The organism is Sphingomonas sp. AP4-R1 (genome assembly GCF_013113735.1).
Lineage (GTDB): Bacteria > Pseudomonadota > Alphaproteobacteria > Sphingomonadales > Sphingomonadaceae > Sphingomonas_I.
Window position 1 is genome coordinate 2,159,700 of record NZ_CP053346.1, and the last position, 57,543, is coordinate 2,217,242.

Sequence of the window (57,543 nt, forward strand, 5' to 3'; positions counted from 1 at the left end):
GAAAGCTCGATCGTGGCCGATCCGGATCGTGCGGCCGATATGCTGGATGCGCTGAAGGCGCTGGCGTGCCGCGTGGCGATGGACGATTTCGGCACGGGCTATTCCAGCCTCGCTTATCTCCAGCGCCTGCCGATCGACGTGCTGAAGATCGATCGCCAGTTCGTCTCGGCCATGTTCGACGATCGGGACAGCACGGCGATCATCCGCGCCATCCTGAGCCTTGCCAACGCGCTCGGCATGACGACGATCGCGGAGGGCATCGAAACCGCGACCGCCGCGCACCTGCTGGCGGCGCTGGGCGCCTCGACCGGGCAGGGTTATTATTTCGCACGGCCCATGCCCGCCGCCGATGCCTTCGATCACCTGATCGGCAAGCGGGCGGCCTGACCTCCCCGTGCTCCTGCGAAGGCAGGAGCCCGGGGTTGCAAGCGCTACGGTGAAGCTCTGGACTCCTGCTTTGCAGGAGAGCGTCAGGGCGTCCCTCAGCCGAGCAGGCGCGCCACTTCTTCATCCGCCAGCGCCTGCGCGCGCTCCCGATCGGGGAAGCCTTCCTCGATCCAGCGCCGCTCCACCGCCGCCAGCGCCGCCGCCACCTGCGGCCCGGCCAACAGCCCCATCGCCACCAGCGCGCCGCCGCCGATCGGCAGGCGCGGGGCGTCCCAGCCCTCGATCTCCGCGAGGCCGGCCGCATCTCCGGCCAGCAGCAGCCGATCGCGCGCGCTGACCGCCCCGATTCGGTAGAGCAGGGCGCGCGCATCGCCCGCCGCCGGCCCGGTCGCCGCGATCAGGCGCTTGCGCTGCGCATTGGAGAGCTTCAGCCGCGCGCCCACCTTGTCCGCCACGGCGGCGTCCATCGGCAGCAGCGCCGCCAGCCGCCGGATCGGATCGCCCGCGCCCGCTTCCCGTGAGACGAGAGCCGCAAGCCGCGCGACTCCCTGATCCCCGATCTCGGGCAGGATGGGGGTGAAGATGCCGCGCGCGCGCATGATCGCCACCGTCGGCGCGGGATCGGCCAGAGCGAGCAGCTTGATCAATTCCTGTGCGATCCGCTCGCGCGAGAGCGCCATCAGATCGTTCGCCCGCGCGGCGCAGGCGTCGAGATCGGGCGCGGACGGGGCGCCCTGCCCGAATCGGGCGTGGAAGCGGAAGAAGCGGAGAATCCGCAGATGATCCTCCGCGATCCGGCAGAGGGCGTCGCCGATGAAACGCACCCGGCCCGCCAGAAGATCGGTCTCCCCGCCGAAATAATCGTGCACCTGCCCGTCGCGCGGATCGGCGGAGAGCGCGTTGATCGTGAAGTCGCGCCGGGCGGCATCCGCCTGCCAGTCGTCCGTGAAGGCAACCACGGCGTGGCGCCCGTCCGTCTCCACGTCGCGGCGCAGCGTCGTCACCTCCACCGGACCGGACGGCAGCACCGCCGTGACGGTGCCGTGCGCCATGCCGGTGGGCACCACCTTGAAGCCCGCCGCGCGGATCCGCTCGGCCGCGTCTTCCGGGCGGTGCGTGGTGGCGAGATCGATGTCGCTGGGATGCAAGTCCAGCAACGTATCGCGCACATAGCCGCCGATCGGGCGCACCTCGCCCGCCTCCGCGCCCAGCGCCGCCAGCAGCGCGGCCATTCCTTCCCGCGCGCGCAATTCATCCAGCGGCATCTTCATTCGAAGGTGCCCAGCCGCCTCGCGAGATTGACGATCATCCCCGCCGTTGCTCCCCAGATACGCCATTCGCCCCACATGATCTCATAATAACGATAGTGTCGTCCCTCGAACTCGCCCGTCCGCACGGCATGATTCGCGCCCTCGAGCAGGAAGGCCAGGGGCACTTCGAACAGGGCTGCGACTTCCGCTTCGTGGGGCACGAGGGGCAGGTCCGGCGGAACGACGCCGATGATGGGCACGACGTCGAAGCCGGTGCCCGTCCGATAGCGATCGGAAACCCCCACCAGTTCCACCTGTGCCGGATCGAGGCCGATTTCCTCGTCCGCCTCGCGCAGGGCGGCGGCGACCGCATCGGCATCCTCGGGATCGATTCGACCGCCGGGGAACGCCACCTGCCCGGCATGCTTGCGGAGATTGGCGTGGCGCAGCGTGAGCAGCACGCCCGGCTCCGGACGGTCCGTGACGGCCACCAGCACGGCGGCGTTGGTGAGCGTGGCATTCGGCCGGTAGCGCCCGTCCGTGCCGGGCGATCCGGCATTCGCCTCCAGTGCCGTGCGCAGCCGGTCGGCCAGCCTCATGCGGCGCCCAGCGGCAGGAAGGCGCCGTCGCTCCACAGGCCCGGCGGATCGGCCGCCTCGGCGATCGCCAGTTCGGCCAGTTCATAATAAACCGGCCGCGCGATCAGCGCCTCCAGCCCGCCACGCACATGGAGATAGGGATGGGGCCCGTCCGCAGCCTCGATCACGCGCACTCCATGCGCCTCTCCGGCCACGATCACCTCGCCGGTGTTGAGTCGAAAGGCGAGGCGGCGCGCGCGCGCCTCACCTTCGCTCTTCAGCTCCACCGCGACGAAGGGCGCATCCTCCACGTCGATCGTCAGCTTCTCGACCGGGGTGACCAGCACGAAGCTGCCGTCGGGCTCGCGGCGCAGGATCGTGGCGAACAGGCGGACCATCTCCGGCCGACGAATGGGCGATCCCTGGTGAAACCAGGTGCCGTCGCGCGCGATTCGCATCTCGCTATGCCCGCAATGCGCGGGATTCCATCGATCGATCGGGGGCAGGCGCTTCGCCTCGGCCAAAGCGGCGATCTCGGCGAGCGACAGGCTCGCCAGATCTTCGGGCGGGGGCAGGGTTTCCGGCATCGTCCGCTCAGGTAAGCGCGAGAGACGGGGCAGGGAAGGGGCGTCGGGCGGATGCCTTTAGCGACGCGGCCCCAGATGGCCCTCGGCTGGAAGCGTTTGTCCCTTCGGCACGCGCGCGAGCAGGCGCCGGCGCTCGACCGGGCCGGGTACGGTCCACTCGCGCGTCCAGTGCGCCTCGAAGCCGAAGAAGCGGCCATAATATTCGGGATCGCCGATCAGCACGAGCGGATCGCTGCCGATATAGTCGGCGGCGGCGATCATCCGCTCCATCATCGTGCGGCCGACGCCCTCGCGCTGATATTCGGGCTGCACCGCGACCGGGCCGACCAGCACCAGCGGTACCGTGCCGTCCAGCGCCGCGGGCCAGCATTGCAGCGATCCGATCAGCCGGCCCTGCCGGTCGAGCGCCGCGAAGGAGAGATCGTCGAGCGCCGTCATCCCGTCGCGGATGCGATAGGCGGTACGGCGCCGCCGATCCGCGCCGAACACGCGGTCCAGCAAGGCATCCACGTCGGCCGGCTTCGCGGCGCGCAAGGGCCCGATCGAAAGGGCGTCGAGGGTGGGGGCGTGATCCAAGGCGCGTGCGCTTAATTGAAAGCGCGCGAAACGCAACGACAGGGCGATGACAGCGGGCGGGGTGGACCGCGGACCAGGCGCCGGCCGTCCGCTCCGCTTGCCGCGCGGAGGGCGCATCGCTACCGGCGCGAGCCATGACACCCGAGTTCGGCAGTCCGCGCACAGCGATCGTCACCGGGGGCGCCCGCCGGATCGGCGCGGCCTTCGTGCGAGCGCTGGCGGCGGACGGCTGGGCTTTGCTGATCCACTGTCACGAATCGCTGGAGGAGGGCGAGGCGCTGGCGGCTGCGCTGCCGTCCGCGCGCGCCGTGCAGGCCGATCTGGCGGCGCCCGATTGCGCCGAGACGATCCTGGGCGCGCTCGATGGAATGCCGCCGCCGGGGCTGCTGGTGAACAACGCCTCGCGCTTCGATCTCGATCAGTTCAACGATTTCACGATCGAGGGCTGGGATCGCCATTTCCTGCCCAATTTGCGCGGGCCGGCCCTGCTGACGCGCGCCTTCGCGGCGCGCGTGCCGGACGGACACGGCGCCCTGATCGTGAACATGCTGGATGCCAAGCTCGCCCAGCCGAATCCCGATTTCTTCACCTATACGCTCTCGAAATATGGGCTCGCCGCGCTCACCGAGCTTTCGGCGCGCGCGCTGGCCCCCCAACGGATTCGCGTCTGCGCGATCGCGCCTGCTGTCACCCTCGTCTCCGGTCCGCAGACCCGCGACAATTTCGATGCGGTCCATACGCTCAACGCGCTGGGACGGGGTGTGACGATTGACGATCTCGTCGCGGCGCTCCGCTTCCTGGTCGCCAGCCCCAACATCACGGGGGAAACCGTACGGGTCGATGCCGGCCAGCGCTTCCTCGGGCTGCCCCGTGACGTCCAGTTTCTGAACGAAAGATCATGATGACGAACGAATCCGTCGCAGCATCGGCGCTTCCCGCGCATCTCGCCCCGAATCGCTTCCGAATCTATCTCGAAGATCTCGACATGCCGGTCGACATCGGGTTCCACGATTTCGAGGTCGGAACGCCGCAGCGCCTGCGCGTCACCGTGGAAATATGGGTCGAGGAACGTTTTTTTCCGTCGAACGATCGCGTGGCCGAGGCATGGAATTATGATCTGCTGCGCTCGGCCATTCTGAATCTCGCCGAAGGTCGTCGCTACAATCTGCAGGAGACGTTCGCGCGAGAAGTCTATGCGCTCGTCGCCGCGCGCCCGGGCGTCACGGCGATCCGCGTCACGACCTCGAAGCCGGATATCTACCCCGATTGTCAGGGCGTCGGCGTCGAGATTGCCTCCTTCTGACCACCCCGACAAGGGCCCAAGCCCTTGAGAACGGTCTGATAATCCTCCGCCGCGATCGTGGCGTCGTTCGGCTGCAGGCCGTCCACGGAGCTCTGGGGCAGAGCACGCGGCAGGCCGCAGGCGAGGCGATACCAAAGCAACGTCTCCGGCGCCGGCGGCTCGGCGCTGGCGTCCGTCAGTTCGGAGAGGGCGACCGCCCAGCGCGGCGTCTCGCCCGGGCGGCGCAGGATCGAGAGCGAGATCGGGCGATTGTCCGGCGTTTTCAGGAAGATCTGCGTCTCGCCTTCGCCGGGAAGCGAGCCCGCCACGTGGAAAGCGTGGCCGATTCCGGTGACGGCGGGCGGTGCGTCGGGCGCGATCGCCGCCTTGAGAATCGCCCGCAGGCGCGTCTCGTCGGCGGTGGTGCGCGCGATCTGCGCCTTGGGGCCGATCAGGCGAATTTCTCCCGGACGCGCGCCCGGCGCGGCGAGCAGAAGCACCTGCTGGCCCTTGAGCTTCGGTGTCTTCTTCGATGTCGGCAGATCGGCCAGATAGCGAATGATTTCCGGTAGTTCGGCACGCCCGGCGATCAGCGCGTCGGCATGCGCCTCGATGAAATAGCGTGTGCGGCCTGCAGGAACGCCTTGCGCGGCATCCCCTTTCAGGGCTGTGGCTTTCTCGATCGTCGCGGCGACCGTGAAGGGGGCGACAAGGGCCATGTCGGCCATGTCAGCATAGGCCAGATTTGTCTCAAATCCGTCATAAGGGCGTATTGACGCCGCGTTAAGCGCGGGCGCGCTCAGGCCTGCCATCAGAAGGGGGGACAAAAGGGGCAGGAAGCGGTGCTTCATCACTCTCTCTTTCCGAAGGGTTTGTGCGTCAGGATGGCGTGCTGTTTTGGATATCGTCGTTCCGGCGTTGGAGTGTGCCGGATTCAAGAGGGTTGGAGCAACCAAGTGTATGATGCCCATAAAGGGCTTGCGCGATGGCGAAACACCGCGATAGGAAGTCTTGCCGCCGCTTCAAGAGCAATTGGCAAGCGCGACGGTGGCATTCCTGGTGGCTGCATCTGCGCGCTGCGTCACATATCGAATTCAGATTGAGGAGTCTTGTTCCTTAATGGCCTACGCTGATCAAACGATGAGCACACGCAAGGCCGTCTCGATCGGTCTTGTCGTCGCGCTCCATGCGGCGCTCGGCTACGCCTTCATCACCGGCCTTGCCTATAATGTTATCAAAAAGGCCGCGCAGGATCTGAAGGTCGTGGACATCCAAGAGGCGCCTCCTCCCCCGGAGCAGAAGCCGCCGCCCCCGCCGCCCGAACAGAAGTTCGAGCCGCCGCCCATCGTCGCTCCGCCGCCGGTGGTGCAGACGCCGACGATCGCTCCGCCGATCGTGTCTGTGCCGACTCCGCCGCCGGTCGTCATTACGCCGGCTGCCCCGCCTGCTCCCCCGCCTCCGCCGGCTCCGGTCGTGTCCAAGGCTGCGGGCGCAAAGGGTGATCCGGCGCAGTGGGTTACCTCGGACGACTATCCCCCGTCGGCTCTTCGTGAAGAGCGCGAGGGCGTCACCAAGGTCACCTGGCAGATCAATGAGCAGGGCCGAATCGAGAATTGCTCGGTGGTCAGCTCCAGTGGTTCGCCCGATCTCGACGAGACGGCATGCCGCGTCCTGACGCGCCGTGGCCGTTACTCGCCTGCCCTGGACCAGAGCGGCAAGCCGATGCGGACGACCCAGAGCCGCACGATCCGCTGGCAGATTCCCAAGAACTAGGTGACAGCGGCCGGCATCCAGGCCGGCCGCCGATCCTTCCGAACCCCAGACTCAAGGATGTCACCTGTCATGGAAAAGAATTCTAACCCTTATGGCCTGATGGCCGCGCTCGAGCAGGGCGGACTCATCGCGCAGACCGTGTTCGGTATCCTCGTGATCATGTCGGCCGCTTCGTGGTACATCATGTTCACCAAGCTGCTCGAGCAGCAGAAGATCCTGAACCAGGCGAAGCGCGTCCGCACCAGCTTCTGGGGCACGCCGACGCTGAAGGACGCCGCCTCGAAGCTCGACAAGGATTCGGCCTATCGCCAGATCGTCGACGACGGCCTGCTCGCCCAGGACCAGCACACCAAACTGATCGACCCGGTCGACCAGCATGAGTGGCTCGGCAGCTCGCTCTCGCGCAGCGTCGCCGCGATCAACTCGAAGCTGGGCAACGGTCTGGCCGTTCTCGCGACGGTCGGTTCGACCTCGCCGTTCATCGGTCTGTTCGGTACGGTTATCGGTATCTACCGCGCGCTCATCAAGATCGGCGCTGCCGGTCAGGCCTCGATCGACGCCGTCGCCGGCCCGGTCGGTGAAGCTCTGATCATGACCGCGCTGGGTCTGGCCGTGGCCGTTCCCGCCGTGCTCGGCTACAACTGGCTGATCCGCCGCAACAAGGTCGTCGCCGAGCAGATCGGTGCGTTCTCGGTCGATCTGCATGGCTACATGGTCTCGAACGGCGCCGTCCGTCCGGCGATCGCTGGCGCCAAGGTCGCTCCGGCTCCGGCCGCGAAGACCGCGATCCCGCCGAAGGCCTAACATCCGGGTTTGGCGGAGCCTCCGGGCTCCGCCAGCTCAAAAGGAGCGAGGCCCGCGCCAGTGCGGGCCCGTCGGAAGCTAGAACAGGACACTTCGCCCCATGGCCATGAGTGCCGGCCCCGCCGAAGCCGATGCCCCGATGTCGGACATCAACACGACGCCGCTCGTGGACGTCATGTTGGTGCTGCTCATCATCTTCCTCATCACGGTTCCGGTCGTGATCCAGACCGTTCCCGTCAAGCTGCCGAAGGTCGTGTACGAACCGACGACCAGCAAGCCGGAAAACGTCGTTCTTTCCATTCGGGGTGGCCCGGGCGGGTCCTGCGAGGTTTACTGGGGCCAGACCCGGATCAAGCCGCAGGAACTGGTCGACAAGTCCGTCGCCAAGCTGAAGGCCGAGATCGACAAGCAGGGTGGCCCCTCGGCACCCGGCCTCGAGCTTCCCGAAGTTCATATCCGTGCCGACGTCGACACGCCCTGGCGTTGCGTTGGTGGCGCGATGACGAACGTGGCGCGCGCGGGCTTCGCCCGGGTCGGCTTCATCTCGCAGCCGGAACCCGGCGCCTATCACGCCGAGCGCTGATCCAGCCTGCCTTCGAAGGAGTAATTTCTCATGGCCATGAGCTCAGGCGGCACCGCTGAAGGCGAGCCGATGATGGACATCAACACGACGCCGCTGATCGACGTCATGCTGGTGCTCCTGATCATGTTCATCATCACCATCCCGGTGCAGACCCACGCGGTGAAGCTGGATCTTCCGCAGAACCAGCCGAACACGCCGCCGCCGCCGATCCTCCCGGTCAAGAATCGGGTGACGATCGATCCGACCGGCAAGGTCTTCTGGAACGGTTCGCCGATCGATCTGACGGTGCTGCGCCAGTATCTGGATCAGACCCAGCAGATGAATCCGATCCCGGAACTTCATCTCGAGCCGGATCCTCAGGCCCGCTATGAAGTCGTCGACGAGGTGCTCGCCGTTACTAAGCGCGCGAACGTCACGAAGATGGGCTTCGTGGGCAACGAACGTTACGCCGGATACGAGTGATCTGGGGTCACTTTCCGGAGTAATGATGGGGGCGGTCCAATGGACCGCCCCTTTTCTTTTTGGGGCGCCGGCGAATCATCGGGCGTGGCCGAACGACGCGATCGCGCCATTTCGCTCGCCGTTGGGTCATCGTGGTCGACGACGGTGCCAGCCCTCGAATCGAGCGGAGCCGTGAAGCATATCATGCGGATTCGAAACGCCGAGCCGGCGGATGCCGACGCGATCCTCGCCATCATCCTGCCGTTGATCCGGGCGGGAGAGACCTATGCGATCGATCCGGACATGAGCGAGCCCGACGTACGGGGGTATTGGCTCGGGGCGGACAAGGAGACGTTCGTCGCGGAGGAGGCGGGCGAGATCGTCGGCACTTATTATCTCCGGCCGAATCAGGCGGGCGGCGGGCGCCATGTCTGCAATTGCGGCTATATGACGAGCATCGCTTCGGCCGGCCGGGGCATTGCCGCCGCCATGTGCCGCCATTCGCTCGATCAAGCACGCTCGCGCGGCTATCGCGCGATGCAGTTCAATTTCGTCGTCAGCACCAATGATCGCGCCGTCCGCCTCTGGCAGCGCATGGGCTTCGAAATTGTGGGCCGATTGCCTGGCGCTTTCCATCATCCCTCCGCGGGCTTCGTTGACGCGCTGGTGATGTTTCAGACGCTTTGAGGCCAAGGCGAGAGGCCCCAGATTGGCGGCTTAGCCCAGCGGCATATGCTCGGGCGGACATCGTCGATTCCCAACGCCTCTCTCGGCGACAGGCAGCAGGCTCGATGAGCAAGGCATCGTATGAAAAACGTCCTCTTCGTCTGCAGCCAAAATCGCCTCCGCAGCCCCACCGCTGAGCAAATCTTCTCGTCCCGGCACGATCTTGAGGTCGCCTCGGCGGGGACGAACAATGATGCCGAAACCCCCCTTACGCCCGATCTGGTGACATGGGCGGATATCATTGTGGTGATGGAAAGGGCTCACCGCGCGAAGGTCCAGAAACGGTTTCGCTCGTCTCTGAACGGGAAGCGATTGATTTGTCTGGATATACCGGACGAATATGAATTCATGGATCCAGCCTTGGTCCAGCTGCTGCGAACCAGGCTCGCACGCTATCTACCGTCGGTCTGAAACCAGCGGAGCGCGATGGCCGCGTGTCGGCCAAAGCCGTCATCCTGGCGCACCCGACGCCACAATAATTCCCTCGTCCATTGCGTGAAGGAATGGCCTCACCGCGTTCGAAACGAAGGTCTTCCGGAATGTCAGCGAGGGGTCACGCTGCCTTCGGTCCAGCCGAAGGCGCGTTCCAGGCCGCGCAGCGAAGCCGCTTGTTCGCGCTCATACAGCGCGAACTCGTCTCGCACTGAATCGCCCAGGGCCTGCTCGAAGGCGGCGCGAGAGCCGGTGGCTGCATAACCTGCCCGCGTTTCGTCGCCGAGATTGGAGCGGAAGATGCCCGCGGCGCTGACGGGCAGGAAATCCTCGTAGGTGATGGGCGTCGCCACCAATGCGCCGTCCATGATCAGCGCCTCCAGCGAGGCCGTCGCGCCGGGGACATAGCGTGCGTCGGCCGCGCGATAGCGGAAGAATGCCAGCTCCTCGCGCCGCAGCGCATCGGGATCGTCCGGCAAGCCGGCTGCGCCCGCCGCATCGCCGCCCGCCAGCATCCGATCATAGCGCGCGCGGCCCTCCCGCGTCAGTGCGGCGCCGCGCTGCTCGATCTCCCCGAACCGCGCGGTATGGCTGCCCGTGCCGCCGCCCGGAAAGCGCACCGGCTCGCTCAGCGCCTTGAAGCTCGTCTGGCGCAGCAGGATCGGGATGTCTCTGCGGGGCGGACCCTCGATCTCCACCTTGGGGCCGAAGCCAAGCTCGGCCATTCGCCGGTGGGCGGCGTCGATGTCCAGCGTGCGCGGCGTGAGATGATTGATGTGGGGCCCGGGAAAGCTGACCACGTCCGCCACCAGCCGGTGGCTGGCCAGCAGGCGATCATAGATCTCCTCTCCGATCGTGGCGCGCTGATGCCAGCGGAAGGTTTCCAGCAACGCGGGCAGGAAGCGGGCCACCTCCTGCTCGTCCAGTCCGTTCGCGGCTTCGCCCTCGGCCAGCAGCGAGAGCGCCTCCTCGGTCATGATCTGACGCCGCCCGAGAATCTCGGCGGCTTCGGTGCGCAGGTCCGGATCGTCGATCAGATCCAGCCGGAGCAGAGAGGTGAAGACGCGAAACGGGCTCGCCGCCAGTTCGTCCGTCTCCACTGGCCGGAACGCGGTCGAGTGGACCGGCACGCCGGCCGTGGCGAGATCGTAATAGCCGACCGGCTCCATCCCCATCAATCGGAAGGCGCGGGCGATCGAGCGCAATTCGTCGGCCGTGCCGACGCGGATCGCGCCGTGCCGCTCGCCGGCGATCCGGCCGAGTTCGCCGCTGGCGGCCAGGCTTCGCTCCAGCTTGGGATCGGCCGCCAGCGTGGCGCGGTTCACGTCGTTCACCAGCGTCAGCAGCGCGCCATATTGGGGCACCTCGGCCTGATACATGTCGGAGAGCGCGGCGGCGAAACGCGCACGCAGCTCGGCGGGGGAGACGAGGCCGCTCATCCCGCGATGGTAGAGCGTGCGCGCGGGAGGGGGAAGCGCCGTGGTCGCGCCTTGCCGCGATCATCCTGCGTGGTCATTAACCAACCGGACATATCACGGTGCGTAGCCTTTTGCTCCGCAGACGAGCATTGCCGCCCGATCCCGTCTTTCTGCTCGGGATAAAGCGTGCGAATTCCGCCTGCGCTTGGCGGCCCCCGCCCGGCACGATATGGCATTGCACGACATTGAAGTGTGTTGTATCGCTAAAACACCTAGAGGACATCAGACGTGGGCCAGCATAATTTCACGGAACTGAGAAAAGCGATGGTGGCGAGCCAGCTTCGCACCACGGCCGTCAACGATCCCCGCGTGGTCGAGGCGATGGCCGCCGTGCCGCGCGAGCGGTTCGTGGCGGCGGATCGCGCCGGCCTCGCCTATCTCGATATTTCGCAGCCGATCGGCCAGGGGCGCGCCATGCCCGCGCCGATGGTGCTGGGGCGCCTGCTGACCGAGGCGCGCGTGCGCGCCAGCGATCGCGCGCTCGTGATCGGATCGGGCACCGGCTATGCGGCCGCCGTGCTGGCGTTGCTGGCGGGGCGCGTGGTCGCGCTGGAAGAGGATGCGTCGCTTCCCGCCATCGGCGGGGCGGCAGTGCCGGCGGGCGTGCAGCAGGTGACGGGGCCGCTCGCGGCCGGCTGGGCCGCTGCCGGGCCTTATGACGTGATCCTGGTCGACGGCGCGATCGAGAGCGTGCCGCAGGGCATCGTCGATCAGCTGGCGGAGGGCGGTCGGATCGCCACGGCTCTGGTGGAAAATGGCGTCACGCGGCTGGCGATCGGCACGAACGTGGGCGGCAGTTTCGGCGTTTCGACCTTCGTCGAGGCGGAGGCGCCGATCCTTCCGGGCTTCGCCGCGCCGGAAGCATTCCGCTTCTGATCATTTTAGGGGGCAGGGGGGAGTCTTGATCGCGCGCAAATGGTTAGGGAGCGCCGTGGGGGCGGCGCTCTGCGCGGCGCCCGCCGCAGCGGAAACGCTTCAGGACGCGCTGGTGCAGGCTTATGGCACCAGCCCGGTGCTGGCCAGCGCCCGCGCGCAGCTGCGCGGCATCGACGAGGGCGTGCCGATCGCCAAGTCGAACGCACGCCTGCAGGTCAGCGGCACGCTCGGCGTCACGCAGAGCACCGATGGCCTCACCACCTTCCAGAATGGTGGCCGCGCGCTGACGGGCGGGGTCAACCTCTCCTATCCCCTGTTTCAGGGTGGCCGGGTCAAGAATGCGATCAACGCGGCCGAGGCGCGGGTGATCGCGGGCCGCGCCGATCTCCGCACGTCGGAGGGCAATCTCTTCACGCAGGCGGTGAGCGCCTACATGAACGTGATCCGCGATCAGTCGGTGGTCGCGCTCAACGCGTCCAACGTCCGCGTGCTGGAAACGAATCTGCGTGCCAGCCGCGATCGCTTCCAGGTGGGCGATCTGACGCGCACGGACGTCGCCCAGTCGGAGGCGCGCCTGGCGATCGCGCGCAGCCAGCTGGCGACCGCGCAGGGCAATCTCACCAGCAGCCGTGAAACCTATCGGCAGGTGGTGGGCCTATGGCCCGAAAAACTGGAGCAGCCGCCCGAACTGCCGAAATTGCCGGCCACGGCGGACGATGCGGTGAACATCGCGCTCTCCAACGCGCCCACCATCGCCTCCGCCACCGCCGCCACGCAGGCGGCGGGCTATGATGTCCGCTCGGCGGGCGCGGCGCGGTTGCCGATCTTCTCGGTGACGGGGGGCAGCAGCTACAGCGATTATCTGAACACGCGCGCCCAGTCGGCCGGCCAGCCGAAAGACCAGAATTATCTGTACGATCAGACGGTCGGCCAGAATCGCATCGGTCTGCAGATGACGGTGCCGCTCTATCAGGGCGGCGGTGTGTCCGCGCGGGTGCGGCAGGCGAAGGCGCTGGAAAGCTCGGCGCTGGAGCAGGGCATCGATGTCGAGCGGCGCGTGATCGCCAATACGCGTGCGGCCTATGCCAATTTCTCCGCGGCGGGTGAAGCGATCCGGGCGTACCAGCAGGCGGTGTCCGCCAACCGCCTCGCGCTGGAGGGCGCGCGCGCCGAGAATACGGCGGGCACCCGGACCGTCATCGAAGTGCTGAACGCTGAGCAGGAATATCTGAACTCGCAGGTTTCGCTCGTTTCGGCGCAGCGCGATCAATATGTCGCGGGTTTCGCGCTGCTGAACGCGATGGGGCAGGCGCAGGCCGATCATCTTAATCTGGACGGCGGCGCGCTCTACGATCCGGTTTCCAATTATGGGCAGGTCCGCAACCGCTATGGTGACTGGAGTGACGGCCGCAAGTATCAGTCGACCTCCACCCACACGACGGGCGAGACGCCAAAGGATGCGGACGTGCAGCCGCTCGCGCCCGATCCGCTGCTGGGCCCGGATACGTCGACCGCGACCATGCCCCCCGCGCCCGGATCAATGGTTCCCAATCCGGGGAACGTGACACGGCCGCCGCAGTAGGCGATACTCGGCCGATGGCCGAAACCGCGAACAGCAACACTCCGCCGATGGATGAGATCCTCGCCTCGATCCGGCGCATCATCACCGATGAGCCGCCTCCGGGCTCCCTGAATGCGTCGTCCGAGGCTGTCGCCGCGTCTGCCGAGGATGAGGACGAGGATGTGCTGGAACTGGGCGAGGCGCCCGAGTCCGAAGCGGCGGTGGTGACGGCGCCCCCCGCGCCGGCTTCGCCCGTCACGGCCCACAAGGCCTTGCTGTCGGAGCAGTCGCAGGCGGCCAGCCAGCGCGCGATGGCGGCTTTGTCAGGCCTTTCGATCGATCCGAATGCGGATGCGAATACGATGGACGGTCTGGTCCGCGAGATGCTGCGCCCGATGCTCAAGGACTGGCTCGACACCCATCTGCCGGAGATGGTGGAGCGACTCGTCGCGCGCGAAGTGGCGCGGATTTCCGGGCGATAATCATCCCGCTTACGTAATGGTCACCGGGGTCTCGTTTACGCTCCGTTGATCCTCGCGCGTTAGCACTCTGATTGGGATGGCCGATTTCGGCCGATAATCGGGGTTGCTCAGGTGCTTCGGCGCATCAAACCGGAACAGGTGCGGATCGGGATGTATATCCAGGGCTTCGAGGGCTCGTGGATCCATCATCCGTTCTGGCGCTCCCGCTTTCTGATCGCCACCGAGGCCGATGTGGCGAAGGTCCACGCGGCCGACATCCCCGCCGTCATCATCGACGATGACAAGGGCCTCGCGCCGGTGGACCCCGAATCTTCGGCGGTTGCCACGCGCGGTACTGTCCCCCAGATGGCGGAGCCCCAGCCCCGCCGTCCGGTTCGCACGCCGGCCCGGCCCATCCCCCCCGCACCTGGCGGCCCGATCGACGAACGGGCGCTCGCCAACCAGGTCATGAATCGATCGAAGAAGGTGATGAAGACGATATTCGATGGCGCGCGCCTGGGGCGTGCCTTCCATTCGGAAGAGGTGAGGGCGGTCGTCGAGGACATTTCCGCCTCCGTCTTTCGCAATGCGCATGCGCTGATCGGCGTCACGCGGCTCAAGTCGAAGGATGAATATACCTATCTTCATTCGGTCGCGGTCTGTGCGCTGATGATCAATTTCGCGCGCGAACTGGGGCTGGAGGAAAATGTGGTCCGCGATCTCGGCATGGCGGGCCTGCTGCACGATATCGGCAAGATGGGCGTGCCGGAGGACGTGCTGAACAAGCCCGGCCCGCTGGACGAGGCGGAACTCGCGCTCGTGCACACGCATCCCATTGAGGGCTATCGCATTTTGGCGGAAGGCGGCGAGGCGCCGGAACTGGCGCTGGAGGTGTGCCTCCACCATCACGAGAAGATGGACGGCACGGGCTATCCGCATGGCCTGTCCGGCGATCAGATCAGTCTCGCCGCGCGCATGGGGGCGATCTGCGACGTTTACGACGCGCTCACCTCGCACCGCCCCTACAAGCGGGCGTGGACGCCGGTCGCGGCGATCGCCGCCATGGCCAGTTGGCACGGCCATTTCGATCAGGCTCTGCTGTTCCGCTTCATGCAGAGCATCCTCGTCTTTCCGGTCGGCATGCTGGTGCGGCTGCGCTCGAACCGGCTGGCGGTGGTGCTGGATCCCGGCCGCCGCGCTACCGCGCCGCGCGTACGCGCTTTCTATTCGACCACCGAGCGGGCGATGCTGAAGCCGCAGGAGGTGACGATTTCGAACAGCTTCGCGGACGATCAGATCGTCTCGGAAGAGAGGCCGGACGCGTGGGGGCTGCTCGGTTGGGAAGGCCAGCGCGATCAGCTTCTCGGAGGGAGTCGGGCGGCGGCGTAATCCCTTCATCGCCATCCCGGATCACGTGCGGGGTGACGTCGTAAAAGGTCTTCTCACCCCACCGTCACGAAGCTGTCGAGGACGCGCTTGCGCCCGGCATGTTCGAAATCGATCTCCAGCTTGTTGCCTTCGATCACCGCGACCGAGCCATAGCCGAACTTGGTGTGGAATACGCGCGCGCCGATCGAAATGTCGCTGCGGCCCTTGGCGGCGAAGCTCGCCGCGCTGGCCTTCACCTCGGCCAGCTTGACCGGGCTCATGTCGAGCGGGCGGGAGGAGGCACGCTGCCAGCCCGGCCCGCGCGTCGCGGCATGCGCCGGTCGCTCGCGCGCGACATGGGCGAAGGGATCGCCCTGCTCGCTCCACTGGGCGCGCCACAGCGATTCGCCGCCCGACATGGTCGTCTCGCTCTCGATATGCTCGGCCGGCAGTTCGTTCACGAAGCGCGAGGGGATCGATGAGGTCCACTGGCCGTAGATGCGGCGATTGGCGGCGTGGAGGATCGTCGCCCGCCGCCGCGCGCGTGTGATCGCCACATAGGCCAGGCGGCGTTCCTCCTCGAGGCTCGCCGTGCCGCCTTCGTCCAGCGCGCGCTGCGAGGGGAACACGCCTTCCTCCCAGCCGGCGAGGAACACATTCTGGAATTCCAGACCCTTGGCGGCGTGGATCGTCATGATCGTCACCTTCGCCTCGTCGGCATTGGCGTCATTGTCCATGACGAGGCTGACATGTTCGAGGAAGGCGCCGAGCGTCTCATATTCCTCCATCGCGCGCGCGAGTTCGGTGAGATTCTCCAGCCGGCCGGAGGCCTCGGTCGATCGCTCGGCCTGCAGCATCGCGGTATAGCCGCTCTCGTCCAGCATCAGGCGCGTGACCTCGGCATGCGGCAATTCGCCCAGTTTCGATCGCCAGCGGGCGATGTCGCCGATCAGGTTGCCGAGCGAGCGACGCGCGGCGGGCGTCAGTTCGTCCGTGTCGAGGATGCGCGCCGCCGCGTGCGTCAGCGGCAAGGTCTCGGCGCGCGCCAACTGGTGGAGCTTGGCCACCGCCTTGTCGCCGATGCCGCGCTTGGGCACGTTCACGATGCGCTCGAACGCGAGATCGTCGGCAGGCTGCGCGATCACGCGCAGATAGGCGAGCGCATCGCGGATCTCGGCGCGCTCGTAGAAGCGGAAGCCGCCGACGATGCGATAGGGCAGGCCGATCGCGATGAAGCGGTCCTCGAACTCGCGCGTCTGGAACTGGGCGCGCACGAGGATCGCATTCTGGTCGAGCGTCTCGCCCCGGCGCTGGCCGGATTCGATCTCCTCGCCCACGCGGCGGGCTTCCTCGGGGCCGTCCCACACGCCGATCACGCGGACCTTCTCGCCCGCGTCCGTCTCGGTCCAGAGCGTCTTGCCGAGGCGTCCGCCATTGTTGGCGATCACGCCCGATGCGGCGCCGAGAATATGGGGCGTGGAGCGGTAATTCTGCTCCAGCCGGATCACCTTCGCGCCGGGAAAATCCCGTTCGAAGCGCAGGATATTCGCCACTTCGGCGCCGCGCCAGGAATAGATGCTCTGATCGTCATCGCCGACGCAGCAGATGTTCTTCCGCTCCTGCGCCAGCAGCCGCAGCCACAGATATTGGCTGGCATTGGTGTCCTGATATTCGTCCACCATGATGTAGCGGAAGCGGTCCTGATACTGCTTCAGCACGTCGCGGTGCGTCTTCAGGATCACCAGCATGTGCAGCAGCAGATCGCCGAAATCGCAGGCATTCACCGCGATCAGTCGCGCCTGATAGGCGGCGTACAATTCCTGGCCCCGCCCGTTGGCGAAGGCCTCGCTCTCGGCCGCGTCGATTTCCTTGGGCGTCCAGCCGCGATTCTTCCAGCGATCGATCAGCCCGGCGAGCGCGCGCGCCGTCCAGCGCTTCTCATCGATCTCGGCGGCCACGATCAATTGCTTGAGCAGGCGTAGCTGATCGTCCGTATCGAGGATCGTGAAATTGCTCTGCAGGCCGACCAGTTCGGCATGGCGACGCAGCATCCGCGCCGCCACCGAATGGAAGGTGCCGAGCCACGGCATGCCCTCCACCGCATCGCCCATCATCCGGCCGACGCGCTCGCGCATCTCGCGCGCAGCCTTGTTGGTGAAGGTGACGGCCAGGATTTCGGACGGCCATGCGCGCCGCGTGGCGATCAGGTGGGCAAGGCGAGCGGTCAGTGCCGCCGTCTTGCCCGTGCCCGCGCCCGCCAGCACCAGCACGGGGCCCTCGGCGGTCAGCACGGCCTCGCGCTGGGGTTCGTTCAGGCCGCGCAGATAGGCCGGTTCAGAGGTGAGGGGGGCAGGCTCCATCGTCGAACAGGTAGGGAACGCGGCCGCTCGGGGCAACCGATCGTCGCTCGCTTTGGCGCGTCGATACGCAACCGTAAGGCCCGATCCGCGTTCGGAACGGCCGGGAGCGGGTGGACCACTGATCTCCTGAGGAGAGCGACCGTGAAGAATTCTCTGATCATTCTCGCCGCCACTTTGTCGTTTGGCAGCGCCGCCGCGATCGCCCAGACGGCGCCTGCGGACCCCGCGGCTCCGGCGGCGCCCGCTGATGCGACCATGCCCGCAGCACCTGCGGATGCCACGGCCCCCGCCGCACCGGCGGCGACGGATCCGGGCATGAGCAGCCCCGCGCCCTCCGCCATGTCGGCGACGACGGCCACGCCGCCCGATACGTCCTCCTATCCCACCTGCTCGCGCTCCGTGACGGACAAGTGCGTGCAGAAGGCCGGCGGTGGCGCGAAGAAGTGGAAGAAGAAAAAGTAATCCGTCCGCATCGGATGGAATGATGACGGGCGGCGGCCGGATGCGGCCGCCGCCCTTCGTTCATCGGGCTCGCTCGCTCATCGCGGGACCAGCAGGACCGCCAGCCCCATCAAGGAGACGACGCTCAGGATGGTGGACAGCAGGATCACGCGCGAGGCCAGTGCCGCATCGCGCCCGTAAAGTTCGGCCAGCATGAACGGGCCGGTGCCCGTCGGCAGCGCGCCCAGCAGCACCGCCGCGATACCCCATTGCGGGGGCAAGACCACGCCCAGGGCCGGCAGCAGCCAGAAGAAGCCCGCCGCCATCGCCACCGGCTGGGCGACGAGCTTCAGCAGCAGAGTGGGCACCAGCAGCGGCGTCGGCTCTCCGCCGCCTGTCTGGCGCGGCAGCATCAGGAAGGCGCCGATCGTGACGAGCGCGCACGGGCTCGCGGCGGCGGCCAGCAGATCGACGAAGCGCGCGATCATCTCCGGCAGGGGCTGGCCCGTCGCGGCCCAGAGGCCTCCGGCGATCGGGCTCACCACCAAGGGATTGCGGGAGAGCGCGCGGATCACCTTGCCGGCCGATTCACGCAGGCTGCCACCCCGTGCCAGCCCGATTTCCACCAGCAGGAGCGAAAGGGCGAACTGCACCGACACGGTCAGGATCGAGCCGATCACGGCGGCCGCGAGCCCGATCGGCCCCAGCAGGCCCTGCGCCAAGGGAATGCCGATGAAGCCCGCATTGGGGTAGCTGGCGGTGAGCGCGACCAGCGATCGATCGACCAAAGGCGTCTCCGCGCCCTTCGGCGGCGGCAGCAACAGCCCGGCGACGAAGATGATCGCGAGGCCGGCGGAGAAGACCAGCACGAAGGACGGGCGGTTCAGCTCCGCCCAGTCGCCTTCGGCCAGGACGCGAAACAGCAAGGCGGGCAGCGCCAGCCACACCGTGAAATCGTTCAGCATCGCGATGCCGGCGGGCCCCACGCGGCGCCAGCGGCCGAACAGGCAACCCGCGCCGATCAGCGCGAAAATAGGCAGGATCGCAGTCAGGATAATCAGCATGACCGGGCGGCCTTCGATGATGCGGACGCGACACGCAAGCACGTCGACCGAACGAGGCATCGCCGCGTCGGCTTGAGAAGCCTCGGCGCCTCCACTAAGTCGGCCCCATGACATCCACGAACGACATTCGCCGCTCCTTCCTCGATTATTTCGGAGGCGAAGGGCATCGCATCGTTCCGTCGGCGCCGCTGGTGCCGCAGAACGATCCGACGCTCATGTTCGTGAATGCGGGCATGGTGCCGTTCAAGAACGTGTTCACCGGGCTGGAAACGCGGCCCTACATCACCGCCACCTCGTCCCAGAAGTGCGTCCGCGCGGGCGGCAAGCACAATGATCTGGACAATGTGGGCTATACGGCGCGGCACCACACCTTCTTCGAAATGCTCGGCAATTTCTCGTTCGGCGACTATTTTAAGGAGCGGGCGATCGGGCTCGCCTGGAATCTCGTCACGCGCGAATGGGGCATTCCGGCCGAGAAGCTGACCGTCACCGTCTATCATACGGACGACGAGGCGTTCGATCTGTGGAAGAAGATCGCGGGCCTGCCCGAGAGCCGCATCATCCGCATCCCCACGAAGGACAATTTCTGGGCGATGGGCGATAGCGGCCCGTGCGGCCCCTGCTCCGAAATCTTCTACGATCATGGCGACCACATTTACGGTGGCCCGCCCGGCTCGCCCGAAGAGGATGGCGATCGCTTCACCGAGATCTGGAATCTCGTGTTCATGCAATATCAGCAGGAAGCCAATGAGATCATTGGCGAACTGCCGAAGAAGTCGATCGACACCGGCATGGGGCTGGAGCGGATCGCGGCCGTGCTGCAGGGCGTCCACGACAATTACGACACGGATACGTTCAAGGCGCTGATCGCGGCCTCGTGCGATCTGACCAAGACGAAGGCGGAGGGCGATCGCAAGGCATCGCATCGCGTGATCGCGGACCATCTGCGTGCGTCGGGCTTCCTCGTTTCGGACGGCGTGCTGCCCGCCAATGAAGGGCGCGGCTATGTGCTGCGCCGGATCATGCGCCGCGCGATGCGCCACGCCCATCTGCTGGGCGCGGCCGAACCCCTGATGCACCGGCTGGTGCCGTCGCTGATCGCCGAGATGGGCGCCGCCTATCCCGAACTGGTCCGCGCACAGCCGCTGATCGAGGAGACGCTGAAGCTGGAGGAAACCCGCTTCCGCCAGACGCTCGCCAACGGCCTGCGCCTGCTGGACGAGGCGACCGGATCGATGGCGGCGGGCGATACGTTGCCCGGCGGCGTCGCGTTCAAGCTCTACGACACGTTCGGCTTCCCCTACGATCTCACCGAGGATGCACTGCGCGCGCAGGGCTTCGGCGTGGATCGCGCGGGCTTCGATGCGGCGATGGCCGAGCAGAAGGCCGCCGCGCGCGCCGCCTGGAAGGGCTCCGGCGACAAGGGATCGGACGATGTCTGGTTCGATATCGCCGAGGAACTGGGGGGTACCGAGTTCATCGGCTATGCCAGCCACGAGGGCGACGCGCAGGTGGTGGCGCTCGTGAAGGACGGCCAGCGCGTCGATCAGGCGGCCGAGGGGGATGAGGTGACGATCCTCACCAACCAGACGCCTTTCTATGGCGAAAGCGGCGGCCAGATGGGCGATGCCGGCACGGCGACTAATGATACCGGCTTCGCGGCTGAGATCGTGGATACGTCCAAGCCGCTCGGTCGTCTGCACGCGCATAAGGCGAAGATTTCGACCGGCGCGATCCGCGTGGGCGATACGATCCATCTTGCGGTCGATGCCGTCCGCCGCTCGAAGCTGCGCGCCAATCACAGCGCGACGCACCTGCTGCACGCGGCTTTGCGCCACCGCTTGGGCGGCCATGTGACGCAGAAGGGCAGCCTCGTCGCGGCCGAGCGGCTGCGCTTCGATTTCTCGCATCCCAAGCCGCTGTCGCCCGAGGACGTCGCCGCGATCGAGGCCGAGGTGAACCGCCACATCCGCGAGAACGACATCGTCTCCACCCGCCTGATGACGCCCGATGCGGCGATCGAGGCGGGTGCGATGGCGCTGTTCGGCGAGAAATATGGCGACGAGGTCCGCGTCCTTTCCATGGGCAAGGGCGATGAGCAGAGCTGGTCGGTCGAACTGTGCGGCGGCACGCATGTGAATGCATTGGGCGATATCGGTCTGTTCAAGATCGTGTCCGAAAGCGCCGTTTCCTCGGGCGTGCGCCGGATCGAGGCGCTGACGGGCGAGGCCGCGCGCCTCTGGCTGATCCAGCGCGACGAACGGCTGCGCGAGGCGGCAAGCCTGCTCAAGGCGACGCCGGACGAGGTGCCCGCGCGTCTCGCCGCTCTGGTCGAGGATCGCCGCCGGCTGGAACGCGAACTGGCCGAGGCGAAGAAGGCGCTGGCGCTGGGCGGCGGTACCGCCAAGGCGGAGGCCGATGCGCCCGAGACGCTCGCGGGGGGCATCGCCTTCGTCGGCAAGGTGATCGAAGGCCTCGATCCCAAGAGCCTGCGCGGCCTGATCGACGATCAGAAGAAGGCGCTGGGCTCTGGCATCTTCGCGATCGTCGGCGTCAATGAAGGCCGCGCGGCGGTCGCCGTGGGCGTGACCGACGATCTGGTCGCGGGCCACAGCGCGGTCGATCTGGTCAAGCTGGCGGTCGCCACGCTCGGCGGGCAGGGCGGCGGCGGTCGTGCCGATATGGCGCAGGGCGGCGGCCCGGACGGCACCAAGGGCGCCGAGTCCATCGCCGCGATCCGTGCGGCGCTGTCGGAGCCGGTCGCGGCGTAAGGTCGATACCGTTCGCTTCGGGCGAAGATCGAGCCCTTCGGCTATGCTCAGGGCAGGCCTGTCGAAATAGCAGTCGGGACGTCTGTTCCGGAGTTCTCGACTGGCGCTTCTCGACTTCGCTCGAAGCTGCTCGAACCAAACGGATCGCGTCTATCGAAACGCGTAAGGCACCACCGTGCGCCGATCGGGATCCACCTCGATCGTGCGGCCGGCGGGCGGGAAGGCGCGTTGCTCGCAATCGCCCCGCGGGCAGATGCGGCAGGACGTGCCGATCGGCGTCGCGCTGTGCGTGCCCGTCAGATCCAGTTGATCGGCATAGATATAATCCCCGGCATGGGCGACCTCGCAGCCCAGCACCACCGCATAGCGCCGCGCCGGACGGTGATAGCTGCCGGTCGGCTTCACCAGCCCCTTGGCCATCAGCACATAGCGGATTCCGTCCGGAGCCTCGGCCAGCTGGATCAGGATGCGATCGGGGATGGCGGCGGCCTCGTGCACGTTCCAGAGCGGACAGGCGCCGCCGAAGCGCGCGAATTGCAGCCGCGTGGCCGAATGGCGCTTGGTGATGTTGCCCGCCATATCGACGCGCGCGAAGAAGAAGGGCACGCCGCCCGATCCCGCCCGCTGCAGCGTGGAGAGGCGATGGCAGGCCTGTTCGAAGCTCACGCCGAACTGCTGCCGGATCTGATCGATATCGTGGCGCAGCGCGCGGGCGGACTGGCGGAAGCGCGCATAGGGCATCAGCAGCGCGCCCGCCGCATAATTGGCGAGGCCGACGGACAGCAATTTCTGCGCCGCATCCGATTTCAGCGGGGCGGCACCGGCGATGTCCGCGATCGTGTCCGCCATTTCCAGCCGCATCAGCTGATGCGCGAGCAGGAAGCGCACGCTTTCGGGGGGCAGCGCGCGATCGATCGTCAGGGTGTGATCGGCGGCATCATAAGCGCGCAGCGGCGCGCCGCTGGTGGCCTCGGCCTGCGTGCGGATCGTCACGCCATGATCGTGCGCCAGCCGTTCGGCGATCGGATCGCCCGCCGCGCCGGCACCGCCGATCTCGCCCGCGATCCGCTCCGCGTCGCGATCGATCGCGTCGACATAATTGCCCTCGGCCTGAAACCAGTCGCGCACCTCCTCCCAGGGAAGCGCGCCGCCCGCCGCCGATCCGGTCTCGATCCGGTCGTCCAGCACGCGCAACTGGTCCTGCGCGCGCAGATAGGCCGTGTGGAGCGCGACCATCCGGCGTGCGAGCAAGGGCTGCTGGCGTACGCCGCGGCGCAGTGCTTCCTCGTCCAGGCCGGCCTGCGGCACGGTCGGATCGGCGGCGGCGTCCATCGCCTCGATCAGCAGCGTCTCTTCGTCGCTCGCGTCCAGATCGCCCCATTGTTGCGGGAAGACGCGCGCGAGCGAGAGCAGGACCGGACCCGTCAGCGGCCGATCGTCATTCTCGATCTGCGAGAGATAGGAGATGGAGAGATTGAGCCGCTGGGCCATCGCCGCCTGGCTGAGCGAGAGGCGGCGGCGCAGATCACGTACCTGATGCCCGGCGAAGATGCGTCGGCGGGTCGGCAGAACCGGGGCGCTGGGCGGCGTGGCCATGATGCATGGCCTATTCTGCAAACCCGCTATCGGCAAGTTCGCAAGGCCGGATCGAAGCGCGCGTCGCCGCGCGCTTCGCCGAAATCAGGCCTGACGGCTATTCTCTTCTTCCTCGCGGAAGGCGCGCAACACCTCGGCCGCGAGGCGCAACTGCTCCTCGCCCTGCCAGGTCACGCCGTGGCGGCTGAGCAGCTCGGCCACGTCCGAAAGGCGCCGGCCGCCGGGGAAGGAGACCGGAGGCCGCTCTTCCTGGTCGACATGGCGCCATGTCCGCCGTTCGATGATGCTCAAGATGCTGGGTGCGCTCACGCCGAAGCGCGCGCCCAGATTACGCAGCGAAGGCTTAGAACCGCACACCGGGCACTGCTCTTCCGCCAGCCGCCGGATTTCCCGGACCTGGCCTTCGGAAAGCTTGGTGACCGGACCGCGTCGGTCCGTCGCCTTCTTCGCAACGATTTTACCGTCTTCCATTCCCACCCCAATTGTTTCGCACGAACGTTCACGCAAGTACATCCCGGCAAATTTGTTCCGGGATGTCCGCTGTGGGCCGGAAGATTCTTCCGCCCATTGCGCTCCGCCGATGCGGGAAATCGCCCGAAACTCCGAAAAGCATCCGGGCAATTGATCGAATCACCTGAGTGATGGCTCTCCCAAGCCGACTCCCAATTTGCAGCCAATCGATTAACAGGCGATTAGAAATCTGCATTTTCGGGGAATCTTGGGAAATAGTCGCTCCCGCGCCTCTGGCACGGCGCGAAATCGTCCGAGTCTCTGTCATATTGGTCGGCGAGCAGCAAGGGCGCGGCCTGGCATCCTGCCGCAAGCGGGCGAGATCAGGCAGGCTTCCTGACCTTGTGCGGGCTGATCGAGGGCTCTTGTCTCGGGACTTGGAAACTCTCGCGATATCGCAGCGGGCTGAGCCCCAGCCGGCGCTGGAAAACCGCCCGCATCTGCTCCGGACCGGCGAAGCCGCAGTCGAATGCCACCGCCTTGAGCGGCCGGTCGGTCGCCTCCAGCAGATTGCGCGCATGATCCAGCCGTACGCTCTGGACGAAGTCGTGCGGCGTCTGCCCCAATTCCTGCACGAACAGCCGCGCGAGCGTGCGCGTGCTGATGCCGGCGATGTCGGCGAGTCGCTCGACGGGGAAACGCTCGGTCAGATGGGCCATCACGTGCGCCTGAACCCGGCCGATCGGGCTTTCGGCGTCGCCGTGCGGCAGCAGCAGCGCGCTGAACTGGGATTGTCCGCCCTGCCGCTGCGTGACGACCACCAGGCGCCGCGCACAGGACAAAGCCAGCGCCTCGCCATGATCCTCGCTCACCAGCGCCAGCGCGAGATCGATTCCGGCGGTGACGCCGGCGGATGTCACCAGCGCGCCGTCGCGGGCGTGGATGCGATCCTGCTCGATATGCGCGGCGGGGAAGTCGGCCGCCAGCTGCGCCGCATTCTGCCAGTGCGTCGTGGCGGTGCGGCCATCGAGCAGCCCGGCATGGCCGAGCGTGAAGGCACCCGTGCAGACCGATCCATAGCGATCCGCCTGCGCCGCCCATCGCTGGAGCCAGTAGGACGTCGCCGCACAGGCCGGCGCGTCCGGCAGAGCCGGCCCGCCCGCGACGAGGACGGTATGAAAGCGCCGCTCGGCCTCGGCGAAGGTCAGGTGCGGCGCGATCGGCATCCCGTTCGAGGCGTGCATCGGCCGCCGGTCCAGCGCGACCAGGAGGCAATCATAGCCGTGATCCGGCGGCAGGAAGCCGTTCGCCTCCGCGAAGACGTCCAGGGGACCGGCTACGTCGAGCGCCTGCACGCCATCATGAATGAGGAGCGCAACCTCTCTTCGTCCCGCCACCTGGGCCCGTTCCTCCGGCGCTGAGGCATCGCGTCGATCACTGTGAACGATGCCGGATGCCGCACGGCAGCATATCGCACATGGTTGGCAGATTATCCACGCCCGTAACGATTGCGGCCAAAATCCGGGGATGGGATACGGGCGGTGCCGAACGCGGGACCCGCTACCCGGAAAGGGACGGGCTTCCCGGCGGTCACGACCGATCACGCGCCTTTCGCTTTTCGCCTTTCTGCGGCTGGGCAGCCGGATGTGCCGGTGCACGGGCGCGTGACCGCCGAACTTGGAGGATCGACATGGCTGACGACACGCTCTTCACCACGGCCCAGGGCGCCCCGGTCGCGGACAATACCAACATCCTCACCGCCGGCCCGCGCGGCCCCGCGCTGCTGCAGGATGTGTGGCTGATCGAGAAGCTCGCCCATTTCGATCGCGAGGTGATCCCCGAGCGGCGGATGCACGCCAAGGGCTGGGGCGCGTACGGCACCTTCACCGTCACCCACGATATCAGTCGTTATACGCGGGCGAAGATCTTCTCCGAGATCGGCAAGCGGACCGATCTGTTCATGCGCTTCTCGTCGGTTGCGGGCGAGCGCGGCGCGGCAGATGCCGAGCGGGACATCCGCGGCTTCGCGATCAAATTCTATACGGAAGAAGGCAATTGGGATCTGGTCGGCAACAACACGCCAGTCTTCTTCTTCCGCGATCCGCTGCGCTTTCCGGACCTGAACCACGCGATCAAGCGCGATCCGCGCACGGGCCTGCGCTCGGCCGACAACAATTGGGATTTCTGGACGATGCTGCCCGAGGCGCTGCATCAGGTGACGATCGTCATGTCCGAGCGCGGCATCCCGAAGAGCTTCCGCCACATGCACGGCTTCGGCAGCCACACCTTCTCGCTGATCAATGCGGCGATGGAGCGCGTGTGGGTGAAGTTCCATTTCCGCTCGAAGCAGGGGATCGAGAATCTCACGGATGCGGAGGCCGCCGCGATCGTCGCGGGTGACCGCGAAAGCCATGGTCGCGATCTCTTCACCGCGATCGAGACGGGCGATTTCCCGAAATGGACCCTGTTCATCCAGGTGATGACCGAGGCGCAGGCCAAGACCCACAAGCACAATCCGTTCGATCTGACGAAGGTGTGGCCGAAGGGCGATTATCCGCTGATCGAGGTGGGCGAGCTGGAGCTGAACCGGAACCAGCAGAATTATTTCGCCGAGGTCGAGCAGTCCGCCTTCTCGCCGGCCCATGTGGTGCCGGGCATCGGCTTCTCGCCGGACAAGATGCTGCAGGCGCGGCTCTTCTCCTATGGCGATGCCGCCCGCTATCGGCTCGGCGTCAACCATCACAATATACCGGTCAACGCGCCGCGCTGCCCGCATATGAGCTATCACCGCGATGGTGCGATGCGGACGGACGGCAATCTCGGCGGGACCGCGCCTTATCATCCGAACAGCAGCGGCCTGTGGTCCAACCAGCCCGATTTCGCCGAGCCGCCGATGCCGGTGGATGGCGACGGCGCGCACTGGGACCACCGCGTGGACGACGATCACTGGGAGCAGCCCGGCAATCTCTTCCGCATGATGTCGCCGGAACAGAAGCAGGCTTTGTTCGCCAATACGGCGGCGCAGATCGGCGGTGCGGCCGGGCACATCCAGCGGCGGCACATCGAAAATTGCACGCGGGCCGATCCCGATTACGGGCGCGGCGTCGCGGAGGCGCTCGGCCTGGCCTGACCCGGCCGGAGCGCCTGAACGATCTCCCGAACAGGACAATCGCCATGATCATTGCTGAAAATCCCACTGTCGGGGGTGTCACCATCCCCGACAGCAAGCTGACGCGCGCCATCACGGAATTCATCCGCGATACGGAAAGCGAACTGCTCTTCAATCACAGCAGCCGCGTCTATTTCTTCGGCGCACTGGCCGGGCGGCAGCGCGGGCTGAGCTTCAATCCCGAGCTGCTCTACGCCGCGACGATGTTTCACGACATCGGCCTGATGCCCTCGCACGCCAGCGATCATCTCCGCTTCGAGGTGGACGGCGCCAATGCCGCGCGTGATTTCCTGCAAGGGCACGGCCTCGATCCGTCGGATATCGAGCGGGTGTGGACCGGCATCGCGCTCCACACGACACCGGGTGTGCCGGAGTTCATGCATCCCGTGATCGCGCTGACCACCGCCGGAGTGGAGATGGACGTGCTGGGCCTCACCTATGGCGAATATGAGGACGATGTCCGCGAGGCCGTGGTCGCGGCCTTCCCGCGCACGCCGCGCTTCAAGGAGGATATCATCCAGGCCTTCTACGACGGCATCCGCCACAAGCCCGACACGACCTTCGGCAACGTGAAGGCCGACGTGATCGCGGACAAGGAGCCGCATTTCCATCGCGGCAATTTCTGTTCGGTGATCCGCGGCTCGCGCTGGAGCCATTAGGGTTTGATCCGCTCACGCGGATGGCGGCACCTTTTCAGCTTTGCTGAACCGAACTCCAAACCCTCGCCGGCGGTGGGTTCGTCAGAAGACGAGCTTGCCGCCGACGATCGCGAGCGTGCCGGCGAGGATCGGACGCAGCACATGATCGGGCACGCGGTTCGCGATCAGGCTGCCGACGATGATGCCGGGCACCGAGCCGAGCAGCAGCGCGCCCAGCAGCGAGAAATCGATCGAGCCGAGCAGCCAGTGGCCCGCGCCCGCGATCAGCGTCAGCGGCACGGCGTGCGCGATGTCGGAGCCGACGAGGCGGTTGGTGGGAAGCTGCGGGTAGAGAACCAGCAGCACCGTCATGCCCAGCGCGCCCGCGCCGACCGACGAGAGCGAGACGAGCACGCCGAGGCCGATGCCCAGCAGCACCGTCAGCACGGCCACCTGCCGATCGGGGCGGGGGGCCGTATTGCGCGCGAAGAAGCGCAGGATCTGGGTCCGGAAGAGGATCGCCACCGCGGTCGCCAGCAGCGCGCAGCCGAGCGTGAGGCTGATCACATGGCCTGTGGAGTTCAGGTTCGCGCCGACATGCGCCAGCACCAGCAATGTGATGACCGTCGCCGGAATGCTGCCTGTCGCAAGGCGGCGGACCACCTTCCAGTCGATCGAGCGGCCCGCGCCATGCACGCCGGTGCCCACCGTCTTCGTCGCCGCCGCATAGAGCAGGTCGGTGCCGACGGCGGTGGAGGGGTGGAAGCCGAACGCCAGCACCAGCAGTGGCGTCATCAGCGATCCGCCGCCCACGCCCGTCATGCCGACGAGAAGGCCCACGAACAGCCCGGCGATCGAATAGAGCGGCTGGAAATGCGTCACGTCAGCGGGCTTCCATATCTGTATGGGCGCGCGCGCCGATTGCGGTCTGGCCGGAGGTGGCGGGGTGACGCCGGAACGGGGTGCCACGGAATCCCCCGAAGATGGCAAGCACAGAGATATTCATGCTCGCGTCTCCATCACCGGCCGAAACTTTCCTAGCAATGCCGTAGGGAATGGCCGCAGCCAAAAAGTTGTCGGCGTCAAAGCCAAACTTTGTGCCGGCCCGGACGGGGCGGAGCGGAAAAGGCGCGATCCTGTCGGCACGGCTGCGAAATGGTTCTGCCCCATCGGAGGTTCAGGCAATGTCCCGCGCGGCTGCCTGTGGCGCGCGTGCGACGGACCGCGCCGCCACCAGCCGTCGGGCGGCTTCGTCCAGCGTCGCGTCGCTTTTGGCGAAACAGAGGCGGACGAAGGTGTCGGGCGCATCCTCGGCGTAGAAAGCCGAGAGCGGGATCGCGGCGACACCATGATCGCGCACGATCCGCGCGCAGAAATCCCGGTCGCTCTCGTCGAGGCCGGAGGCGGACAGATTGATCGTGAGAAAGTAGGTGCCGCCGCTCGGCAGCACGGCATAGCCGCCCGCCGCGAGCGCCGCCGCGAGCCGGTCGCGCGAGCGCTGATAGCCGTCGCGCATCGCCGCGAACGCGGGCTCGGGGCTCGCCAGCCCGGCCGCCACCGCGATCTGCAGCGTGGGCGGCGTGGTGAACGTCAGGAACTGGTGGGCGCGGGTGATCGGGGTGAGCAAGGCCGGGCAGGCGAGAACGAAGCCGACCTTCCAGCCCGTCAGCGAGAAGATCTTGCCCGCCGATCCGATCTTCACCGTCCGCTCGGCCATGCCGGGCAGGCCGATCAGAGGGATGTGGCGGCGGCCGTCGAACACCACATGCTCCCACACCTCGTCGCAGATCGCGACCAGATCGTGCGCGACGCACAGCTCCGCGAGGAAGGCCAGTTCGTCCGCGTCGAGCGCCTTGCCCAGCGGATTCACCGGATTGTTGAGCAGCAGCAGGCGCGTGCGCGGGCCGATCGCGGCGCGCAACGCCTCGCGCGGCAGCGCCCAGTCGGGCGGCGCCATCGTCACGAGCTTCGCGATCCCGCCCGCGCGCCGTACCAGCGGCAGATAGGCGTCGTAAAGCGGCTGGATCAGCAGCACCTCGTCGCCCGGCGCGATCAGCGCGAGCAACGCGGCGGCGAGCGCCTCGGTCGCGCCCGACGTCACCAGCACGTCCGATGCGCGCGCCGGGAGGTTCTGATGCGCGGCATAATGGGCCGCCACCGCCGCGCGCAGTTCGGGCAGGCCCATCATCGGCGGATATTGATTGGAGCGCGCGATCAGCGCCTCGGCCGCCGCCTGTCGCACGGCGGGGAAGCCATCCTCCTCGGGGAAACCCTGGCCGAGATTGATCGCGCCCGTCTCCCGCGCGCGGGCGGAAATCTCCTCAAAGATCGTCGTGCCCATCGCGGCATAGATCGGGTTCATCGTCGGTCTGCGCTCATATCGTTTCGTCGGGCACGATAGGCGCCGGCGATCCCTTCGGCGATGGACGCCCTTCCATTGCCGACGGCCACACACAAAAGCGGCCCAGCGCGATGCCGGGCCGCAGTTTACGCCTCGGGAGTTTGGAACCTAAGGCGATAGGATGAGATCAGAGCCCGTTGGCCGCATTCTCCGTGGCGGCATTGTCGCTCAATTCGCCGATCGCCTCGTTCGCGCCGATATCGGATTCGTTGCTCGCATTCTCTGCGGTCACATTCTGCTCCGCCGACTTGGAGCAGGCCGAAAGCGCCGCGACGGCCAGCATGAGCGATGCGATCGAAACAGCCTTCTTCATCAGGATAACCCCCATATCATGTGATCCGGCCGGATCGCCGATCTGCCGCCCGATCTTCCAGCAGGCCGTCGGCTTCGCAACGATAGATTTCCTACTTATCGAATAGGAAATCTATCGGGCCCGGCTGGTGAGCGTCGGCTGATGGGGGCGCTATCGATATCCGGAGGCCGACGACGCGCCTCAGCGGCTGAGGACCGCATAAGCCTTTGGGCCTGCACGTGCCGGCGAACCGGCGAGCGGTGCGCCGGTCAGTCGATCCCCGGCAGCGGGGCTGCGGGATGGACGAGCCCGGCGTCGCGGAGCGCGCGCCAGAAGGCGACAGGCACCTGTTCGTCCAGCGCGGCCCGGTCCTCGGCGATCCGGCCCGGCCGGCTGGCGCCCGGGATCACGGCGACCACCGCCGGATTGGCGAGCGAGAATTGCAGGCCCGCCGCCTTCATGCTCACCCCGTGCCGATCGGCGATCGCCTTGATCGCCGCGACCTTGGCGAGGATCTCCGGGCTGGCGGGTGCATATTCGAAGTTCGGGCCGCCGACGAGCGCCCCGGAGCTGTAGGGACCGCCCACCACGATCCCCAGGCCTCTGGCGGCGACCATGGGCATCAGCCGTTCCAGCGCCCGCGCATGATCGAGCAACGTGTATCGGCCGGCCAGCAGGGAGCCATCGGGTCGGGGCGCGTCGAGATCGAGCAGCAGCTCGACCGCCTCGACGCGGTTGACGCCGAGCCCCCACGCCTTGATCACGCCTTCGTCGCGAAGCCGGTCGAGCACCGGAAAGGCACCGGTGCGGGCCTGCTCGAACATGGCGAGCCACTCGTCGCCGTAGAAATCCTGCGCGATATCGTGGACCCAGACGATGTCGATGCGATCGGTCTGGAGGCGCTTGAGACTGCCCTCGATCGACCGGAGCGTCGCATCCGCCGAATAATCGTTGATTACCGTGTTGCGGCGGCCATGTGCGAAGACGTCGCCTTTCTCGCCATTGTCGCGCGGACCGTCATCGATCGTGTCGAGCACGATGCGCCCGATCTTGGTGCTGATCACATACTCGTCACGTGGCTTGTCCTTCAGAGCCTGGCCCATCCGGATCTCGGCCAGGCCCGCGCCGTAGAAAGGCGCGTTGTCGAAATAGCGGATGCCGTCGTCCCACGCGGCCTCGACGGTGGCGAGCGCTTCGTCCTCGGGGATCGCCCGGAACATGTTGCCGAGTGGCGCCGCGCCGAAACCGAGCCTGTCGGAGAGAATGTCCGTGAGTGCCATCCTATCGTCCTTTCCGTCAGGAAACCGTGACCGCATCGAGGGTAAACGCCATGCGCTCCGCCAGATCGCCGATGTGCGAGAGATAATGCTGGAAGTGCGGACTGGCGCGATGCGCGGCCACCGCCGCATCGTCAACGTACAATTCGTCCAGAACGAATCGCCCGCTCTCGGTCTGATCGACCCAGAGATCGTAGCGCCTGTTGCCCGGCTCGGACCGGCTGGGGGCGATCATCCCGCCGAGCAGCGCGTGCAGCGCTTCGGTCTTGCCCGGCCGCGCGGTCAGCACGGCCACCGTCTTAACGCCCTTCGTCATCGGCTTCGCTCCCGTTCGCCTGGTGTCGCGTGGAGTCGCATCGATCCACGATGCGGGGAGATACGTCGGCCGGCGACGCCGGCGCGGTCAAACGGCGTGAAATCCCGTCAGCGCCGGTGAAGGGCGATGTCGATCGTTACATTTGCCGATTTCGGGATGAGGCCGTGCGTCGGGCCGCAGCGCGGCGGTTGAAATAGAGGAGGTAGCCGGTGATGGGAAAGAGCGGCATCAGCGCCGCCGCGAGCATGAACAGGATCGCGAAGGGCAGGCCGAAGAAGGTGCCGCGATGGACGGCGAGGCGCGCGGACGCCATCCGTTCCCCGAGGCTGTTGCGGGCGAACAGGTCGCGGTCGCGGATTTCGCCGGTTTCCCCGTCGATCGAGAGTTCGTTGAACGCCCGCTCGTTGCCGGCCGTTGGCAGAAGGTAGCGCACGCGAACCGGCGCCTTCGCCGACTTGGGCAGCGTGATGATGATCGTCGTGGGGCCACCATTTTCGCGCAGCGTCGCCCGCCAGGCGGTGTCGAGCCTGGCGGCGGGGTGGCCGGGGGCGGCCTTGCCGGATGCACGATCCTTCGATTTGGCCGGCGCGGGCTCTGCCTCGTCCGCCACGGTGGACTTGCCCGTCAGCACGAAATCGAAGCCCGCTTTGTACCAGGGGTACGAATAGGTCAGCCCGGTCAGCGCCGCGACGAGATAGACCGGCAGCACCCAGGTCCCGATCACCTGATGCAGCGTGAGATAAAGGCCGCGCCCCCGCGCATTGAGGTGGGGTTTGAGCCAGAGGCGCCAGTTCAGCGGCCGGCGCGGCCAGCGCAGATAGAGGCCGGACAGGAGGAAGCCGAGCAGGCTGATGGCCGCGATCCCGGTGATCTGGCGGCCGGCGCCTTTCGCGCCGCCGGGCAGAAGCAGGAAGCGATGAAGCCGGCGCACCGTCGCGAAGAATTGCTCCCCACGCGCATGCCCGAGAATCCGGCCCGAATAGGGATCGAGATAGAGCTTCTGCGCCGAGGGCTTCGTCGCGCCCGCCGCGACCGGAGGCGCGAAGGTCACCTGCGGCGAGGCACCGGGCCGGGTGCGCAGCGTGAGGGAGGTGGGCTTTGCTCCCGGAATCTGGGCGGCGAAGGCGTCCAGCAGGTGATCGGGGCTCAGCACCGGTGCCGGCTTCGGCTCGACATTCACGATGCCGAAGCTGGAGGCTTCCATGATCTGGTCCTCGAACGCCATGATCGATCCCGTGACGCCCATGACGGCGAGCACCAGGCCGATGCTGATCCCGAAGGCCCAATGAAGCTGGAACATCGCCCAGTGGAACGGCGTGCGTCCGCCGATCCGACGTCGCTTGACGCGGGCAGGCTGGCTGTCCGGCGCGGCGGCGTTCATCGCCCTCCTCCCACCGTCCAGTCGATCGCCGCGTCGAACAGCTTGAGGCCCGCCGGCGACAGATTGGCGAAGCTGTCATTGTTGAGGAACATCATGACGCGGCGTGCGGGCGCGATCGCCTCGTAATCCATCGTCGCGCCTTTCTCGTAGCCGAAGATCGCCGCCTTCTCCGGCTGTCCGTAGATCGTGGCGATCGTGGTGGCGCCGAGGCCGGGGCGGCCCCAGCTCATCGCGGCCTGCTTGCCATAGACGTTGACGACGCCGGCGGGCAGGCCGGCCGCCATCGGCTGCGGCGCGTTGACGATCCAGAGATAGCGCTCCTTTTCCGCCTCGCCGAAATCCGCATCGTGGCGCTTGCCCGTCATGGCCAGGTCGTCGAGAATGTCATTCTCCCAGGTGAGGAGCGGCACGGGGAGGGTGCGCCAGCCGGGCTTCACATCCTTCGACGATATGGTGGAGGAGATGATCACGAGATCGACGTCCTTCGCCGTCGCCGGCTCCGCATCCTGATCGGCGATGCGCACCGTGAAGCCGCGCTCCGCCAGATGATCGCGCACCTTCATGTCGATATCGCGCGACGGCCCCTTCTCCTGGATCACGAGCAAGGCGGTGCGCGGCGACCGGGCGGGGGCCGCGCCGGCCAGCATCAATGTCAGTACGATGGCGAGGAGGCGCGTCACAGCTTGAAGCTCATCGTGCCGATCACGCGGCGCGGATCGGCGATGGCGACGGCGAGCACGTTGACCGACGAGGGGTAATAGGTCTTGTCGAAGATGTTCTTGATGTTGAGCTGGAACGTCACCTCCTTGCCGGCCACGACCGTATCGTAGGTCATGAAGGCATCGGCGACCGTGTAGGAGGGCAGCCAGAAGCTGTTCGCATTGTCCCCCGGACGGCGTGCGGCGTAACGCGCGCCCCCGCCCAGCCGGAACCGGTCGTCCTTGGTGGCGATGCGGCCGAAATCATAGACCGCCGAAAGCGCCGCCGTATGCGGCGCGACCTGGCTGAGCTCCTTGCCGGCGAAGACCGGATCCTCGCGGGTGCGTGCATAGGTGTAGGCGTAGCTGCCGATCATGCTCAGCCGTTCGGTCAGCTTGCCGGACATGTCGAGTTCGACCCCGCGCGAGATGGCGCGGCCGGCGGTGCGATAATCGGTGACGCCGGTGGTGGCGTTGAACTGGTTGACCAGCACGTTGTGCTTGTTGATGTCGTAGAGCGCGAGCGTGGCGGTGACACGATCGGGAATGTCGAGCTTCGCGCCGACTTCGAAGGAGCGGCCGCGCTCGGGCTGGAAGGCGGAGGTGATGACGACGCCGCTTCCCAGCGGCGCGATCGTCGAGGTGGGCTTCAGCGACTGCGCGTAGCTGGCATAGAGCGAGAAGACGCGTGCCGCCTTCCAGACCAGCCCGACCTGCGGCGTGAATTTCCACCCGTCGAGATCGGTGTTGGCGGTGAACGGACGACCGCGACCGGCGCGCTGGTCGAAGCCGACCAATCGGCCGCCCGCGACGAGGATCCAGCGATCGCCGATATGGATCGAATCCTGCCCGAAGACGGAATAGTTCCAGAGCCGGTCGGTCTGATCGCTGTCGCCGAGGGATACGCTGGTCGGGAAGGGTTCCAGGCCGTAGACCGGGTTGAGGTAGCTGAAGGTGGTCCGCGTCGCCTGACGGATCAGATCGCGGCGCAGATAGCGGCGATATTCGCCCTCCACGCCGAAGATCAGCTTGTGCTCCATGCCGGCGAGGCGGAAGCCGCCGTCGACATAGGCCTGCAGATAGGCATCGGTGCTGAGCGAGCCCACCGTCGCATCGTTGCTGCGCGTGAGCGTGCCGCGCGCCAGATTGACGGCCGAAACCCGCAACTGGCCGGCATCGTAGGTCTCGCTGTTGAAGCTGCTCGCCAGATGCGCCGCCCAGCCGCCGCCCAGCGCATGATCGACCGCCAGCTGCACCAGATGGCTGTTGCCGAACATCTTGTTGTTGAGCTCGTCGAGCCGCTCGCGCCGGGGCACGGCCAGGGGCGTCAGCGTGGTGGGATTGAGCACGGTTCCGCGATCGAACGGATAGTTGAACGCGCGATATTCGTACCACAGCACCGCCTGCGTGCTGCCGCCGTACCAGCCGAGCGACGGGGCGACGATCGTGTCGCGGCGCTCGCCGAAATTGCGCCAGTAATCCTCCTGCTGCGTATCGACGACCAGACGACCCGCCAGATTGCCGGAGATAGGCCCGGTCAGATCCGCCATCGCCTCCAGCCCGAGCCGGCCCGCCGCATAGCCCGATCCGGTGAACGAGACGCGCAACTGCGGATCCAGCAGAGGCTTTTTGCTGACGATGTTGATCACGCCGCCCGGATCCATGATCCCGTAGAGCAGGGTGGCGGGGCCTTTCAGCACCTCGACGCTCTGGGACGCGGGCGTGAAGCCACGCCCCTGCACCAGCGGCATGCCATTATGCATCACGGATCCGTCGCGATTGCCGCCGAAGCCGCGCTTCAACACCGTATCCTGCGTGCCCGCGAGCGTATTGCCCTGCGTGATGCCGCTGATGTTGGCCAGAGCGTCGTCCAGATAGCGCGGCCGCTGATCGCGGATGACCTGCGCCGACACGACATTCACCGCCTGCGGCGTGTCGAGCGGCTTGGCGGAGGAGCGCAGCGTCGAGGCGTCCGGCGTCGGCTTGTAGCGATCGTCGGCTTCTTCGGGCGCGGGCGATGCGCGGCCAGTCACGACGATGTCGGTCTCGACAGGCGCGGCCTCGGCTGCGGGGAGATCCGCAGCGAGCGCGGGCGAAGCGAGAGAAATTCCAAGCGCGAAACACAGGCGCGCAGAATGATCAGAGATGAGCGTCACTCCGTCTGGAAAAGGATGCCGATGATCACTTATTTTCGTGCGGGCAGGGGCCGGCCGGCCCCCTCCTCTCCACGCCGGCTGATATCGCTAATCAGAATCGTTCGCAATTTGCAATTTCGCAACCTTTGCGGCCGGAGCGGTGCGCATGGCAGGTCGGTTTCCGGGCCTTTGGCGGGCGCGGTCCTTGCCTGGCCCCGCAGCACCCAGCAGGTCCAGCGTGACACCCCTCCGTCAGCGCCTCCCGCTTGCCACCTCCTCCTTGCAGGGGAGGATCGATGCACGGAATGTCGACCGGCCCTAGCGGCGGCAGATATCGTCCGGATAACCGAGCGCCGGATTGGCGAGGAAGGCATCATCGGTCAGCGCCGCCAGAAAGGCGATCAGCGCAGGCGTGTCCGCCGGGTCTGCATCGGGATGTGCCATCAGCGCCTGATCGAGCGTCGCGGCGGATCCGTCATGCAGCCAGGGCCCCGTGACCCCGACGTTGCGGAGCGACGGCGTGCGAAACGCCCCGTCGTCGCCCACGCGGCCCGTCACCTCGCCCAGCCCCCTGTCCGCAGGGGCGCTCGGCCGGAGCCGGTGGAAGCGATCGTCCGTAAAGTCATGTCCGGCGTGGCAGGTGGCACATTTGGCCGCGAATATCGCCGCGCCCGCCGCCGGCGCCTCGCCCCGGTCGATCGGGGCGTCGAAGGACACGAACGTCCGCTGAAAGGCGGCCAGCGCTTTCGCGACCGCCGCCTGATCGATCCGGCCGCGCGTCTCGGGAAAGGCGGCGCGGAACATCGTTCGATAGCAGGCGTCGCGCCTCAGCCGGCGGCGCAGTTCCACCTCCTTTCCGGCCATGCCCATTTCCACGGGAGACTGGCCGGTCAGGGGAATGGGCACCTGCGCTTCCAGCGTGGTCACGCGCGGATCGCCCCACGTGAGCGAGCGCCGCCATGCCACATTGGCGAGCCCCGGCACGTTGCGCCGCCCCGGATCGCCATGAACGCCGGCATGCGTGGCATTGCCATCCGCGAAGCCGCGACGCTGCTCATGGCAGGTCGCGCAGGCCATCGTCCCGTCGACGGACAGGTCCGCGTCATAGAAAAGCCGCCGCCCCAGCGCGATCCTGGCGTCGCTGATGGGGTTGTCGGCGGGGATTGCGGGTGGCGCCACGCCTTCGGGGAGGCGCCGGTGAAACGGATCGGGTGTCGCCGCCGCAACCAGGATGAAGGCGACGGCGATCGCCGCGATCCGCTTCACGGCAGGCGTGCGACCATCAAGGGCAGCGTCGCACCGGCATTGCCGGCGATCTGGAGCAGATAACGGCCCGGCTGGAGATCGAAATCCACCATCTTGCGGATGCCGGTACAGTCCGGCCCGTGCCCGTGGGCGACCGATACCGCCGGCGCGGTGCCGTTCAGCACATCGATCCACGCGCCGGACCCCAGCGCGACGCGGTAGCGCCCGGCCGAAGGCACGACGAACGCGAACATCCCGCCGCTGCTCACCGATCCGCCCGGCTTTTCCGGTCGCACCGCATAAGCGACCTTGGGCGTCGGGAGCAAAGTCGCCGTCACGCCCGAACCGATCTGGAGGAGTGTCGCCTTGGCCTCGCTGGCTCCGCCCTTGATGGGGTGTGCCGTGGACCAGCCCTCCAAACCGGCCGGTGGCGGAGCAAGCGTGGCGGAGCAAGTGGCCGCCGCCGGATGGTCGGCGGTCATGCCAGCCTGAAACAGGGTGAGCAGGAGCGCGGCATGGATCGTCATCGGGATTTGTCCTCGGGCGGAGCTCTGTATATGGCCAGATACAATATCTGTTCGGATATCGAGGCAATAGAGGCCAGCAGGCCCACTCGAAACAAGGGGAAAATTCGATGCGCGTTCTTGCCTGCACTGCGAGCATGCTTGCTCTGGCGAGCCCGGCTTTCGCCCAGGAGCGGACCGAGGCCGGCGATGTCGGTGCGCAGACGCAGAATGACGGCCGCTTCGGCCTTGGCGAGATCATCGTGACGGGGCGGCGTGCCGAGGGCGTCGCGATCGGCGCGGACACGGTCGGTCAGGAGGCGATGTATACGTTCGACCGCCGCACGCTGGACGATGCCGCCAACCTGATCCCCGGTGTCACGGCGGGCAATAGCGGCGGATCGCGCAACGAGCGCCTGCTGTTCGTGCGCGGCTTCGATCGGTTTCAGGTGCCGCTGTCGATCGACGGCATCCGTGTCTATCTGCCGGCCGACAACCGGCTGGACTATGGGCGCTTCCTGACGCCCGACATCGCCGAGATCCAGGTCGCCAAGGGCTATGCCTCCGTGCTGGACGGGCCGGGTGCGATGGGCGGCGCGGTGAACCTCGTCACGCGCAAGCCGACCCAATCGCTGGAGATGGAGGTGCGCGGCCAGCTCAATCTGGATTCCGACGTCAGCTATGCCGGCTACACCACCTTCGGTCTGGTCGGGACGAAGCAGGACAAATGGTATGCGCAGGCCAGCTATACCATGAACTTCACCGATCACTGGGACCTGCCGGGCGGCTTCACGCCCACCGTGAACGAGAATGGCGGCGCGCGCGATTTCTCGCGCAGCAAGGATTGGCGGGTGAATGCCAAGGTCGGCTTCACGCCCAACGCCACCGACGAATATGTGCTGAGCTACACACGGCAGGAAGGCGACAAGAACGCGCCGCTGCACATCACCGACACCAGCAACGTTTCCCTGCGCAACTGGAAGTGGCCCGAGTGGAACGTCGAGAGCGTCTATTTCCTCTCGACCACCGCGCTGGGCGATCGGGCGACGCTGAAGACGCGGGCTTATTACAACAAGCTCTACAACATGCTGCAATCGTTCGACGATCGCACGCAGACCAGCCAGTCGCTGCCGCGCGCCTTCAACAGCCCTTATGACGACAATGCCTATGGCGGATCGGCGGAGCTTTCGCTGCGTGCGACCGAGGCGGATACGTTCGCGCTGGCCTTCCATTATCGCCGGGACGAGCATAACGAATCCCAGACCAGCCGGCCGACCTCGCCCCTGGTGACGGTCGAGCCCAATCAGCAAAGCGTCGAGCGCACGTTCAGCATCGCGGCCGAGAACCGGCTGACGCTGTCGCCGGCGATCACCTTCACGGTCGGCGCCAGCTATGACTGGCGCAATCTCGACAAGGCGCAGGAATATGGCGTCCCGCCCGGCGCCACGGGGGCGAGCCGCCTGTTCAGCTATCCCCTACGCGGGGCGGAAGCGTGGAACGCGCAAGGGCGGCTCGACTGGCACGGGCCGGACGGGATCGAGGCGCATGCGAGCCTGTCCTCGCGCGCGCGCTTCCCGACCCTGTTCGAGCGTTTCTCCAGCCAGTTCGGGACCGCCGAGGCCAATCCGGACCTGAAGCCCGAGCGCGCGACCAATGCCGAGATCGGCGCCTCGCGCCGCTTCGGCGCCGTCACCCTGTCGGGCGCGGCTTATTACAGCTGGCTCACCGACGCGCTGGTTTCGGTGCGCACGCCCGCCAATCTCAACCGGCGCGAGAATCTGGGTTCGGCCGATTATTATGGCGCCGAGCTTTCGATCGACGTGCATCTGGGCGCCACGCTCGATGCCGGCGTGAACTACAGCTACATCCACCGCAGCTTCGATGTCGGCACGCCGCAGACGGGCGGCCTGATCCGGCCGTTCGAGCTGACGGACGTGCCCGATCACAAGGGCTTCGCTTATGTTTCGTGGAAGCCGGTCGCGCCGATCACGATCACGCCCAGCCTGGAATTCGCGTCGGATCGCACCACCGTGACGCCCGCATCCGCCAACGGGCTGGCGCCGGTCTATTATGACACGGGCAGCTATGTGACGGCGGCGCTTCGCATCGATTATGCCGTGACGGAGCGGATCACCGTGGGCGTGGGCGCGCGCAACCTCTTCGACCGGAACTATATGCTGACCGATGGCTTCCCGGAGCCCGGCCGCAGCTTCTTTGCCGGGATCCGCGCGCGCTATTGATCGCGTGGCTGGCAGGGGGATCCACGGCCGGGCGGACGTCCAGGCTTTGGCTTGCCGCGGCAAGCTGAGCCGGACGAACGGCCGGTCGGGATGCACCTCGTTGTCGTAAGGCCAAGGCCTTACGACGATGGCGGGAGGCTCAGACCTGTCTGCCAGGCGCCTTGAGCGGACGCGTTCCCGAGTCTCCGCCGGCATCGCCAATGTTCGAATCCTGTTTGGCTCTACCAACGAGGGATTCTAAAAGATGTTAAGAATTGCGTGGCTTGCATCAGGTGCAAGCGGTGAAACTCAGGGCGTCGCGCGCTGAGATCGGGTCTGGGCCGAAAAATCCCGCTTTGGAAAGGATGGCTCCCATTTCAGGATACGTCTAAAACAATTTTGAGCTTTGCGTCCGATGGTGCGAGGCAAACAATATCACGGTACCGAGCCATAGCCCGATCGTCCTTAATCCTTCCAACGGGTGACGCCAACTCATTTGCCTCGGATGCCCCCCTGGGCCCTACACCCAAACCGACCTTTGAAGTGCGGAAGAGAGATCGCGACAGAACTAAACGCATTCGGCTTGAGGGTGGCCCAAAGCCGTCTTTGAGAGAGCGGGCTGTGGCTTTCGTCCAAGCACGCAATGAGGTTCGCACCAAGGACTTAACCGACATCGGCATTCATCGCTGTTACCTCTCCAGAATGTGCGAAGAAGGAATGCTCGTCAGGGTTGGATACGGGCGCTATCGCGCGCCAGCATCGGTGCCAAAAACGTTAAAGGACCCGTAACAAGATCAACGACGGGCTCTGATTGTCGAAGGTAAAGTGGAACAGGGGAGCGTATCGCTGCTACCAGTCCTGTGGAGTAACCGGACACAATCATGTTGCGAATAGAAAGTTTTCGCGTTGGGCGGTCGTCGACCATATCGGCCGACAGCGTATTGCTATCGTGCGCAACTCCTGCATGTCGCCTGTCATCGCTCGTAAGATCGGGGAAGGGTCACCGCTATTAGCGATCCGGACGCAACATGCTGACCGTTAACGAGCAAAGCCGCACAGAGGCAGAAAGCGGATAGTGCGTGCAAGGACGGACATGGCAATAACCCCCGGTTTCAATCTTAAGCCATCTGAGAGTCGGAGACCGACTCATTTCCGGCTTGAGATGTCGAGTTCGTTCTGAATCAGATCTGCCGTACAGACCGGATAGCGATCATCTTCACGTCGCCAGCGATCGCTTAGCCCTGCGAGTTTTTCCCCGCGTCTCACGCAATTCACTTATGCTTCACGAGGTGGCGGCAACGAGGGCTGTCGGCCGGACCATCGTGTGTCAGCTTTTGTGCCGACGAAAGGCGTTGATTGGAAATCATAGCCCTCATCATCCTGCTTCTCGCCGTTGTCGTCAGTGGTGTGATTTCGCGCGCATTACCCCTGGCCGTCCCACGGCCTCTGGTTCAGATCGCCCTGGGTGCCCTGCTCGAATCCATCGCCGATTGGCGCGTAACACTCGCCCCCGGGATCTTTTTTTGCTGCTCTTCCTGCCGCCGCTGCTCTTTCTCGATGGCTGGCGCATCCCCCGCGAGGAATTGTTCAAGGATGTAAAAACGATTCTCGAGCTTGCTCTCGGGCTGGTTCTTTTGACGGTGCTGGGGATGGGACTGCTCATCCACTGGATGATCCCAAGTATGCCTCTCGCCATCGCGTTCGCGCTGGCCGCCGTCGTGTCGCCCACCGATCCCATCGCAGTCTCGGCGATTGCCCAGCGTGTGCAGATCCCGAAACGCATGATGCACATCCTTGAATGCGAATCGCTTCTCAACGACGCCTCCGGCTTGGTATGCTTGCGCTTCGCGGTGGCCGCGGCGCTCACAGGCGCTTTCTCAGCAGGATCGGCTGCTCTCAACTTCGTTTGGGTCGCCGGCGGCGCCATCCTCGTGGGGGCGGGCGTCACCTTCGGAGTGGTCCAGGCCAAAGGATGGATCGGTGCGCGGTTTGGCGAGGAGAGCGGATCGCAAATCCTGATCAGTCTCCTCATTCCCATCGCGGCCTATCTGTCGCGGAACATCTCCATCGCTCTGGTATCCTTGCTGCGGTCGCGGCCGGGCTGGCGATGGGCTTCGCCGAGAATACCGCTCAGGCTCTCGCGGCGACCCGAATTCGCCGTAACACCGTTTGGAATACGATCCAGTTCACGGCGAACGGGGTCATCTTCGTGCTGCTGGGCGAACAGCTTCCCCTCATCGTGGCCAGTGCCAGGCAAACAGTGCAGCTGACGGGGCATGATGGGCTTTGGTGGCTTGGGGTCTACGTGATCGCCATCAATGCTGTGCTGGCCGGCCTGCGATTCCTTTGGGTTTGGCTCTCTTTCCGTCTCACTCTGTTCCGGACGAGCGCGACGGGCCCGACACCGAGCTGGCGGATTGTCGCCGCCATGTCCTTCGCGGGCGTTCGCGGGGCGATCACGCTGGCCGGTGTGCTCACCTTGCCTCTAGTCATGACCGGCGGGTCCCCTTTTCCAGCTCGCGATCTTGCAATCTTTCTCGCCATCGGAGTCATCATCGTCTCGCTGATCGTCGCGAGCGTCGGGCTGCCTTGGCTGCTCAACGGGCTTCAGATGCCGGCCGAACCTTCTGATCAGGCGGAGATCGAGGCAGCCCGCATTGCTGCGGCACGCGCCGCCATCGCCGAGGTCGAACGCGTCGAGCACGCTCTTGCCCAAGCCGAAGGCGACGCCGATCTGCATGTCGAGGTCGCGGCGCGGATTATGGATGTCTATCGGCGCCGGATCGAAGGCCGGGAGCTGATGTCCGAAGACGCCGCAATCGCAAAGAGGGTCGATCGGCTAGAGCGAAACTTACGCCTCGCGGGACTGCGCGCTGAACGCACCGAAATCTTCCGGCGGGCTCGTAAGCGCGAACTCAATAGCCAGAGCGCTCGCAAGCTCATCCGCGAACTGGACTTGATGGAGGCGCGCTACGCTGCTTGACGCAATCGCCAAGCAGCTCGCAATGCGCCTCGTGCTGCGTTGCGCTGTCCGATTTCCTCAAGGCGACGGAAGAAAAGCAGGAACGTATGGCCAAATTGGTCGCGCGTGACGGCGTGGAAGTAAGAATCCTGAGCGATGATCCAACAGTGTTGCTCAACAACGCACCAATTCAGGCGCGATATGCGGATCTTATCCTGTTTGGTCCGGCGGACGCCTACACCAACCTACGCCCGCGTCGGCGCTTGCTAGAAAATGTAGCCCTGTCCTCCGGTCGACCGGTTTTCGTGTTGTCGGATGGTTGGCAGCCGGAGGTTTTCGAGCATCTCGTTATCGGATGGGACGCCACGGCTGAGGCGACGCGGGCGGTGGCCAAGGCGCGCTTATTGGCCGCGCCGGGCGCGAGGATTGAAGTGGTGACCGGAGACGTCGATGCGTCGACGAAGGGTCATGGATCCGATCCTGGCGCCGATAATGCCCGCAACCTCAGCCGGCGTGGTTATGCGGTGACTGTGCATACGCTGGCGGCCGAAGGGCGCACGCAGGCGGCGATGTTGGCCGATATTGGCCGCAATCAGCGGGCCGATCTGCTGGTTCTCCGTGCTATGGCGCACTCCCGCCTTCGCGAGCTTTTCCTCGGTGGTATAACCCCTGATCTCCTCGAAGGAACCTCGTTACCAATCCTCCTCGCTCATTCACGCATTCGGCGCTCGAAGGGGTTGGCTCGATCTTCAAGAGACCGCGCAATCATCAGATTACGCATCGAGTGTCATGAACATTCTTCACGGTTTGAGCTTTGCCACGAGACTGGCTATGATCAGTACCCCGTGTATGTCGAACGAGCTCGACTGTCGGGTCATAAAATTGGCAGCTGGATCTGGGTGACTCAGCCGCCAGACCAGACAAGTTAACTGCTTCCTCGGACAGCGCGGTCGATGTGGCTTTCATTGCGCGCCCGCGCGCGTGATGCGGTAGTAACGAAGATAAAGAACGCGGACGCGCAGTAAAGGGCTGTGCTCACCCAGAGCGCTGGGCCGACATTGTCGTCGAGCACCACGAAAGAAGCCACTGCGGGACCGGCTGAGAGGCCCAGAAGCTGCGCCGTAATCATCTGCATGCCCGCACGTCGGCTTGGATCCACCTCGATGAGATATGGCATGTGGTAGGCAGGAGCGAACATCCAGAAAAAGACGATGATAATCAAACCGGCGACGAAGGCTGAAGTGCCTTGCCCAAAGACAACCAGCGCCAGGCCACAAAGGCTCGCCGCCAAACTCCCGTAAAGAGCCGTCCTTGCATGCAAACGGTGAACGAGGCTGGCACACACGGCACCAACGATCTGGGCTACTAGGGATGCGGAGACTGCGAACGCGACAAAGTTGGTCGACAGGCCCCGTTCTCGTCCGAGCGGCAGGACGTAAACCCAGAATGCCATAATCGCGGCCATTTGACATAGCACAGCCAACAGGCCAATCCATCCACGCCCACTCGGCAGGAGCAGGCCCTTGCTCCCGCTACCCGCATGAGCCCGGTATTCGGAAGGGCCGCCGAACGTGAGTAGACCAGCCAGACCCGTCGCTACAGCCAGGCATATATAACCGCCCGAAGCGCCGACCCGCGGCATCAGATAGGCTGAGAACAGCCATGATACGAGCAGTGCACCGGATGTCTGCAAAGCTAGAAAGATCGCCATCAGCCGGGCAGGCATTGCTACTCGCGTGACGAGGCCCGTCCACACCCAAAGCAGAATGCCAACGCTCAAGCCATTGACGAAGCGTGCAGCAAGGATGATCTCATGCTGCGTCAGGGTAGTGACTATATTGGCACCAACAGAGAGCAGGATAGCTGAAAAACTGATAGTACGCAGATGTCGCGGCGGGAGGAAGGCGCCTCCGATTGCGATAGCGGCCGCCATCCCAAACGCCTCTAGCATAGCGGTTTGACCCATTTCGCGTAGGGAGAGTCTCCCTTCAGCCGCCAGAGGGCCGAGCAACAATGGTTGGAGAACGACGATAAGACTGCTCATCACCCCGACGAGAAGAACCGAGGCGATCTGCATTCTCGTGAAATTCTGAAACCCGTGATCTGGCTCCTGCGCGTTGCCACCGATATCTCCGGCGGCGATCTGCGTCTGTCCTTGCTTGGGCATCCCGCTTCTCCTGCTCTTTATCTTGGGTCTGCATGATCATCATCTCCAGACCCGCGCATGCCGATCGTTTATACTGTGGGCTTGGCCAACAGCGCGACAGACCGGCCGTCGTTATGGGGAACGGCCTGCCAAGACAGGTTCCCGAGTCGTCAGTAGTTCACCGTGAACCGGATGCCGTACGTTCTCGGCCGCGCAGGGACCTGGCTTGCGCCGAAGGGGGCGGTGGTGAAACGCTGGCTGTAATAGAGCTTGTCAGTTAGGTTATCGATGTAGAAGCCGATCTCATAGGGCCCGTCACTTGGCTTGATCGAACCGCTGATGCGGGCCACCACGTAGGATGGTTGCCTGTCGGCCCGAAGCGGACCGCCGCCGCCCGGGAAAAAGTAGAACGAGTCGGTGTAGTTCGCGAGCGCAGTCAGTTGTCCCTCCCATCCCGACCACAGATCGTGGCTAAGCGTCGCGCCCAGAAAGCCAGAGAACTTTGGTGCGTGCGGAAGCGGAGTGCCTGAAAGATCCTCTGTCCCGGTAGTCAGGCCGGTGGGGATGCCCCCTGGACCGTAGGTCGGAATTTGGACACCAGCATCTTGGTAATTTCGATACTGGGTGTGTAGATAGATTGCGCCGCCGAAGAAACGGACCGTGCTATTTGGCTCCCAGGAGAAATCGGCGTCTACGCCGTGCACTCGCGCATCGGGATTCTGCGTTATACCGACGTTAGTGCTATCCTGGTCGATCGCGACCGTCTGAACCTGCTTGTAGTTGTAATAGAAAGCGGAAAGATTGGCGCGGACGCGACGATCTCCCGACACGAACTTGAGGCCACCCTCATAGCCGTGCAATGTCTCAGGAAGAAACGCTTGCATTGGGATCGCTGGAGTGGAGAATCCTCCCGCCTTGCTGCCTTTGTTGTACGACAGGTATGCATTCACATTGCCGAAGTCGTACGCGATAACAAAGCGCGGCTGGAAGTTGTTTTCGCTGTAGCGCTGGTCTGGCTCTCCTGAACGGCGGCCGTCTCGCGTGTCTTTGGTGTACCGACCGCCGGCGGTAAGCGTCAGATGTTCGACAGGCTTGAGATTGATCTCGGCATACGGAGAGACGCTTTCGGTCTTCACATAGGCGAGATTGGCGGCCGGAAACGGTGCGACCAAGAGCGGAGCGACGTTGTATAATGCGTAGGTCGAACGATCATGAAGATAGTCGATGCCAGCCTGTGCTTCGAAGATGCCCCCAAAGTCGGTAGTCGCATTGAAGCTTTGTGTGAATGTCCTGTTCGAAGACGGAATGCGAAAGTGTAAGCTGTCTGCGGTATTGACGTTAGTATTATCTGCGTCGAAAAACTCGAGATCGTCGAAATCATCATACGCTGTTACGCTGTTCAACGTAATGGCGCCGAGATTGTACCGAAGCTTCAGGTTGTAATATCGGTCCTTATTGTCGGCTTGCGGGCCACCGTTGAGGACATTGATTGCGGTAGTATAGGGATCCGCGTAGGGATGTGTATAGCCTGATTGGCTGCAGAGGCTGCAGAATGCATCTGGAAGAAACTGCGACGATGCAATTGTTGCGGACGTCTGCGTGGTGTACTGAAACTGCGCTACTGCGGTGAAATCGCTGCTCGGTTCCCAAAGGACCTTCGCGCGGATCTGCTTGTTGGTGCTCCAGCCGAACATGTAATTGTCGGGCAGATTGCGGATATAGCCATCATCATGACGGTAGCGACCGGCAACGCGAACCGCGATCGTGTCCGACAGAGGGATGTTAACCATGCCCTCGATCGATCTACGCCCGAGACTGCCGATCTCCCCGACGAGGCGTGCGCCGAACTTGTGCTCGGGATCCGCAGTGTTGACGAGGATGGCACCGCCGGTCGCATTGCGGCCCCACAGGGTGCCTTGTGGCCCCTTCAGCACCTGCAGAGATGCGATATCCACGATATCCAGATTGCCGCCTTTAGCGCGCTCGAGATAAGCTCCATCAATGTAGACCGCCACCGGGTTCTCGACGCCGGGATTTGAAAAGTTGGCGCCGATGCCGCGAATGAAGGTTTGTGCGTAGTTGAAATCGCTCGAGATCGAGAGGCCGGGTGTTATGATCTGGATCGCCGTTAGATCCTTGATCCCAAGCGTCTGCATGGCTTGTGGCGTGATCGCGGTGACGGAGATCGGAACCTTTTGGACGCTCTCAGAGCGACGCTGGGCGGTCACCACGATATCCTGCATGCCCTGTTCGGCTTGAGACTGCTCGGGCTGCACGGCGGCAGGCTGCTCTGTGGGCGCCACTGCGTCCTGCGCGAAGGCGGGTGCTACGACTGCGGTGTTCACCAGCGCAAACGCACAAACTGAAGTATGTAGTCCCGTCATGCACATCCTCCCAATGGCCCGATTTCCGAGCTCCGAGTCGCCGTTAGTGCGACATTGTGGGATTTTATGATGGAGACTCGAGTTGTGGTCAATAGCATCGAGACAAAATCCTACTTTGCGGGATAATGTGTCAGAGTTGACCGTGTCGGAACGCCGCGCGCGCCGTCAACTCTGCATCTGGGAAACTGCAGGAGATGCGGGCTGGCTTCCCATAGCATGGGGATTTTGACCGGTGATCATCGGTAACGACGGTAAGGTGCAGTACTGCGGCCATAAATTCGAGATGCATAAAGTCTCACAGTCTGGCATACTGCTTCGTCCCGGATACCTTTTATGCCTCGATGTCCGATAGCCGAGGTCTGGGATAGGGTTACTCCCTTATTAGACGATTGGCGCGACGAGACGTTGAGCTTATGGCTAAACGAGATGACCCCTCCGCAATGGAGGCGGCAACGGTATCAAAGGTGGAGTTTCTGAACTGCCACCGCAAAGTGGGTAATTAATCGATGGCTACAGCGGAAATTGAGGTGCTGGATGATGAGGGGCCGTTGCGCAACGTCAACGAGGGTCGGGATTCTTCAAACAGCCTTACTAAGATGCTGGGCATTCTCGATCTGTTTGTCCCGGACAGACCCATCTGGTCTACCAACGACATCATTCAGGCGTTGGAGACGTCACGATCGACAGGCTATCGCTACATCAAGGCATTGAATAGTGCGGGCCTCCTCAGCGCGGTTGGCAACGGCTATTATGTCCTGGGCCCGCGCATCATTGAACTGGATCTTCAAATCCGCGGCAGCGATCCATTGCTGCAAGCGGGAAGGGGGGTTCTCGAGCAGCTGGTGGACTTGACCGGGCATTCCGCCCTTTTGTGCATGCTGTATCGCAATTCAGTCCTGTGCATTCGGGAGCAGCTCGCGCCACTGAGCCCTGATCATCTTTTCAGCCGCGGACAGCGCCGATCGCTCTTTCGTGGGGCGATTTCCAAGGTCATCCTGGCTTACCTCCCGAACCATCGCCTGCGGAGCATCTTCAAGCGTAATGAGGAGGATGTAGCTGCGGCAAATCTCGGGAAAAGCTGGAGTGAATTTCGGGAAGCACTCGCACAAATCCGAAAAGACGGCCATGCCATCACCTATGGCGAGTTCAATCCCGGGGTGGTGGGCATCGCCGCGCCGGTCTACAACAGCGAAAATGTCATCCTAGGCAGCGTCGGTATTGCACTTGCCCGTGAAGAATTGAGCGACGTTGACGTCAACCGGTTAGTCATAGCGGTCAAAAGAGCTGCCCGAGAGATAACGACCCGCACGACCAATGCGATACCTGGAATGGATCTTTTGCCGCGCGCCGTCGGATAGTTGCCTGCAACCCGCATGTGAACGGGATCGGCGGGAATGCGGCAAGGCCCGGGGGTTTTCGGTCCCGGGCCTTGCCGCATGTTAGGATCAGGCGTCGCGCAGAGACGCGAAGTCAAGGTGAGAGGTCGGCAGGTCGCGCGGTGAGGTGAGATCAATCAGTGCCTGTGATCGATCGAACAGGATCCGCGCATCGGCCTCGTCGTGGGTCCGCTTGGTGCAGTCGCGGAACTTCTCCCACAACTCCTCCGTCGGAAGTGGGTCGAATGCGTGACCGCGCACTGTTTCAATGTCGCCGGTGTCAAGGGTCGTGCCATCCGTCAACGTCACAATCACGCGCTCCGATGGAGAGTGGGCGGGATCTCGGCTGTCATATTCGTCCACGCCGATCAACTCGACCTTTGGAAAGAACGCCTGGATGTCGGGCCGCTGCACTACGCTGTCACTAAGTTCGTCGATCCCCATGCGGCGAAGGATTACCGCGGCCGCCATCGCGAAATGCTCGCTGAACTTGGCCTCGAGCCCGGTCTGGGGGCGCTCGTTGACCAGGACCGCCGTCTGCCCGCGACCCATTGTCACGGAAACGCCCTCAACATTGTCGGCCTTGACGTCATGCGCTTCGAGCAGCTTCAAGGTTGCATCGAAGGATCGGTGCATGAAATAGCAGGTCGGATAGCGCTTAACGCAAAGCCGATGGCTCAGAAGGTGCCAATCTTTGCCGAGGTCGGAAGGTGAATCCCAGTCGGCGTCATTCTCGGCCGAAAAGGCAGTTAGGAAGCCACGATGATGCTCGAGGGCAACCCTCGAGGCCGTCATCCCGCGACTCGCGAGGCGCGCCGAGAGGAGGCCATTTCGTGCCGCCATGCCGGCATGATAAGGCTTCGTCATCGTCCCAAAATTAACGGCGAGACCGCCGGCATGGCTGGCGGCGAGAGCGAGGGCGGCAGATGCACGCTCAGCGGGGAGCTTGCGTAGCGCGGCAACCGCAGCGGCAGCACTGACGGATCCGAAGACCGAAGTCGGATGCCAACCCTTGGCATGATAGTTACGCGCGCGGCGTACCAATTCGGCCCAGACTTCATAACCCGCAACATAGGCGGTGATGAGATCCTTGCCTGACGATCCGAGATGCTCGCCTTCGGCCAACAGGGCCGGGACGAGGATGGTGCTCGGGTGCCCTGTCAGTGCTTGGTCGTCATAATCGAGCGCATGGCCGGCTGTTCCGGAAAGAAGGGCGGCATCCGGGGCCGATGTCACAAACTGCGACAGGCACGCCCGCGCCTCCTTCGGATGCGCGCCTTCGGACAGTTCGTCATGAAGGATTTTGACCACAGGCTCGCCGATGCCGGCCATAATCACACCGATCGTGTCGGTGTAGGCGTCACGTGCGAGCGCTTGCGCTTCAGGTGGAAGGATTTCGAAGCGGACGTTCTCGAGGAATGTCCCAAGATCAGCGGTCAGCGGCATGCAGGGGTTCCAGATATTCGACTGTGATGCCCGATCGGGCTATGCACAAAGGGTAGAGGCGAACAATATCCCGCCATTTAGGATATTAGTCAATAAGGCGTGATGTGAGGCTGCTGTAACGGGCGCGCACATTTGTGCGCCTGCAGCGAGACCAGGCGCCAATGCCAACCAAAATCCGGGAGCCCGCTTTCGGAAGCAGTGATAATCTAGATTAAAATCAACTTGTTGTGGCGAGTTGGTCGCCTACGCTCCCTAGCGCTCATGCCGCAGGTTTTGTCCAATGCACTCTGGCGCCAATACCGAGGGGTGATGGGGAAACCGGGCGATACCTGGGAAAGGGGACGGCTGTTACGGGTTCCAAAGCGGAACGAGGGGGGCAAGGAAAATTAAACTTGCACTATTTGGGATTCGTTGCAATCCTCCGAGCGGCGGTGCTCCACCTTGCGCGCCGTACATCTCGTTCGGAGAGGTTACCCCACCGACGGGGCGAAAGGTCAAGAATGTCACGAGAGGGAATCGGTTTCATCGGGCTGGGAAGCATGGGTGCGCCCATCGCCAAGCGTTTCCTCGACAGTGAGTTAGCGCTGACAGTCTACGACATCGATCCAGCCAACCTCGCGCCTTTTGCCGCAGGCGGGGCAACGATTGCGACTTCGCCGAAGGATGTCGCCGACAAGGCGGACATCGTGTTTTCCTGCCTTCCTTCCACGGCAATCTGTCTCGATGTCGCACTTGGCGAGAATGGCGTCGTCCATGGCAGCAAGATACAGACCTATGTCGACACCTCGACAATCGGGCTGCAGGTTGCTCGGACGATCGCCGAGGGCCTTGGCCCCCGAATTGGCTTCCTCGATGCACCCGTGAGCGGGGGGCCACCGGGGGCTCGCGCGGGAACGCTCGTCACCATGGTTTCCGGGCCACAGGCTGCCTATGATCGCGCTCTGCCAGCCTTCGAGATCATCGCAAAAAGCATCTTCTACATTGGGCAAAGCGCGGGCCAGGCCCAAATTGCCAAGCTGGTGAATAACCATCTCTCGGCTGCCGGCCGTATCGCCACTTTCGAAGGTCTGGTTCTCGCGCTCAAGGCAGGTCTCGACCCCAAGGTTCTCATCGATCTCATCAATGTGAGTTCAGGTCGCAACTACACGACCACCGACAAGGTACCCGACGCAATTCTCTCGGGTACTTTTAAGTTCAATGGCCGCCTTGCGATCAGCATCAAGGATCAGACCTTGCTCAAGGAGGAGGCGGAAGCGCTCGGCGTTCCGCTTTGGGTCGCGCCCCGCTTGCTCGAGACTCTTAAGGAAGCCGCAGACGACGGATATCTAGACCAGGATAGCATGCTGCTGATCCAATATATGGGCGAGCAGGCCGGCATCGATGTGCGGGCAATCATGACCGCCCGGCAGGACGGTGCGCAAGCCACTTAATAGTCCGGGTCCTTCATCCGTGCGAGCATGTCACGCCGCAGGGATCAGGCGTACTCCGACAAGTCTGAAGAACGAAGGATGAGCTCCGTCATGGAAGCCTACGATTATATCATCATCGGTGGTGGATCCGCCGGTTGCGCCCTGGCCCGGGGGCTCACCGATGATCCCCAAAACAAAGTCCTGATGCTCGAAGCAGGCCCGCATGCGAACAAATTCTGGGTGCGCACGCCCGCCGGCATGGCCAAGCTTTATTTCAATAAATTGCGCAACTGGAATTTCTACACCGAGCCCATGACGATGCTCAAGGATCGGCGCATGTACTGGCCGCGCGGTAAAACGCTAGGGGGCTCCAGTTCAATCAACGGGATGATCTTCATACGCGGCCATCCGGGCGATTTTGATGGCTGGCGCGATCGTGGTTGCCCCGGTTGGGGCTATGAAGAGGTGCTCCCATATTTCAAGCAGATGGAGCATTTTGAACGTGGTGGTGATCCGGCCTATCGCGGAACTGGAGGGCCACTCTGGATAAGCGATCCCGTCATCAAAATGAAGAGCAGCGAGGATTTCATTGAAGCGGCGACGCGGCTGCAGATCCCGCTGACCGAAGACATGAACGGCGAGGTTCATGACGGCGTCGGGTTCATGCAGCATACCATTCGCCATGGAAGGCGGCACTCCGCTTACAACGCATTTGTTGAGCCGGTGCTTGGACGGGCCAATCTTACCGTCCAGACGGACAGCTCCGTGGAACGTATTTTGTTCGAGGGCCGCGAAGCTGTCGGCGTCGAAATCCTTTACAAGGGACAGCGCAGGATCATTCAAGCAGCGCGCGAGGTGATTCTGTCGGCTGGCTCGCTCAAATCCCCGCAACTCCTGATGGTCTCGGGCGTGGGCCCGGAAGAAGAGCTGCGCAAGCATGGGATCGAGGTCCGACACGAGCTGCCCGGAGTGGGGAAAAATTTGCAAGACCACTTCTACGTACATACTGGTTGGCGCGCTACGCCTGACAGTTCTTACAACATCAATATCACGGGCCTTCGCAAATATTGGGAAGGTTTCAAATATCTCATGACGCATAAGGGGTTTCTTGCGCTGGGATCCTCGCAGGTTGCTGCCTTTATCAAGGCAAAGCCGGAGGAGAGCTATGCAGATCTGCAGATCAGCTTCCGACCAATGACCTTCAACTACTTCCCTAACGGTGAGGTTCGGGTTGAAAGCTTTCCTGGCCTGGGGGTTTCCGTTTTCCAGCTCCGGCCAACTGCGACCGGAGCTGTCACGCTCGCCTCGGCCAAGGCTTCTGACAGGCCGCTCATGACGCCGAACTTCCTGACGACCTCTTATGATGCCGAGACGATGATCGCGGGGATCCACAAGATCCGGCAGATCATGTCGACAGAGCCGATCAGGTCACGGGTGGTTTCTGAGGAAGTGCCCGGGCCGCATGTAAAGACCGAGGATGATATCTACCGCTACATGGAAGTTACCGGCAATTCAGCCCAGCATCATACGAGCACATGCAAGATGGGCCGCGACGAACTCGCCGTGGTCGATGAGCGTCTCCGTGTCCATGGTCTGGGACGCCTACGTGTTGTCGACGCCTCGATCATGCCGTTCGTGACCTCCGGTAACACCAACGCTCCCACTATCATGATCGGCGTGAAGGCAGCCGATATGATCCGGCAGGATGCGACTCCAAGGCGACCTCTCCCGCCTAGCTGAGCCACGAGCCGGACCTTCCCGGGGCCAATCTCAACGGCCTCGGGAAGGTTCTTTTTGCGACCATTCCCCTTACTGGAATGAAATTTATTGGCTTGAGAGCGTCGATGGGCACGATCCAAGCATGTGCGCAATGCCAACGATGAGGTCGCCTTCCGCCCGCATTGGGACGCTCGTCGTGGGAAGTGCCTCGAATCCATGGGCTGCGTCAGGATAGAGGTGAAGTTCCGTCGGCACGCCGGCGGCTACCAGTTTGCGCGCGAATTCGAGATTTTCATCGACGAAGAGATCAAGGCTTCCCACAAGCATCAGCGTCTTGGGAAACCCGGAGAATTCTTGTAACAGCGAAGGGCTAAACCAGGCAGCGCGATCATCGTCGATCCGATAGCTGCCTTTCAGCTTCTCCCAGGCGAACAGGTTGTTTGAAGCGGTCCAGACAAACTCGCCCGCCGTCGAATTCCCGGGCGGCACGTCAGGCCCGCCGGTGCGATGGTCAAGCATCGGATAATAGAGCGCCTGGCCCACGATGGCGAACTCTGCGCAATCACGCGCCATGATCGACAGCGCCGCCGCCAATCCGCCCCCAGCGCTGTCTCCCAGCACAATGATCCTGCCGGGGTCGATGCCGAGTTCCTCTGCATGGACGACAGCCCAGGCCAGGGCATTGTAGCAATCCTTCTCAGGCTCGGGGAACGGATGTTCGGGCGCCAGAGGATATTCGACGGCAATCCCTACCGCGTCCAACGCCTCACACAGCGTGGGTAAGGATCTGCCGGCAGTCTGGCGGAACCGCAGGTCGTGCTGCCACCATGCATGTGCAGCAGCAGAGGATGATCGGACATGGGGGGCGGCTATTGATAGATGCGGTTCCGGGGTCTTGCAGGAGCCTGTTAAATCCGCATGCAACACGAGCGGCGCTTGCGGGCTGGTGAGTGCCGGCTCGGACCGGGCCATCTGGCGGCGAACATCGGGCAACAGTCTATCGAACAGCATAAGTTCCGGCATGTCGCTTACGATCAGTCTGAAATCTGGATGCAGCAGGTGGTGCGAACGCATCGCCTTATCCAATTTCTGCTAGTCCAAGCCTTCCATCCGACCCTCAAGCTCTTTTATATGGAGATAGAGAGCTTGGCTGTGCCGATATCGTGATGACTGAGGATTTATAAGGTCGCGATCCTACCAAGCCGGATCTGAAGCTGATCTTCAATTCCCTCGTCCACAAAGCAGCTGCGAGAAGGTCGTGCGATGATCCGCTTGACCAGGATCCATATAGTGTGTCCATGTCCACGCAAGACGCGATATGAATATAGCCGTCCCTGCCAAAGCACGTTCCCGATCCAACCAGTGGCTCTCATTGGGACGCGTAGAGCGGCCGATGACGGGGGCGTGTATGAACCGCTTCCATCTGAAGACCACTGCTGCGGGATAAACCCGATCGCTTTGATTGGCACGCACCCGATCATCTCGTCATTCCTCGGTGAAGAAGCGATTGCCGGCATCGAACTTGTTGGGCTTGAGGAAGATCGAAAGGATGACGGCACCGTTCGGGGCGTGGGCGATATGCCGGTTCCCGCCGGGCCGCCATACATAATTGCCGGCGGTGCAGGCCCCATCCTCGTCTTCGAGCGAGCCCTCCAGAACGTAAGTTTGCTCCAGAGCAGTATGCTCATGGAGGGGCACCACCGCGCCAGGCGCGAGCTTGAACAGGATCGTCGAGCGACCCCGATCGTCGCTGTAGAGAAGTTTCATCTCGATCCCGTCGAACGAGGTCGGCTGCCAGTCCATCACTGAGGCCTGGACGATGTGCGAGACAAGCTCAGGCGGGTTCATCTCTTTGGTCGACATGGTCATTTATCCTCTCCTCAAACCATTTCTGCGACGGGCGATATGACCGCAAACTCTGGGTTGGTAGCAAGGCTGGGAATGCGCGCACGGGCCTTATGGCTCGCTTCGACGTCAATGGCGGCTGCGCAGAAGCTTCCGCCTTCTTCTCCGCATTCGGCGATGACGGTGCCCCAGGGGTCGATGATCCGGGTATGCCCATAAGTGTGCCAATCGCCAGGATGCACGCCGGTGGTCGCTGGGGCAAAAACATAGCATCCCGTCTCAATCGCCCGGGACCGAAGCAGGGCATCCCAGTGCGCTGCACCCGTTTCAGCGGTAAAGGCTGAGGGAACGACCAGAATATCCGCTCCGGCCCGTGCAAGTGCGCGATAGAGATGGGGAAAACGTACATCGTAGCAGATCGACATGCCGATCCGCCCGAATGGCGTCTCTACAACGACAGCCTCGCTGCCGCCCTTATAGTGGCGGGATTCGCCCACCACTCGGCCGTCTGCAAGCCGGGCATCGAACAGGTGAATTTTGTTATAGACACCCGCGATCGTTCCGTCTGGACCGATCAGGAAACTTCGATTGGCTAGGCGCGCCTGTGGATCACCATCCCAGAGAATCACGAGGCTGCCGATCAGCAGCCATATGCGGTGCGCAGCGGCCTGATGGCGGAGCTCAGCCAGCACTGCGCTGTCGGCTTCACGCGTTGCGGAACTCCGCATCGATCGGCTGTCGCGATCGAGATAGGTCGCAAACTCTGGTAGCGCCACGAACTGAGCCCCATCGGCGACCGCTGCTTCGATCAACCGCGCGATCTCCTTGAGATTCTCCTTTAGGATATTGCCCGGCGTCAGTTGAAGGCACGCCGCTTTGAAGACCACGGTCGTCACGGCTTTGTCAGTCCAAGCATTTCGCGGGCCTGGGCGGGGGAAGCGACATCGCCGCCCAGAACACGTACGATGCCAACCGCCTTCTCGACCAACTGGCCGTTAGACGTCGCCTGAACCCCCTTCTCGATATAGAGATTGTCCTCAAGTCCAACACGGACATGGCCACCCAGAAGGAAGGATTGTGCGACCATCGGGAATTCTGTGCGGCCGACGCCGAATGCGGCCCAGACGGCATCATGTGGCACCGCGGACTTGAAGTAAGAGACCATTTCGGGCGTGGCAGGCGCCCCCCACGGAATGCCGAGCGCGAACTGGAAAATGGAATCCGGACGGACCGTACCGTCCTTGATCATCTTCAAAGCAAGAGCGAGATGGCCGGGCTCGAAAATCTCGAGTTCAGGAAGCACGCCTGCCTCGCGGATGCCTGCAGCGATTACTTCGATTTGGGCCGGTACATTGATGAGAGCCCCCTTGCCAAAGTTGAGCGAGCCCATGTCGAGGCTGCAGATTTCAGGCTTGAGTGCCACGATATGCTGAACGCGCTCTGCTGGGGTCCGCAGGTTCGATCCCTCGCCAACAGTGTTGTCCTTCTCGACGCTGGGGATAAAGCGCGCTCCCGGACCCGTGGTAAGGTTCAGGATCACATCGACAGAAGAGGCACGAACAAGCTCTACCACTTCGGTATAATAGGCCAGTTCCAGGCTGGGCTTGCCGGTTTCCGGGTTCCGCACATGAACATGGGCGATCGCCGCACCGGCGTTTGCTGATTCGATGATCGCATCGGCGATCTGGCGAGGCGTGACCGGGACCTGAGGGAATTTGGATGCGGTGTCGTCACCGCCGGTGACCGCGCAGGTCAGGATAGTTGCAGTGCTCACGCCAGTTTCCTTCGCAAAATGCGCCGCGGGCCCTGGCAGTCCATCCGGCGAAGCCAAATTATAAAGCCCCTCCGAGGGTCCCGGCGCTACCGGTGTTACTATCATTCAATTCCCGAATGGCGGGATTTTGTCAACATCGGCGGGTCAGGTATCGGAAGAAGGACTTACTGACAATGTGCAGGTGGTGGGGCGCTCGATCGCTAAGCGAATGGCAGAAGAGGCGGTAACATATTGATAAAGGCAACTTTTCATTCATTCTCCGGTGTATGTTGAGCGGCATTGGCATGACGATAAGGGTTGACGACAAATCCCATACTGTGCAATTTCAGTCAATATGATGCCCCTCGTTGGGCAACAATAAGG

50 protein-coding genes and 1 pseudogene (1 of these 51 cut by a window edge) are annotated in these 57,543 nt (G+C 64.3%); 23 read left to right on the forward strand and 28 right to left on the reverse strand.

Annotated elements, in window-relative coordinates:
* On the forward strand, nt 1-387 hold the 3' end of the coding sequence (locus HL653_RS10140; protein WP_253717853.1) for a bifunctional diguanylate cyclase/phosphodiesterase. It extends 1,335 nt beyond the left edge of the window; 387 of the gene's 1,722 nt are visible here — the last part of the coding sequence; the start codon falls outside the window, past its left edge; its stop codon occupies nt 385-387.
* Between the two features lie 95 nt (nt 388-482).
* On the opposite strand, the gene HL653_RS10145 is transcribed toward HL653_RS10140, so the two are convergent.
* From HL653_RS10145 to HL653_RS10160, 4 genes are read right to left on the reverse strand one after another with little or no spacing between them, the layout of a single operon-like run.
* Nucleotides 483-1,658, reverse strand: coding sequence for a CCA tRNA nucleotidyltransferase (locus HL653_RS10145; protein WP_171744426.1), 1,176 nt, complete (start codon nt 1,656-1,658; stop codon nt 483-485).
* Nucleotides 1,655-2,236 carry a CoA pyrophosphatase gene (locus HL653_RS10150; protein WP_171744427.1) on the reverse strand — a complete coding sequence of 194 codons (582 nt, stop codon included), beginning with the start codon at nt 2,234-2,236 and terminating at the stop codon, nt 1,655-1,657. Before HL653_RS10150 ends, HL653_RS10145 begins: the two co-directional genes overlap by 4 nt.
* On the reverse strand, nt 2,233-2,802 hold the full coding sequence (locus tag HL653_RS10155) for a DUF1285 domain-containing protein (protein WP_171744428.1): 570 nt from the start codon (nt 2,800-2,802) through the stop codon (nt 2,233-2,235). The genes HL653_RS10150 and HL653_RS10155 overlap by 4 nt, the downstream gene beginning before the upstream one ends.
* 57 nt (nt 2,803-2,859) lie before the next feature.
* Nucleotides 2,860-3,378 carry a GNAT family N-acetyltransferase gene (locus HL653_RS10160; RefSeq protein WP_253717856.1) on the reverse strand — a complete coding sequence of 173 codons (519 nt, stop codon included), beginning with the start codon at nt 3,376-3,378 and terminating at the stop codon, nt 2,860-2,862.
* 134 nt (nt 3,379-3,512) lie between these two features.
* Between HL653_RS10160 and HL653_RS10165 the strand changes: the two genes are divergently transcribed.
* Nucleotides 3,513-4,280, forward strand: a complete 768-nt coding sequence (locus HL653_RS10165; RefSeq protein WP_171744430.1) for an SDR family NAD(P)-dependent oxidoreductase — start codon at nt 3,513-3,515, stop codon at nt 4,278-4,280.
* Entirely contained in the window at nt 4,277-4,681 is a 405-nt protein-coding gene (locus HL653_RS10170; RefSeq protein ID WP_253717859.1) for a dihydroneopterin aldolase, read from the forward strand. The genes HL653_RS10165 and HL653_RS10170 overlap by 4 nt, the downstream gene beginning before the upstream one ends.
* Here HL653_RS10170 and HL653_RS10175 read toward each other — a convergent pair.
* Nucleotides 4,648-5,388, reverse strand: coding sequence for a hypothetical protein (locus HL653_RS10175; RefSeq protein ID WP_171744431.1), 741 nt, complete (start codon nt 5,386-5,388; stop codon nt 4,648-4,650). The two genes, HL653_RS10170 and HL653_RS10175, sit on opposite strands and share 34 nt — an antisense overlap.
* Before the next feature lie 391 nt (nt 5,389-5,779).
* Here HL653_RS10175 and HL653_RS10180 point away from each other — a divergent pair, with 391 nt between their 5' ends.
* From HL653_RS10180 to HL653_RS10205, 6 genes are all read left to right on the forward strand, one after another.
* Entirely contained in the window at nt 5,780-6,433 is a 654-nt protein-coding gene (locus tag HL653_RS10180; protein ID WP_171746892.1) for an energy transducer TonB, read from the forward strand.
* 99 nt (nt 6,434-6,532) lie between these two features.
* Nucleotides 6,533-7,237, forward strand: a complete 705-nt coding sequence (locus HL653_RS10185) for a MotA/TolQ/ExbB proton channel family protein (RefSeq protein WP_171744432.1) — start codon at nt 6,533-6,535, stop codon at nt 7,235-7,237.
* 100 nt (nt 7,238-7,337) lie between these two features.
* Entirely contained in the window at nt 7,338-7,820 is a 483-nt protein-coding gene (locus HL653_RS10190) for a biopolymer transporter ExbD (RefSeq protein WP_171744433.1), read from the forward strand.
* Nucleotides 7,821-7,850: 30 nt separating this feature from the next.
* Nucleotides 7,851-8,282: a biopolymer transporter ExbD gene (locus tag HL653_RS10195; protein ID WP_171744434.1), complete on the forward strand. Its 432-nt coding sequence runs from the start codon at nt 7,851-7,853 to the stop codon at nt 8,280-8,282.
* Between the two features lie 183 nt (nt 8,283-8,465).
* Nucleotides 8,466-8,948 (forward strand): GNAT family N-acetyltransferase, encoded by a 483-nt coding sequence (locus HL653_RS10200; RefSeq protein WP_171744435.1) that lies wholly within the window; start codon nt 8,466-8,468, stop codon nt 8,946-8,948.
* Nucleotides 8,949-9,068: 120 nt separating this feature from the next.
* On the forward strand, nt 9,069-9,398 hold the full coding sequence (locus HL653_RS10205) for a low molecular weight protein tyrosine phosphatase family protein (RefSeq protein ID WP_171744436.1): 330 nt from the start codon (nt 9,069-9,071) through the stop codon (nt 9,396-9,398).
* A gap of 131 nt (nt 9,399-9,529) precedes the next feature.
* On the opposite strand, the gene HL653_RS10210 is transcribed toward HL653_RS10205, so the two are convergent.
* Nucleotides 9,530-10,858 carry a VOC family protein gene (locus tag HL653_RS10210; RefSeq protein WP_171744437.1) on the reverse strand — a complete coding sequence of 443 codons (1,329 nt, stop codon included), beginning with the start codon at nt 10,856-10,858 and terminating at the stop codon, nt 9,530-9,532.
* A 267-nt stretch (nt 10,859-11,125) separates the two neighbouring features.
* Here HL653_RS10210 and HL653_RS10215 point away from each other — a divergent pair, with 267 nt between their 5' ends.
* The 4 genes from HL653_RS10215 to HL653_RS10230 all read left to right on the forward strand — a co-directional run bounded on the left by HL653_RS10215 (nt 11,126) and on the right by HL653_RS10230 (nt 15,184).
* Complete coding sequence (locus HL653_RS10215; RefSeq protein WP_253717861.1) at nt 11,126-11,773, forward strand: protein-L-isoaspartate O-methyltransferase; 648 nt, start codon at nt 11,126-11,128, stop codon at nt 11,771-11,773.
* 25 nt (nt 11,774-11,798) lie between these two features.
* Nucleotides 11,799-13,355 (forward strand): TolC family outer membrane protein, encoded by a 1,557-nt coding sequence (locus HL653_RS10220; RefSeq protein ID WP_171742668.1) that lies wholly within the window; start codon nt 11,799-11,801, stop codon nt 13,353-13,355.
* A gap of 14 nt (nt 13,356-13,369) precedes the next feature.
* Nucleotides 13,370-13,816, forward strand: a complete 447-nt coding sequence (locus tag HL653_RS10225; RefSeq protein WP_171744438.1) for a DUF2497 domain-containing protein — start codon at nt 13,370-13,372, stop codon at nt 13,814-13,816.
* Nucleotides 13,817-13,927: 111 nt separating this feature from the next.
* A complete protein-coding gene (locus HL653_RS10230) occupies nt 13,928-15,184 on the forward strand; it encodes an HD-GYP domain-containing protein (RefSeq protein ID WP_171744439.1) in 1,257 nt (418 codons plus the stop codon).
* A gap of 53 nt (nt 15,185-15,237) precedes the next feature.
* Here HL653_RS10230 and HL653_RS10235 read toward each other — a convergent pair whose 3' ends face one another.
* The gene (locus HL653_RS10235; RefSeq protein ID WP_171744440.1) at nt 15,238-17,523 is read right to left on the reverse strand and encodes an ATP-dependent helicase; all 2,286 of its coding nucleotides are present in this window, start codon (nt 17,521-17,523) and stop codon (nt 15,238-15,240) included.
* Between the two features lie 141 nt (nt 17,524-17,664).
* Here HL653_RS10235 and HL653_RS10240 point away from each other — a divergent pair, with 141 nt between their 5' ends.
* Complete coding sequence (locus tag HL653_RS10240) at nt 17,665-17,985, forward strand: hypothetical protein (RefSeq protein WP_216599969.1); 321 nt, start codon at nt 17,665-17,667, stop codon at nt 17,983-17,985.
* Between the two features lie 77 nt (nt 17,986-18,062).
* Here the strand turns inward: HL653_RS10240 and HL653_RS10245 are convergent, their stop codons facing one another.
* Nucleotides 18,063-19,028 carry an AEC family transporter gene (locus tag HL653_RS10245; RefSeq protein WP_171744441.1) on the reverse strand — a complete coding sequence of 322 codons (966 nt, stop codon included), beginning with the start codon at nt 19,026-19,028 and terminating at the stop codon, nt 18,063-18,065.
* A gap of 107 nt (nt 19,029-19,135) precedes the next feature.
* Between HL653_RS10245 and alaS the strand changes: the two genes are divergently transcribed.
* Nucleotides 19,136-21,799, forward strand: coding sequence for an alanine--tRNA ligase (alaS, locus tag HL653_RS10250; protein WP_171744442.1), 2,664 nt, complete (start codon nt 19,136-19,138; stop codon nt 21,797-21,799).
* Nucleotides 21,800-21,949: 150 nt separating this feature from the next.
* Here the strand turns inward: alaS and HL653_RS10255 are convergent, their stop codons facing one another.
* From HL653_RS10255 to HL653_RS10265, 3 genes are all read right to left on the reverse strand, one after another.
* Nucleotides 21,950-23,395, reverse strand: coding sequence for a short-chain fatty acyl-CoA regulator family protein (locus HL653_RS10255; protein ID WP_171744443.1), 1,446 nt, complete (start codon nt 23,393-23,395; stop codon nt 21,950-21,952).
* Between the two features lie 84 nt (nt 23,396-23,479).
* A complete protein-coding gene (locus HL653_RS10260; RefSeq protein ID WP_171744444.1) occupies nt 23,480-23,902 on the reverse strand; it encodes a hypothetical protein in 423 nt (140 codons plus the stop codon).
* 326 nt (nt 23,903-24,228) lie between these two features.
* A complete protein-coding gene (locus tag HL653_RS10265; RefSeq protein WP_171744445.1) occupies nt 24,229-25,242 on the reverse strand; it encodes a GlxA family transcriptional regulator in 1,014 nt (337 codons plus the stop codon).
* 293 nt (nt 25,243-25,535) lie between these two features.
* Between HL653_RS10265 and HL653_RS10270 the strand changes: the two genes are divergently transcribed.
* Both HL653_RS10270 and HL653_RS10275 read left to right on the forward strand, forming a co-directional pair.
* On the forward strand, nt 25,536-26,975 hold the full coding sequence (locus HL653_RS10270) for a catalase (protein ID WP_171744446.1): 1,440 nt from the start codon (nt 25,536-25,538) through the stop codon (nt 26,973-26,975).
* Between the two features lie 44 nt (nt 26,976-27,019).
* Nucleotides 27,020-27,673, forward strand: a complete 654-nt coding sequence (locus tag HL653_RS10275) for an HD domain-containing protein (protein ID WP_171744447.1) — start codon at nt 27,020-27,022, stop codon at nt 27,671-27,673.
* Between the two features lie 81 nt (nt 27,674-27,754).
* On the opposite strand, the gene HL653_RS10280 is transcribed toward HL653_RS10275, so the two are convergent.
* From HL653_RS10280 to HL653_RS10325, 10 genes are all read right to left on the reverse strand, one after another.
* The gene (locus HL653_RS10280) at nt 27,755-28,474 is read right to left on the reverse strand and encodes a sulfite exporter TauE/SafE family protein (RefSeq protein ID WP_171746895.1); all 720 of its coding nucleotides are present in this window, start codon (nt 28,472-28,474) and stop codon (nt 27,755-27,757) included.
* 355 nt (nt 28,475-28,829) lie between these two features.
* Nucleotides 28,830-30,014: an aminotransferase gene (locus tag HL653_RS10285; RefSeq protein ID WP_171744448.1), complete on the reverse strand. Its 1,185-nt coding sequence runs from the start codon at nt 30,012-30,014 to the stop codon at nt 28,830-28,832.
* A gap of 166 nt (nt 30,015-30,180) precedes the next feature.
* A complete protein-coding gene (locus HL653_RS10290; RefSeq protein ID WP_171744449.1) occupies nt 30,181-30,366 on the reverse strand; it encodes a hypothetical protein in 186 nt (61 codons plus the stop codon).
* A gap of 248 nt (nt 30,367-30,614) precedes the next feature.
* Nucleotides 30,615-31,625, reverse strand: coding sequence for an aldo/keto reductase (locus tag HL653_RS10295; RefSeq protein ID WP_171744450.1), 1,011 nt, complete (start codon nt 31,623-31,625; stop codon nt 30,615-30,617).
* Nucleotides 31,626-31,641: 16 nt separating this feature from the next.
* Nucleotides 31,642-31,938: a putative quinol monooxygenase gene (locus HL653_RS10300; RefSeq protein ID WP_171744451.1), complete on the reverse strand. Its 297-nt coding sequence runs from the start codon at nt 31,936-31,938 to the stop codon at nt 31,642-31,644.
* Between the two features lie 136 nt (nt 31,939-32,074).
* On the reverse strand, nt 32,075-33,319 hold the full coding sequence (locus HL653_RS10305) for a PepSY domain-containing protein (protein WP_171744452.1): 1,245 nt from the start codon (nt 33,317-33,319) through the stop codon (nt 32,075-32,077).
* Nucleotides 33,316-33,999, reverse strand: a complete 684-nt coding sequence (locus HL653_RS10310; RefSeq protein ID WP_253717864.1) for a hypothetical protein — start codon at nt 33,997-33,999, stop codon at nt 33,316-33,318. The genes HL653_RS10305 and HL653_RS10310 overlap by 4 nt, the downstream gene beginning before the upstream one ends.
* Nucleotides 33,996-36,173 (reverse strand): TonB-dependent siderophore receptor, encoded by a 2,178-nt coding sequence (locus tag HL653_RS10315; RefSeq protein WP_253717869.1) that lies wholly within the window; start codon nt 36,171-36,173, stop codon nt 33,996-33,998. Before HL653_RS10315 ends, HL653_RS10310 begins: the two co-directional genes overlap by 4 nt.
* Nucleotides 36,174-36,470: 297 nt before the next feature.
* Nucleotides 36,471-37,418, reverse strand: coding sequence for a cytochrome-c peroxidase (locus HL653_RS10320; RefSeq protein ID WP_171744453.1), 948 nt, complete (start codon nt 37,416-37,418; stop codon nt 36,471-36,473).
* Complete coding sequence (locus HL653_RS10325; protein WP_253717870.1) at nt 37,415-37,924, reverse strand: homogentisate 1,2-dioxygenase; 510 nt, start codon at nt 37,922-37,924, stop codon at nt 37,415-37,417. Before HL653_RS10325 ends, HL653_RS10320 begins: the two co-directional genes overlap by 4 nt.
* A gap of 107 nt (nt 37,925-38,031) precedes the next feature.
* On the opposite strand from HL653_RS10325, the gene HL653_RS10330 reads away from it, so the two are divergent.
* The 3 genes and pseudogenes from HL653_RS10330 to HL653_RS10340 all read left to right on the forward strand — a co-directional run bounded on the left by HL653_RS10330 (nt 38,032) and on the right by HL653_RS10340 (nt 44,010).
* On the forward strand, nt 38,032-40,140 hold the full coding sequence (locus HL653_RS10330; RefSeq protein ID WP_171744454.1) for a TonB-dependent siderophore receptor: 2,109 nt from the start codon (nt 38,032-38,034) through the stop codon (nt 40,138-40,140).
* Nucleotides 40,141-41,475: 1,335 nt separating this feature from the next.
* Nucleotides 41,476-43,102, forward strand: a pseudogene (locus tag HL653_RS10335) (Na+/H+ antiporter).
* A gap of 86 nt (nt 43,103-43,188) precedes the next feature.
* On the forward strand, nt 43,189-44,010 hold the full coding sequence (locus HL653_RS10340) for a universal stress protein (RefSeq protein WP_171744455.1): 822 nt from the start codon (nt 43,189-43,191) through the stop codon (nt 44,008-44,010).
* On the opposite strand, the gene HL653_RS10345 is transcribed toward HL653_RS10340, so the two are convergent.
* The gene (locus HL653_RS10345; protein WP_171744456.1) at nt 44,007-45,248 is read right to left on the reverse strand and encodes a sugar MFS transporter; all 1,242 of its coding nucleotides are present in this window, start codon (nt 45,246-45,248) and stop codon (nt 44,007-44,009) included. The two genes, HL653_RS10340 and HL653_RS10345, sit on opposite strands and share 4 nt — an antisense overlap.
* A 149-nt stretch (nt 45,249-45,397) precedes the next feature.
* A complete protein-coding gene (locus HL653_RS10350) occupies nt 45,398-47,611 on the reverse strand; it encodes a TonB-dependent receptor (RefSeq protein WP_171744457.1) in 2,214 nt (737 codons plus the stop codon).
* 506 nt (nt 47,612-48,117) lie between these two features.
* On the opposite strand from HL653_RS10350, the gene HL653_RS10355 reads away from it, so the two are divergent.
* Nucleotides 48,118-48,969, forward strand: a complete 852-nt coding sequence (locus HL653_RS10355) for an IclR family transcriptional regulator (RefSeq protein WP_171744458.1) — start codon at nt 48,118-48,120, stop codon at nt 48,967-48,969.
* A gap of 87 nt (nt 48,970-49,056) precedes the next feature.
* On the opposite strand, the gene HL653_RS10360 is transcribed toward HL653_RS10355, so the two are convergent.
* Complete coding sequence (locus tag HL653_RS10360; protein WP_171744459.1) at nt 49,057-50,433, reverse strand: MmgE/PrpD family protein; 1,377 nt, start codon at nt 50,431-50,433, stop codon at nt 49,057-49,059.
* Between the two features lie 539 nt (nt 50,434-50,972).
* On the opposite strand from HL653_RS10360, the gene HL653_RS10365 reads away from it, so the two are divergent.
* Nucleotides 50,973-51,863 carry an NAD(P)-dependent oxidoreductase gene (locus HL653_RS10365; protein ID WP_171744460.1) on the forward strand — a complete coding sequence of 297 codons (891 nt, stop codon included), beginning with the start codon at nt 50,973-50,975 and terminating at the stop codon, nt 51,861-51,863.
* Nucleotides 51,864-51,953: 90 nt separating this feature from the next.
* Entirely contained in the window at nt 51,954-53,582 is a 1,629-nt protein-coding gene (locus HL653_RS10370; RefSeq protein WP_171744461.1) for a GMC family oxidoreductase, read from the forward strand.
* Nucleotides 53,583-53,666: 84 nt separating this feature from the next.
* Here HL653_RS10370 and HL653_RS10375 read toward each other — a convergent pair whose 3' ends face one another.
* The 4 genes from HL653_RS10375 to HL653_RS10390 form a co-directional block, all read right to left on the reverse strand.
* Complete coding sequence (locus tag HL653_RS10375) at nt 53,667-54,635, reverse strand: alpha/beta hydrolase (RefSeq protein ID WP_171744462.1); 969 nt, start codon at nt 54,633-54,635, stop codon at nt 53,667-53,669.
* Nucleotides 54,636-55,046: 411 nt separating this feature from the next.
* Complete coding sequence (locus HL653_RS10380) at nt 55,047-55,430, reverse strand: cupin domain-containing protein (RefSeq protein WP_171744463.1); 384 nt, start codon at nt 55,428-55,430, stop codon at nt 55,047-55,049.
* 11 nt (nt 55,431-55,441) lie between these two features.
* Entirely contained in the window at nt 55,442-56,302 is an 861-nt protein-coding gene (locus HL653_RS10385; RefSeq protein ID WP_171744464.1) for a carbon-nitrogen hydrolase family protein, read from the reverse strand.
* Nucleotides 56,299-57,180 carry a 3-keto-5-aminohexanoate cleavage protein gene (locus HL653_RS10390; RefSeq protein WP_253717871.1) on the reverse strand — a complete coding sequence of 294 codons (882 nt, stop codon included), beginning with the start codon at nt 57,178-57,180 and terminating at the stop codon, nt 56,299-56,301. Before HL653_RS10390 ends, HL653_RS10385 begins: the two co-directional genes overlap by 4 nt.
* Between the last annotated feature and the right edge of the window lie 363 nt (nt 57,181-57,543).

What these genes read in the sequence shown, in the direction of transcription:
- HL653_RS10145 (WP_171744426.1), bottom strand. Translation starts at nt 1,658, where the DNA reads ATGAAGATGCCGCTGGATGAATTGCGCGCGCGGGAAGGAATGGCCGCG.
- HL653_RS10150 (WP_171744427.1), bottom strand. Translation starts at nt 2,236, where the DNA reads ATGAGGCTGGCCGACCGGCTGCGCACGGCACTGGAGGCGAATGCCGGA.
- HL653_RS10155 (WP_171744428.1), bottom strand. Translation starts at nt 2,802, where the DNA reads ATGCCGGAAACCCTGCCCCCGCCCGAAGATCTGGCGAGCCTGTCGCTC.
- HL653_RS10165 (WP_171744430.1), top strand. Translation starts at nt 3,513, where the DNA reads ATGACACCCGAGTTCGGCAGTCCGCGCACAGCGATCGTCACCGGGGGC.
- HL653_RS10170 (WP_253717859.1), top strand. Translation starts at nt 4,277, where the DNA reads ATGATGACGAACGAATCCGTCGCAGCATCGGCGCTTCCCGCGCATCTC.
- HL653_RS10175 (WP_171744431.1), bottom strand. Translation starts at nt 5,388, where the DNA reads ATGGCCGACATGGCCCTTGTCGCCCCCTTCACGGTCGCCGCGACGATC.
- HL653_RS10180 (WP_171746892.1), top strand. Translation starts at nt 5,780, where the DNA reads ATGGCCTACGCTGATCAAACGATGAGCACACGCAAGGCCGTCTCGATC.
- HL653_RS10185 (WP_171744432.1), top strand. Translation starts at nt 6,533, where the DNA reads ATGGCCGCGCTCGAGCAGGGCGGACTCATCGCGCAGACCGTGTTCGGT.
- HL653_RS10190 (WP_171744433.1), top strand. Translation starts at nt 7,338, where the DNA reads ATGGCCATGAGTGCCGGCCCCGCCGAAGCCGATGCCCCGATGTCGGAC.
- HL653_RS10195 (WP_171744434.1), top strand. Translation starts at nt 7,851, where the DNA reads ATGGCCATGAGCTCAGGCGGCACCGCTGAAGGCGAGCCGATGATGGAC.
- HL653_RS10200 (WP_171744435.1), top strand. Translation starts at nt 8,466, where the DNA reads ATGCGGATTCGAAACGCCGAGCCGGCGGATGCCGACGCGATCCTCGCC.
- HL653_RS10205 (WP_171744436.1), top strand. Translation starts at nt 9,069, where the DNA reads ATGAAAAACGTCCTCTTCGTCTGCAGCCAAAATCGCCTCCGCAGCCCC.
- HL653_RS10210 (WP_171744437.1), bottom strand. Translation starts at nt 10,858, where the DNA reads ATGAGCGGCCTCGTCTCCCCCGCCGAGCTGCGTGCGCGTTTCGCCGCC.
- HL653_RS10225 (WP_171744438.1), top strand. Translation starts at nt 13,370, where the DNA reads ATGGCCGAAACCGCGAACAGCAACACTCCGCCGATGGATGAGATCCTC.
- HL653_RS10235 (WP_171744440.1), bottom strand. Translation starts at nt 17,523, where the DNA reads ATGGAGCCTGCCCCCCTCACCTCTGAACCGGCCTATCTGCGCGGCCTG.
- HL653_RS10245 (WP_171744441.1), bottom strand. Translation starts at nt 19,028, where the DNA reads ATGCTGATTATCCTGACTGCGATCCTGCCTATTTTCGCGCTGATCGGC.
- alaS (WP_171744442.1), top strand. Translation starts at nt 19,136, where the DNA reads ATGACATCCACGAACGACATTCGCCGCTCCTTCCTCGATTATTTCGGA.
- HL653_RS10255 (WP_171744443.1), bottom strand. Translation starts at nt 23,395, where the DNA reads ATGGCCACGCCGCCCAGCGCCCCGGTTCTGCCGACCCGCCGACGCATC.
- HL653_RS10270 (WP_171744446.1), top strand. Translation starts at nt 25,536, where the DNA reads ATGGCTGACGACACGCTCTTCACCACGGCCCAGGGCGCCCCGGTCGCG.
- HL653_RS10275 (WP_171744447.1), top strand. Translation starts at nt 27,020, where the DNA reads ATGATCATTGCTGAAAATCCCACTGTCGGGGGTGTCACCATCCCCGAC.
- HL653_RS10280 (WP_171746895.1), bottom strand. Translation starts at nt 28,474, where the DNA reads ATGACGGGCGTGGGCGGCGGATCGCTGATGACGCCACTGCTGGTGCTG.
- HL653_RS10285 (WP_171744448.1), bottom strand. Translation starts at nt 30,014, where the DNA reads ATGAACCCGATCTATGCCGCGATGGGCACGACGATCTTTGAGGAGATT.
- HL653_RS10290 (WP_171744449.1), bottom strand. Translation starts at nt 30,366, where the DNA reads ATGAAGAAGGCTGTTTCGATCGCATCGCTCATGCTGGCCGTCGCGGCG.
- HL653_RS10295 (WP_171744450.1), bottom strand. Translation starts at nt 31,625, where the DNA reads ATGGCACTCACGGACATTCTCTCCGACAGGCTCGGTTTCGGCGCGGCG.
- HL653_RS10300 (WP_171744451.1), bottom strand. Translation starts at nt 31,938, where the DNA reads ATGACGAAGGGCGTTAAGACGGTGGCCGTGCTGACCGCGCGGCCGGGC.
- HL653_RS10305 (WP_171744452.1), bottom strand. Translation starts at nt 33,319, where the DNA reads ATGAACGCCGCCGCGCCGGACAGCCAGCCTGCCCGCGTCAAGCGACGT.
- HL653_RS10325 (WP_253717870.1), bottom strand. Translation starts at nt 37,924, where the DNA reads ATGACGATCCATGCCGCGCTCCTGCTCACCCTGTTTCAGGCTGGCATG.
- HL653_RS10330 (WP_171744454.1), top strand. Translation starts at nt 38,032, where the DNA reads ATGCGCGTTCTTGCCTGCACTGCGAGCATGCTTGCTCTGGCGAGCCCG.
- HL653_RS10340 (WP_171744455.1), top strand. Translation starts at nt 43,189, where the DNA reads ATGGCCAAATTGGTCGCGCGTGACGGCGTGGAAGTAAGAATCCTGAGC.
- HL653_RS10345 (WP_171744456.1), bottom strand. Translation starts at nt 45,248, where the DNA reads ATGCCCAAGCAAGGACAGACGCAGATCGCCGCCGGAGATATCGGTGGC.
- HL653_RS10350 (WP_171744457.1), bottom strand. Translation starts at nt 47,611, where the DNA reads ATGACGGGACTACATACTTCAGTTTGTGCGTTTGCGCTGGTGAACACC.
- HL653_RS10355 (WP_171744458.1), top strand. Translation starts at nt 48,118, where the DNA reads ATGGCTACAGCGGAAATTGAGGTGCTGGATGATGAGGGGCCGTTGCGC.
- HL653_RS10360 (WP_171744459.1), bottom strand. Translation starts at nt 50,433, where the DNA reads ATGCCGCTGACCGCTGATCTTGGGACATTCCTCGAGAACGTCCGCTTC.
- HL653_RS10365 (WP_171744460.1), top strand. Translation starts at nt 50,973, where the DNA reads ATGGGTGCGCCCATCGCCAAGCGTTTCCTCGACAGTGAGTTAGCGCTG.
- HL653_RS10370 (WP_171744461.1), top strand. Translation starts at nt 51,954, where the DNA reads ATGGAAGCCTACGATTATATCATCATCGGTGGTGGATCCGCCGGTTGC.
- HL653_RS10375 (WP_171744462.1), bottom strand. Translation starts at nt 54,635, where the DNA reads ATGCGTTCGCACCACCTGCTGCATCCAGATTTCAGACTGATCGTAAGC.
- HL653_RS10380 (WP_171744463.1), bottom strand. Translation starts at nt 55,430, where the DNA reads ATGACCATGTCGACCAAAGAGATGAACCCGCCTGAGCTTGTCTCGCAC.